Source organism: Candidatus Dependentiae bacterium, assembly GCA_018266175.1.
Classification (GTDB): domain Bacteria; phylum Babelota; class Babeliae; order Babelales; family RVW-14; genus JAFEAY01.
On the sequence record JAFEAY010000021.1, the window covers coordinates 230686 to 288356 of the forward strand.

The following is a 57671-nucleotide window of genomic DNA, read 5'->3' on the forward strand; positions in this document are numbered from 1 at the left end:
TAATACATGAAAGGTACATAATGAAATTTATTAAAAATATTATTCTTGGATCGCTTGTTTTCATATGCCCAATTACACAATCGATACGAGCCCAAGAGCTTTCAGATAGACTTGCTGACTATTTTAATACACGTGATGAGGCTGCGTTTTTTCAAATTTTTGAGCAACCAGATTTATTTGACCCAAATACAGGCGCAGTAACATTTGATATTTATAAAGCTGGTAATGGCGATGAAAACAGTTTTGGAGATTTGTTTGTTTCTTCATTTACCAAGGGACTTGAACATGATCCAGTAACGGGGCTGGTAACTGCACAAGGAGCCTCAAGTTTTAAGAAACTTGTTGAAGCATTGGTAAGCGGAAAACAAGATGATTTTAATGCTATCAAAAGAGCAGGAGTAAGAAAATTTGTTGCGCCTCAAACAGCACTGATGTTTTCGCTTGAAGGTCGACCAATTCAACTTTTTCCAGGATTTCAAGCTCCAAAAATTCAGAGTGCTGAAGCTGCAGCTGAGCTGATCGAAGTTTATCTTCAGGCAATCATGCGTCACGTTAATTTTGATGAATATGGTACAGGTTCAGGCTCTGATGCTGATGGTTCTGGGGGCTCAAAGTCTTTACGAGCATGTGCAATTCTAAACAAATTAGGAAAAGCATTTAAGGGTCCTCGCGATCCTCAAACAAATACCGTAACACCTAAAGTATTATTTAGGGGTATAAGCCAAGGTGTTCTGGTTGGGCCATACCAGTCTCAATTTTGTTTGCATGATGTAAGCCCTCTTTTTTCCTATAATACAGTTCCCCATAAACAACTTGTTCCGACTGTTTCGCAGACAGAATTTGGAATATCATGGGATGATTTTATTGCTCTTCAAAATGGCAATGTGCCACGTCCCTACGGAGCTGATAAATCTGTATTAAATGGAAGATTTTTTGGCCCTACACGTCATACAATTAACAGCGCCGACTTGGCTACTATGTTTCATGAAGATGGTCCCTGTGAAGCATTTTATTATGCTGCGCAAATTCTTTTAAATCATGGATGTCCATCTAATCCAAGTCTTCCATATAACAATAGCTTGATGCCCAACGAGGGAGCATTTGTTTCTTCAGGTCCGGTTGAAATGTTTTCGGTAATGGCTGAAGCTTCTCATGAAGCAATTAAAACAGTGTGGGCTCATAAATGGCTCGCTCATAGGAGCTTAAGACCAGAAGCTTTTGCCGCACTTGTTCATAGGGCAAAAACAACCGGCGTAAATGAATTCGGACTTCATGCATCATTATTTGATCAAGATTTACTTGATTGGGTTATTGCTCATAATCAAAGACAAGCAGATGCGTCAATTGTTACAGATATGCGTGATCGCTTGACCATGCAACAAGCAAGTACTTATTTACTGAGTCAAGAATATCCAGAAGCTTCACCATTACATCCCGCTTTTTTATCGGGTCATGCCGGAATAGCTGGTGCTTGTGCTACCGTGCTAAAGGCCTATTTTAATGGTAATGCAAAAATTGCATCATTTATGAATCCGGTAAAACCAAATGGAGATGGTTCTTCTCTTGTTAATCTAACAGATGCAGAAGGAGCTCAGGAGTTAACGGTTAATTCAGAGTTGCATAAACTTGCCTCGAATGCTTGTTTAGGGTCAAGAAATGCTGCTGGTATTCATTATCGCTGTGATGCCGATATGGGCTGTTTATTGGGCGAGCAGGTTGCTATTCAATGGCTTATGGATCAAGTGCGCAAGCATCGTGAAGAAAAGTTCATAGGTTTTGAAATTACTAAATTTGATGGAACAAAAATTCGTATAACCAAAGATTCAGTTATTAAATTGAGCTAAAAACTGAGCACTGCATATCAATTTAATTTGTTGAGATAAATAACTAAGAGCCCGCGATAACAAATATTATCGCGGGCTCTTGCATGAATTACAACATGCCGATACAATCGCATGATACACTCTTTATTATGTGAAGTAAATTTTTTAAAAGAGATAAATCTATGAAAAAATTAGCATCAATTAGAGAATTTTTTTTCAATAAACTTCTTGGTTTAATATTAGCTGTTGCTGCTCTATGTAATACGAAATCTGCTATTGGTATGAATGAACCGTCGAGTGAATTTGACGGACCATTGACGGAAATTGTTGTGTTTGATGCTCAAGCATTTTTGGACTATGCGAAGAAAAAAATTAATGAGGGTGACCTGGAAGAAGTAGGGACAGCGCGAGAATTTGTTGATCAATTAAAAACTAATTTATCTTTATCGATTGCTGCGTTGTATGAGCGATCAGAAGGTATTTTTTATGTGAAATCTGGTATACAAGGTGATGTGATTAGCCGCAGTATTAGTGAAGAACAGCGAAATGCTCAATTAATTAAACCTCGAGACGCTCCTTCTGGTGAGACGCTCAAATGGTGCTATTTCAAGCTGTTGAGTCAGAATGTTTCTGTATGGGCCAGTGTTGCTTGTGAGTTTAATCGAAAAAATTTGGATACTCAGGTTGGGATATGGATAGGAGTCTATGATAATGGGGCCATATACTTTAATGGCTCATTTCGGGGTATCGCATAATTTTCTTACTTGCAGTTGTATATTTATCAATTTCAAATTTTTACATTAAAAAAGGAGCGCTCTGTGTTTTTCTCAAAAAAAGGTTTCATTACGACATTGCTTCTTGCTGTTTTATGCATTTCAAAGCAAGTAGTTGCTATGGACAGTTTATCAGATGAATTGAGTGGACCTTTTACTGAAGTAATTATTGTGCGAATGTGCAATCTTCTTGAGTATGCAAAAGAGCAATACCTGAAAGGAGCAACTAACATATTGCTGTCACCTGAAGAATATATCGCCACTTTAAGGGGAGATTTATTTGGGAAAATTGTAGGTTCTTACAAACAATCAAGATCGAATAATAATTTTTCTGTAGAAGATGGTCAGCCAAGAGAGCCTGTCAGAGACGCAATTGTGCAGATACAACAACTTGGACGTAAACTCGAAATGAGTGCTGATATATCTACCGTCACCCTTGGGCAGTACTTAAATAATACTGTTGCATATTGGGCAATACGGTATTCACCAAATTTTTCAGATCATCCTTTTCTGATGATAGCACTTCATTCACGTGGTTTCATTATTTATGCAGACATTGAAAAACATTCGGTTTAAAAACCAACACTGTTAAGGATTAAGCTCTTGGATTTTGGCCATAATTTTTTTCATATCTTCCCATACTGTGCGCTTCTCTACTGGGTTTCTCAGCAAATATGCAGGGTGATAGGTGGGCATGACGGTAATGCCTTTGAATTCAGCAAAAATACCTCGTACGCGCGAAATCTGCACGTCCTCACCCAGGAGCGCTTTGGCCGCTGGAGCGCCAAGTGTGCAGATGACCTTTGGCTGAATAATTTCAATCTCTTTGAGCAGTAATAATTGTTTGCAGGTACTCGTTTCGGTGGGCAGTGGGGTGCGGTTGTTGGGCGGTCGGCACTTCACGACGTTGGAGATATAAACCTGCTCGCGTTCAAGCCCCATAGCCTGGATTATTTTGGTGAGTAATTGACCTGAGCGACCAACAAACGGTGAGCCTTGCAGGTCTTCATCGCGTCCTGGGCCTTCACCAATAAACATGAGTGTTGCCTGCGCATCGCCTGAACCAAAAACTACCTGCGTGCGTCCTTGTGTTGCAAGCGGGCATTTTTGACAATTGACGTACGGTGCAAAAAGTTTTTTGAGTTGCTCTTGTTTTGTCAGTGTATTTTCGCAAGACATAATTTTATTGTACTTAGATGAAGGGTTTTATTTTTAAAAACGTGATGAAAACATAGCTAATTTATTGGCATTTTCCAAGCGCAAAAAACTATTTTTAAATTTCTCTATTTTTCTTAACAAAATCAGAAATAAAATCTGACCACAGCGTCGATTGAGAAAAAATCGTTTTAAAATAGGAATGGTGAACAAGTTTTTTAGGAAAATAGACTGCAAAGCCTCCAGCCCGGGGCAAGTTAACACCCGTAGTACTTGCAATAATTTTTCGGTCATATTCGGTGATGCACTCAACGGCAGCTTCTTCAAGGTTATTTGCGAGTAATTCATTGAAGTCATCATCATCATCATCGCCATCACTACCATTATCTTTATGAACAAAATTTTTATTGTTTTGTAGCATTGTAATAACACTTTTTAAAAAGTGACGTAAGTCGATATAATCTTCATCAAAAAACTCTGAAGTATCTCGGTTACTTTTTCTTATACGTCGTATCGTCATAAAGTTATCATGATTTTTGCTGATAAAATTCAAAAGTTTTGCAGAAAAATTAAAAAATTTTTGTTCCATAATCTCAAAATTTTTTAAAGAAATAGCGGCTTGTGTAAAATCTGCAAATGCATCAATGTACTCAGCTTGATATGCTAAAACAGCATGTTGAGCAAATTCACTGGGTGAAAGAGATTTTCTTAAAAATGGTTCAAGAAGAAAAGTGTAATTATATCCTGTGCCGGGCTCAATTTCTTCCGATCCAACAAGATAATCAGAAACTTTTTTTAACTTAGAAGCTATTTCAATCATCCCCATATGACAAGCATCCATAAAAATAATATCTATTTTTTTGCTACCTAGAAGTTCAGTACACGTTTTTTCAAGACAGAGACGGAGTTCTTGGTTATTGATATATGTTTGATGAACTTCATTAAAAGCTATTCCTTTATTATTATACTGGTTATTATCGTTGCTCAATTGAGAAGATTTTTTTCTGACCTGAAGGAGCCCTGTTTTTGGGTTTTTGTAAAAAAATTTGTCTCGATTCCCTCCATAATATTTACCCCAAATACTTGGATCTTTAATTCCTGAGCCATGATTCCAAAGCAATACGGCATGATGTTTTGCGGGGAAGCTTTTTATTGCCCAACGTAAAAAACCGTACAAGCTTTCAGGAGTTCCGCTGATTGCTTCGGTAGTATTGCTGATTGTTTCGTGGATAGTGGCATTATTTTGCTCAACATAAAAGCGTGTTACTTCAGATTCACCAAATTCATCGATTTGAAGTAACACATTGATATGTTCAGTTGATCCTATACGCAGCATTTGGCGAAAATTGTGGAGTGCAAAGCGATGTAAATTATTGTTCGCTGCCATGTAGACAATAAGGTTCCAGTCTTTAATTGGAGATTTGATTGAGGCTGATGATGGAGCCGGTTGTTTAATATTTTTTTGTTGTAACGAAATAATGTTTTTGATTTTTGTTGTTAGCGTTGTGTGTGGGCGTACGAGGTTTTTGTGTGTTGTTGCTGATATTATTGATGTACTGAGAATTAATGGCATAAAAAATAAAAAGAGCCTGTATAGTTTCATAGTAATCCTCTGATTTATTCCATAAATGGGGATCTATATTTCGCGATTTTTTTTAATGTACGTTGATAAAAATTCTGTCCAATCATTATTTTTTAAACCTGATGTTTTGATATACGAGCTATGAATTGATTTTTCTGGAAAATAAATTGAAATTCCTCGAGCATTTGGCAAATTAACTCCAGCTGTATAAGCAACAATATGCTCTTCCAAAAGTTTTATAAAAGGCTCGATACACTCTTTTATTTGTGAGCAAAAGAGCGTGTCTGCTATAAAGCAGTCATCTTGTTTTTGAAAGGTTGCAAGAAGACTAACTAAAAAATGGTGTAGATCTATGTAATCTCGATCAAAAAATTCGGTTGTTAAGAGGTGAGATCCTCGAATTTTTTTTAATAAAAAACAAAAGTCGCTATCTTGTTTAAGCTTGCTCACCAAGAGTTTTGATAGTTGAGCAAAGGCATTTTCAATTAACTCGAATCCTTGCAGATTAATTGAAGAAAAGGTGAAATCGGCAAAACTGGAAATATATTCATTCTCAAACGATTCAACAGAATGCCGAGCAAAAGATTTAGGTGTCATGGTTCCATTTTGAAACGGTGCAAAGAGTGTTGTATAGTTGCAGCCGCTCCCGGGTTCAAGTTCTTGAGATCCCGCCATAAATTGAACTGAATTTTTAAGAATGGTAGCAACTTCCATCATTGCTAGGTGGCATGCATCCAGAATGACGACATCAACTTTTTGCCCGTGAAGAAGTTCTTTAGAAAAAGTTTTCATACACTGTCGTAGCTCTTCTTCGCTAATAAAAGTCTCTGTTGGTTGGTGAAATGAAGATGACCATTCACGTAACGGAACTTCTGGTCGCTCAAAATCGTGTTTAATACTTCCAGTCCGTCGATTAAGTTCTAAAAGCCCGGTCTCTGCATTGATATGAAAAAGTTGATCTCGATCTTCTCGGTACAATTTCTCCCAAACATTTGGATGTTTAATGCCGGATGCATGGTTCCACAAAATAATTGCATGATGTTTTGCAGGGTGATTTTGAATTGCCCATTTAACAAAAAAATAAAAACTTGCCGGCGTTCCTCGTGTTAAGCCTGTTCGTTCGTCATTCATTACTTGCAGAACAGCTTTTTCTTTTTCAATAAAAAAGCGTGTTGCTTCGGCTGATCCTGCATGATCAATTTGTACCAAAATATTCGATGACGGTGTCGAGCCGACTTCGAGCATTTCTTTTAAGTTTTCAAAAATAAATTTGTAAAGGTTGTTTCCTACCATATAAATGATAAAATTCCATTCTTTTTCGGACTTTTGTTTAGGCTCTTTTTCTTCTTCTGGAAGTGATTTTGGTTGAATATAATCCTGTTGAGGCGTCTTCTTAATTTCAAGCTCAGTTTTTGAAAAAACGGTACAAAATATAGATGAGAGCATTAAGAGAGCAGTTGTGAGATAAAAAGGTGTCATGAAATCTCCTTGGCAAAAAATATTATCCTGAGATAGGCATGAATTTTAGTGCATTTAAAGTATTGAGACTTTAATAAGAACGATGCAATATTTTGATTTATCTGCTACTCAAAAGAAGTGCAAAAGTAAGTCCAAAGGTGAGTTGGAAGTCTAAAAAGAAAAGATGTAGAGAATTGAGTAAGAGCATGCTTAAGCAAACCAAGCTGAGTAAATGAAGTACATTGACATGATGCCACAAAAGTCGGCCCATTGAAGAAAGCCCGAATACGAGGATTGCACGAATAAATGGTACACTGGGCCAACTGAGGAGTGCGTACATGCTGGCTATCATGAGTAGCAAGAGCCATTTGATCCAAAGATTAATGGGTAAAAATGAAAATAAAAAACTCCAAATTCCAATCAAAAGAACAATATGGAGCCCCGAGCGGGCAAGATAATGTGCAAGTCCCCATTGGTTAAAAAGTATGCGCAATGAATCGACCTCTTTATATTTTTTCTTACCAAAAAAAAGCAAACCAAGAAATGTAGTAGACCGAGAAGAAAGTTTGTGCGTAATCTTTTTATACGATTGTTCACGTAACGACCACAACCATCGGGCAAAAGATTTTTCGGGTCTTTCTACCAGGTCAATCTGTTTATTTGAGTTTAAAAAAAGGGAGGCATGGATATATTCTTTTGCCAAATAATCGTTGAAGCTGGGGAATCGAAGCTCAGGTGGCTTTTTAGGTATTGCAACATTGCTTACTGTTACAATGTCTCCTACTAAAAAGCCCGTTGAAAACCGTGTGTAACATTGTATGTTGCAGTTTAGCTGTGTTATGCGACCTGCTGAAATGTCACTAATCTGAGTAACATTGATGGTAATAACCTGCTTTCTGTCTGGAAGCGTTTCTCGATCGGTGATTGTTCCGTGGAGTGTTAAATTTTTTCCAATCAACTGTGTGCGTGTATGATTAAATTCCATCTGTTGAATTTTTAGAACAAGGCCTCCTGTAGAGAAGAAAACCATACACAAGGAAAGCGTTATTCCAAAACTGAGTGAGCGCACAAGGAATAGAAGTGTTGCAATGTTTGCTCCAATGCAAGCAATAATTAGAGCAAAAATTGGTATCTGAAAATAGTATTCAAGATAAATGCCAAGCGCAGTACTGGTGAGTGGTAATAAAAAGGGAGAGAGAAAGCGGTTAATCCTGGTAGACATGCTCTACCAAATACTTAGGAATCTCTTTTTTTTGCCCAGAAGCAAGCTCAATAACAAGTGTGTGTTGAAAAAGAGCGATAACATTTCCTCCAATTCCATTGCTGGTAATAACTTTTGCTCCAGGTCGAAGGAAATGTTCTATTTCGTGAAATTTCTTGTGCTGAGCACGCTGAGTCGTGATAATAAAACACAAAAAGACAAGGAGTATGCACCATACTGCAAGGAATGGTCGTGCCCATGTCAGAGCCAGTGGGGTGAGGTTACAAAAATAATTTATGTCCATAGTGATTAATATATTAAAATATATCTTTTTTAATTAATAAGGTTTTTTCATTATTATTTCAGTTTGGGCATAGCTTAGCAGTTTTTTTGTTGATGGGAAATGTATGGCAAAGATTGTACGTTTGAGTGCTCGAGAAATTTTAGATTCACGTGGATGTCCTACACTCGAGAGTTTTATTGAGCTGAGTGATGGGCGGCGAGTAAGTGCTAGTGTTCCTGCTGGTGCATCGGTTGGCCGACATGAAGCTCATGAACTGCGAGATATTCTTTCTGAGCATTATCATGGAAAAGGGGTGCAAGAAGCAGTCCGTAAAATTGAAAAAATTATTGCACCGCTTCTTGTTGGCAAAAAACCCGATCTGCTTTCTATGGACCACCTTATGATTCAGGCCGATGGGACGCAGGATAAATCAAATCTTGGAGCAAATACTTTGCTTGTGGTGAGCATTGCAGTTGCTCGTGCTCATGCACTTGTTCATGGAATAGAGCTCTTTGAGGTTATCGCACAGCTCTCTGATGATCGCAGCCCAAGCATTCCACAATGCATGTTTAACATTTTAAATGGGGGAATGCATGGAGATAGTGGGGCAGTATTTCAAGAATTTATGATTATGCCCTTTTCAGATGAATCTTTTGAGCAACAATTACAAGATGTGGTAGCGGTTTATCAGCAACTCAAAGCTCTTTTGAAGAAGCGATCGTATGAAGCGGGGGTAGGTGATGAAGGTGGTTTTACGCCGCACCTGCCAGGAAGCGGAGTGATTCGTGAACGCGAAGCGCTTGATTTGCTCATGGAATCGATCATGCTTGCTGGTTTTGACTTTGAGTATTTTAAAATATGTTTAGACGTAGCAGCGTCCTGCTTTTATGATGAAGGTCAACAAATTTACACGATTGATGACGAGCTTTTTTCGGCACAGGATTTAGTAGGGTTGTACGAAGAGCTTACCAAAAATTATCCAATTTATTCGATTGAAGATGGTATGAGTCAAGATGATTGGGCTGGCTGGAAATTATTGACTGATCGTTTGGGTGATAAAGTTCAGTTGGTGGGCGATGACCTTTTTACAACTAATGTAGAGCGTATTAAGCAGGGCATTGATACAGGAGTCGCCAATGCTGTACTGATTAAACCAAACCAAATTGGAACGGTTTCTCAGGCTTTGCAGTCGCTTGATATGGCTCATAAGGCTGGGTACAAAACAGTGGTTTCGCACCGTTCAGGTGAAACATCGGACACCTTTATCATAGACCTTGCAGTTGGTGCTGGAGCTGATCAATGCAAAGCTGGCGCTTGTTCTCGCGGTGAGCGTGTTGCAAAGTATAATCGGTTGCTGCAGCTAGAAGAATTATTGAAATAAATTATTTTCTTCAACCCTTGATAACTGCGCAGGGTCGTAATCGTGCGACCTTGCGCGCAATGCCTGCATCATGAACAACATTAACCACATTATCGACATCTTTGTACGCTAGTGGTGCTTCTTCAGCTAGACCAACCATTGAGCCAGCTTGTATATGGATGCCCTTGCTCATAAGTTCCTCGTAAAGTGTTTTACCATGGATAGATCGCTTTGCTGCATGGCGTGACATTGTGCGCCCAGCACCATGGCAGCAGGATCCAAAAGAAGTGGTCATTGCTTGTTCTGTGCCAACTAAAACATATGATGCAGTTCCCATGCTGCCCGGGATCAGCACCGGCTGTCCAATGGCACGATATTCTTGTGCTAACTCTTCATGTTCGGGACCAAATGAGCGTGTAGCTCCCTTGCGATGAACAATAAGTTTTTTCTTTTTTTTACCAACCAAATGTTGCTCAATTTTTGCGATATTGTGTGCAACGTCATACACAAGACTAATCTGGTCGCCAGTTCCTGCGAATATTTTATTCCAGGCTTGTCGAACTTCCCAGGTAATTACTTGTCTGTTTGCCCAGGCAAAATTTGCCGCTGCCGCCATAGCATTAAAATAATCGGTCCCTTCGGGACTTGAAAAGGGAACGCATGCAAGTTCGCGGTCAGGAAGTGTGATATTGTAACTTGGCATAGCATTCATCATGATTTTAATATAATCGGTTGCAACTTGATGACCAAGCCCGCGTGAGCCGGTGTGAATAAGGATCGTTGCCTGATTTTTCCATAAGCCCAATGCTCCAGCAGCAGCTGTGTCATAAATTTCATCAACAATATCAACTTCAACAAAATGATTTCCCGAACCAAGAGTTCCTATTTGATCAAGGCCTCGCTGTTTTGCTTGCTCAGATACTTTGCTTGGATCGGCATTTTCAAGGCGACCGTTTGATTCTATGTGACGTAAGTCATCCTGCGTAGCATAACCATTTTTGAGTGCCCATTGTGCGCCATAGGTAAGAACTTGATCAATCTCTTGCGAGGTAAGGGTAATACTGCCCCCTTTTCCAACACCAGAAGGAATCATGCGAAAGAGTGTTTCACTCAAATCTTTGAGTCGACCCTTGATGTCATCATAGCTTTGTGTTGTTTTGAGCAGGCGTACGCCGCAATTGATGTCGTAACCGATTCCTCCGGGTGAAATAACGCCATCAGGCCACTGTGTTGCTGCAACACCGCCAATAGGGAAACCATATCCTTCGTGTGCATCGGGCATAGCAAACGCATGTCCCTGAATTCCTTGTAATGTTGCAACATTAACTAATTGTTCAAGTGAGCGGTCGTTAAAAACAACATCAAGCATCTCTTGTGTCGCAAAAATGCGAGCAGGTACGAGCATATCTGCGCGATAGCTTTGGGGAATTTCCCATTGAGTTGGGGTAATTTTTGTGAGTTTTTCTTTTGAGATCATTATTTTTCCTTTAAATATCAAAGACAATCATTGTGCTCAAGTTTCCTTGGTTGTCGTGAATGATTTCGGCTTCATGGTAGGTGACCGCCTTAATATCTTCGTCGAATTGGGCAACGGGTATGCCATGGACTAACGCTTCAAGTTGATTGGGGGTAAGTATGGTAAATGTTGCAGAACAGAAGAGGGCCTTATATACATGGCTTAATGTCAGGGCTTCAGAGAGAAAATCAATTAAAAGTACTGTTGGATCGTGAGAATTGATTTTTATTATGTGTGTAATCATCGATTTATTGGTATGGCAACTTGTTGGGCTTATAATTTCCGCCATGCCTTGAAGGGCAGCTAAAAAAAGTTCCTGCTGAGAGTCTGCCTGGACAAATAAGCGAACATCAGCCGTATGATCGATGAGATTGAATTTTTTCATGGAAACTCCTATCTATTTTTAAAAGTAGCGTATCATACCAATTTAAGATTTTATACGAGCATCAATTTTATTGTTTCTAAAAGAATATTTTTTCAAAATTTATCTTTTATTGACTGAGAATTTTTAATATGAGTAATATTAATATTGAACAAGCAGGGGGAGTGCTTGTAAAGCGAATTGTATTTAAAGTAATTGTGCCAAATAATATGGCCAAAAATAGAACAGGGGGGAGTTATGATCAAGCGATGGGGAATAAAAAGCGGAATAGTTCTTATTATTTTAGGAACGCTTTTTTACATGGGAATGCTGCATGCTCGGCAAATTCCAGCAACGGTACTTGATGGTCTTAAGGGCATTAAGGGTGTGATTTTAGAACTTTTGGCGACAAGCGAATACAGCGATTCAGTGGAGTTGAAAAAACGGCTTGAATCTACAAGTGAAGCTTTAAAAAAGTTCGTTAGTGAGCATGGAGCTAATCTTGGATTAGGTGATGATTCATCCTCGAGTCCTTCAAGTACACCTGCTTCACTACCAACGGTTACACCTGTTGCTGCATCGACACCAGCACCAGCACCAGCAATTATTGTTGCAAAACCACCAATATCTGTATCGCCAGCGCCAGTAGCGCCTGTTCCTGATGCTACCGATGCAACAGCTCAAGAAATTATACCTGAACCACCGGCTGCAGCTCTTGGTTCTTCAATTGCTCCAGGAGGAGAAACTATACAACCGCCTGCGGTTCTTGCAGCACCAGCACCTACAGGTGCAGTGGCTGGAGCGGTAGTTGCTTCAGTTGAGCCAGTGGTTACCCCAGGAATGCCTGACATTCAACCATTGGGAGAAGCAGCAGTACCGGTTGTTTCGGTACCAGCTCCAGTGCCTGGACTTGGAATACCTGTCGTTCCAGATGTAGCCGGTATTGCGCCGATCGCAGACTTAAATACGCTTCCATCGCTTGGAGAGATTGCTCCAATGGCGCCAGCTGCTCCAGTTGTACCGGGGCCGGGAATGATTGCTCCAATAGCGCCATTACAACCAAATCTTGGTGCCGTTCCAGTACCGATGCTGCCAGCTCCTGGAGCTTTGCCTGCAACATCAGTAATGCCGGGATTACCAGGGTTGCAAGCGCTGCCTCCATTAACCTATCATGAACTTGAGAGCTTGGATGGAGAAATGAATCAATTAATGGCAATGAGAATTCCCGAAGCGCCTGTTTTTTTTAATATTCAGCCGTTTGCAACGGTTTCTGCATTTGATCAAGAAGCTCAAGAGATGGAGCTTATGTCGGTTGCAATGCAAGATTCTCCAGCTATTGTTATGGATCAAACGTTGGATGATTTAAATTTGAGTGATCTTACTTTAGCAGGGCTTGAATAGATACTTTTTGAGTATTAAATTTTTGACCTTTTCAATGGCAAGTGGTGCTTTCGCGGCATTGCTTGCCATTTTTTTATGATTTTTACATACTGGCAAACAAATTATCGATTTTAATTGTAGGGAATAAGTTATGTATTGTGAATATTATCAGGCCCATGTGAAGGCCAAAGAGACCTGGTTTATTGGGGGTGTTTTTCGTAATCAAGATTACGTAACCTTCGACCGAACGCTTGATGGTACTAATGATATTATTGAATACTTTGTTCCTGCTTGCCAAGAAGAAAACTTTCTTCATCTTATGAATTATATGGTTCGTGCGGGGTATGTGTTCAAGTTTGAAAAAATGCCCAATCGCTTACAATATCCTGAACTCTATCAAACTTAAATCCTCTTCTATTCATACTTAATTCAAGTGTAAATAACTGACATCAACCACTTTTCTTGTAAAACCAATCAGTTATTCAGTACCTTTATTCTGGTTGCACACAAAAATTTTGATTTTTTTTGACTGTAAAGATGGAGAAGTATCATGAGAGTTAGAAATTCAAATTTTTTCAGAGTAATACTGATAGCTTTTTTTGCACTGAGTGGTTCAGGTTGTTTTTTGAGTGGATTGAATGATTTTCAAGAGGTTCATTTTAAAAATGGCAAAGTTGGTAGCGAGGCCATTCAAACTGTTGTTACTAATAATCCAAATGCTGTCATGCGACACTTGCGTGGTTTAAAATTTGGAATGCTTATCAATTCTAAAGATGAGACTCAAAGAGCAATTGTGCTATGGGCAGCGAAGTATAATCAATTAGATGCTTTTAAGAATATTTTAACAATAGCCTTCGATGAGGACGATCTTGTGTCAGACGATGATCTTGAAGTATCTGTAAATTATCAAGATCTGGCAACAGGAAATACTCCGTTGCACGAAGCGGTTATCAACAAAAATCTTCAAATGGTTCAACTGCTTCTTAAAAATAAGGCTGACCAGTTTTTGACTAATAACCTCGGCAATACCCCTCTTCACGAAGCAGTAATTGCGAGCAATTTATTGATAGCTCAACAGCTTATTAATGATCTTCTCAAAGAATATCAACGTGAGTTCATTGACGTGAAAAATAAATTGAATAAGACTGCGCTTGATCTAGCTCCCAAAGGTTCAGCTTTAGATAAATACCTTAGCCAGATTATTAATCCAGAAATAGTCGAAGAAAAAAAAGAAGAAAAAGGGAAAGAGGATGTTTTAAAGTTAGCCGAAGAAGAAGCTAAGAAAAAAAAGAATAAAATTGACCTTGGAGAACCTGGTCAACCAAAACTACCGCATGTAAAAAAAGCACAAGGACCTTTAAGTCGAAGAAGGCCAACAAAAAAATTAAAAGAGCTTAATCAAGAAATAAAGATGAGAAGTGAGCAGCTCAAAGCAGAAATCGAAAAGAGAGATGAAGAACGTCAAATAAAAAGAGAAAACACTGTAGCAAATTTAAAAAAATTTAAAGAAGATTTAGATGGTTTTGTTATTAAAAATGGAAAAAAGCCTCTTACTAAAGTTAAGTTACAGGCTCTTCTTAAACAAAATAATTTAGAAAAGTACTTTGCCAATTTAAATTTAATAAGTGATTCAAATATAAGCGTACAAAGTTTTCATAAAGAAATTGATGTAAAAATTGATAAACTTAATAAAAAAATGGGGATTCAAGACGTCGAATTAAATCCACCATCAGAGGCCAAAGAATATCCCAAAAAAGTCGTAGGTGCTCACGTTGTAGTATCTGAGTCAGAGGTTGTAGTTTCTGCTGTTTCAGTTAAGAGTAAGCCTGACAGTCAACTTCAAGGACAACTTAAAAAATTAAGTACATCACTGGGGGTTTTGCGTTCCAAGCTTAATGACTTACGCAAAGCGTTAGGTGAGTTGAAAGGCAATCTACACTCGTAAGTTGACCATACTTGAGAAAAGAAATAATTAAATTTCGCCTTCAGCTCGTGCGCGAATACGCCGAATCAAATCACTGGTAGAAACACCTTTGGTGTACGGAACGGTTTTAAACATATTACGACGAATCGGTACACCGTAGTAATGTTGTATTGTTTCAGGATTGAAATCATCACCATGGACAACGACATCAATTTTATGCTGATCGATAAATTCATCGGTAACACGAAGCGGGCAGTTGGGAATAACCTCATCAACATATTTGCATGCACTGACCGCTTGTGTTCGTTCTTCAAGATTCATAATTGGTAAACGTTTATATGACTTTACATCTTCGTCGTTGTTCAAGCCTACAATTAAATAGTCACCAAAGGCCCTTGCTTGCTTAAGAAAGGCAACATGCCCTGGGTGAAACATGTCCGCTACCATGTCGACGTAGACTCGACGTTGTTTTGGTTTAAAGCAAGCACGTTTGAGTGTAATGGTACTGACAACAACAACGGCAAGTATTATGAGTAGCGGACGTTTGAACAACATGTATTCCTTAGGAAATAAGTGATTTTAATTCTGCAAGAGTCTAGCTTTTACTGTTTTAAAATCAAGCATTTCGAGTAAGTCTTGAATACCAATCCCGTGGGTTGTTCCCGTTAACATAAAGCGTAGTGGGGTAAATATTTCTTTAATTGAAAGCCCAGCAGCTTTTGCGGCTAACTTAATACTACTCAAAAACGTTTCTTTATCGGTACTTTGCGCTGCTTGAGTGCGCAATATTTCAAGCGCAGAATCAATTTTTTCTTGCGGCATGGCAAGTGCAAGTTCTTCGTGGTTCAAGACCGGTTCTTGAAAATAAAAACTAAGAATTTTTTGTATATCTTCTAATTTATGAAGTTCAGTTTTAATTTTTTCAATGAGTTTTTCAAGGAGAGTATCATCAAGATTTTTGCTTTGTGGAAAAGCTGCATGTAAAAACGGTTTAAGTCTTTCAGATAAATCATGCGTTGAGATTTTATTAATCCATTTGTGATTAAACCAGGTAAGTTTTTCAACATCGTAACGAATTCCGCTGCTTGATGGAATGTGTGAGAAATTGAAATTTTTAACTAATTCATCAAGGCTTTGAATCTCTTGCTCAAATGAGCCGCCGATAATTGCCAAGTAATTACAAATTGCTTCTGGCAGATAGCCAGATTTGCGTAAGTCGCCCAGGCTGAAGCCAAAATCACGTTTTGAAAGCTTAGTCCCTTCAAGGTTGCAGATGATAGGCAAGTGCCAATAGGTAGGTGCTTTGACCGCAAGAGCATCGTAGAGTGCTAACTGCATTGCGGTGTTGGATGTATGATCTTCACCACGAATAACGTGTGAAATGCGCATTAAATAATCATCAACAAAGTTGGCAAAAATAAAAGTATATGAGCCATCTTCGCGTGTGACTGCAAAGTCTGAAAAGTGCTGCGTATCAAAAGTGATTGTTCCTTTTGCAAGGTCGTGCATATCAAGGAGTTGATTGTTATTAAACTGGAAGCGCCAGATAAATTTTAGCCCTGCTTCAAGCTTGCGTTGCACTTTTTCACTTGGATAGTGTAAGCAGGTGCGGTCATAGCGCGGTGGTTTGTGAGCAGCAATTTGCTGTTGGCGTTTTTCTTCTAAAATTTCTGGAGAGCAAAAGCAGCGGTAGACGCGTGTGAGTTCAATTAAGTTTACGAGCACTTGGTCATACAAATGCTTGCGTTCAGATTGCTGGTAAGGTCCAAAGTTTCCGCCAGCATCGCATCCTTCTTGATAGCGTAAGCTCAGCCATCGCAAATCTTGAAAAATTTGAAGCGTAGCTTCTTGGATATTTCTTTGTTCGTCGGTATCTTCGATACGAAGAATAAAGGTGCCGTTGTTTTGTTTTGCAAAAAGATAATTAAGTAATGCTGCGCGAACATTGCCCAGGTGCATGAATCCAGTTGGGGATGGTGCAAAGCGAACTCGAATATTGTTTTTCATAAATAATTCCTATAGTTTTCTCCGGAGTATAAAAAGTCTATTGACTGTTTGCAAGATGATATCGTTTTGTATACACTTTGCCCAAGTTTTGTTGTTTGAAGGTTTTTATAAAAGGAGAGCCGATGAGCTTTAGACGTCTGTTATCACTCGCATGCCTTTTGGGTTTGTTTTTCTCTCTGCATAGTGAAGTTAACCAATATCTTTTGTATGATCACCAATTTTATAATTTTTTTACTCAACGTTGTAAATTTGATATTGAAGGCGAGTGGAATAAAATATTTAAAGGTTCAAATCTTAAAACAACTAAAAAACTTTCTGCTCAAGAAAGAAACAAGCTTTTTAATCTCAAGGGCCGAATTGGCGTAGCGCTCAACAATTTGTATAGCACGCTGCCTGCTGATGAGTTGTTTGTTATATCTCAAGAATCACTGGAAAATCTTATTGGACCAAAAATTCCAGATCAAGATTCTATGCCTGATATTATGATTCAAGCAGCCGAGCAAACACTTGTTCAAATAAATGGATTGATGCGTGAGCGGTTTGAAGATCAGAATTTAAAAACTTCTGTTCAATTACGATCGTTTAAAAATAAAAACCTTACACAACAAGCATTTTTAGAGAACTTAATGGGTCTCCTTCTTCGGTTTTTTGATCCAAGAAGTATTGAATCACGACTAAAAAACGCCACAGAGGAAAACAATTTTGATTTCATTAAAAAATTACCGATCATTTCGATTGGTGTTATTGAAAATGAAGAAACAGGGGACATTACAATTTGTGCTTTTCCGTCAGGCACTCAAGCTGAACTCGATTGTCCAGACTTCTTGTATCATGAAATGAGAAAAACAAGTTCGTGGGGTAAAGTATTATGCTACGCAGGACTTGGAGCTCTTGTTGTTGGGACTGGTGTTTCTCTTTATGACAATTGGGGAGCTATTTCAGCAAACGCAGCAGAACTCAGAGATAGAGTTTGGGATCCGAATCAATGTGGTGATGACTTAGCAGCAGGTCCTGGATGTACGCGTCCATGGGAGATTCGTTGTCAAGGTGAAAACTGCGGACCAGAAATTATTGGTCCCGATGATGCATCATGGTTTGTTGTAGGAAAATGTTCAGCTGAAGATGACAATTGTCCAGCTGCAGGATATCAATCAATAGCAATGGTTGGTGGTAGAGACGTCAATGGCATTGCGCATTGTCAGGTCGATAAACCGCTTCCCGCAAATCTTGCTCTTATTGGAAAGATTGCACCAGGTGCTTGGGAATGCCCTGCAGGTAAAAGTCCATTTCACTTTTTGCAAGATGGAAGACTTTGTTTTTACAGAACTCCTGTGATTCGTGCAGGTGTTGATACAGCTGTGTGTGACCTTAGTGTACCTTATTGCAAGTTGCCTGGTGGACTGACACTTTTCCGTCATGGTGAGGATATGTTGTTAACTCCTCCATGTGGACAGGGTGTAAAAATTTGTAACATTGGTGATTTGAAACTCTATCTTCATGAGGATGGAAAATATACAGAAACCTCTCCATGCGATCCAGTGGAGACCGGCGGAGTCTGTGTGTTTGATGAAAATTTGATAGAGTTTTTCAACCCTGAAACAAAATTATGGCAAGACAAGCCAGTTGACTGGGTCAATGACAGAATGCTCTATCGCTTTAGAACAGGCGCAGAACAAGAAGTTAAAGTTTTTTGTAAAGCAGATGGCAGCTGTACGATTAAATTTCCATGTGCTTTAAAAGATGGAAAATGTCCTGTTGATAGCACCGTCTTTTACTCTAAAAAAGGTTCAAAAGTTTGGACAGAAGGCATGCCATGCGGAGCTGATGAAAAGTTCTGTATTATTGAAAATGACCAAGTATTCTATCCTCACTCAGATGGTGAACAAGATATAATTTGGAAAGAAGTTCCAGCCTGGACAGGTGAAACAACCAAGGGTATTTATACCGGTCCAGATGGTAAAAACTTTGTTCCAAATGTAGATTGCACAGCATGGGAGCTCTTGCCTGTAGGTGAATGCTTTACTTCAGAAAACGGTTTGTACTGTGTGTCCAAAGAAGGTCAAACACGTTACTGGCATACCAACAAAGATGGTGAATGCGGTTGGAAAGATGCCCCAGTTTGCACGGGCGCTGAAACAGAAGGTATTTGCACAGGACCCGATGGAAAAGTGTTTATCTTGAATGATGACTTAACTGCTTGGGTTCCAATGCCTGCTGAATGCTCGCGTGAAGTATCTTTGTTCTGCGTTAAAGATGGTGCCGTGAAATATTGGCATAAAGGTCAAGATGAACAGTCAGGATCTTGGCATAACGTTCCAAGTTGTGAAGAATATGCGGATAAAGATTTCTGTGTAGGTCCCGACAAAAATGTGTTTACACGAAGCAGTGATCTTTCAGATGACTTTACGCTATTGCTGCCTCCAGCTAACCAAAGTATCACATCGCTTGTGCGATTGAATAATGGTCACTTTGTTGTATGGCATCCACAAGAAAAGATGTGGATAGTTGACCAAGCACCATGTTCATCGATTAATCATAACAATGGGTATTGCACGCTCGATGATGGTAACGAGCTTTACTCTGTTGTTGTTGATGGAGAGCGCTTTTGGAGCCTTAAGCCTGATGTTGCAGATTCAGTCAATAAAATTAAGTTCAATGATGGCGCTCGACGTTGGAGACAAGTTCCTCTTAACGGCGTTGAGTGGACTCCTGTAATGCCATGTGACAAGAAAAACGCCTGTTCTTTTGTTGTTACCAAAGAGCAGCTTGAAAAGCTTGAAGCAACTGATGGTTATGTGAGAATTCAAGACGAAGAAGAGTGCGAAATTTGTCCTTTGGAGACGGTGAAAACATATCGTCCGGGTTCACATGTTACGAATATAAATCAGATAGATTAATGGTTATTTAAGATTTCAATAATTTGTCATTAAAATTGGGCCTCAAAAATTGGGGCCCTTTTTTTATAATCAATCAAAAAAAGAAAGAATCCTGGAATTGCAAAGAAAAACATTTTAAACTATCAAAAAAAGTAGGGGAGGTAGGGAAATATCTTTTTATTTTTTCAAAGGTGCAAAATCATGACAATAAAAAATCAGTACAAAACACTCTTGCAGCTTATCGGTAATACACCAATAATTCGACTTGATGTTCAAACTCCTCCAACAATGCTTGCTAAGCTTGAATACCTCAATCCGGGCGGAAGTGTCAAAGACCGCAGTGCTCTTTTTATGATCGAAGAAGCAGAGCGTACCGGAAAACTTAAGCCAGGCGGAACCATTGTTGAAGCAACTTCTGGCAATCAGGGGATTGCACTTGCAATGATCGGTAAAGTAAAGGGCTACCAAGTAATAATTACGTGTCCAGATCGCGTCTCACAAGAAAAAATTGCAACGCTCAGAGCCTATGGCGCCCAGGTACATATCTGCCCCAATACCGACTCTCATGAAGATCCACGTAACTATCACACCATGGCGGTGAATTTTGCAAAAACAATTCCTGGCGCATTTATGCCCAACCAATATTTTAATAAATCAAACGCCCTTGCGCATTATACAACAACCGGTCCTGAAATTTGGCAACAGACTAACGGAACTATTACCCACCTTTTTCTTGCTGCAGGAAGCTGTGGAACTATTTCTGGTGTTGGCCGATATTTAAAAGAACAAAATCCTGATGTCAAAATTATTGGCGTTGATGCTGCAACATCTTTTTACTCAAGCAAAGAGCCGAAAGCGTATCAGGCTGAAGGTTTTGGTATTGATGTGGTGAGTGATGTTTTTGATCAAAAAGCATTTGATGAAATAGCAACGGTAACAGATGATCAGGCTTTTGATATGACGCGAACGTTGACGAAAAAATATGGCATTATGGGTGGTTTAAGCAGCGGCGCAGTAATGCATGTTGCGCTTGAGTATTCTAAGAATCTTAAGTCTACCGATGTTGCGGTAGTGATTTTTGCCGACTCAGGGCGGGCATATTTGAGCAAGGTATTTGGTCAAGAAGCTTTGGTTGATGCTGAGCATGAGCATATTCAAAAACAAAGTACTCCAGAAAATGCGGTTGGGTTATAACCGAAATGTTGACGCACTTTTTTAAATATCAATCACTGGGCAACGACTTTATCGTCTTTGACTGGTACAAAAAACCGCAGCAAGATCTTGATAAAGTTTTTGATGATGCATTGCACTGGTCTGCGATTGTTCGTAAGCTCTGTGACCGAAATTTTGGCGTAGGAGCAGATGGTGTTTTGATTATCAAAAATAATCACGAACATGGTGTGCCCGAAATGCTCATTTTTAACAGTGACGGTTCTCAGGCACAAAGCTGTTTAAATGGTGTGCGCTGCATTGCGCAACATCTTGTTTCGACTCATCGTTATCCAGAGAAATTTTCAATAAAACTGAGCAATCGATTAATTGAGTGTGTAATGTCTGAAGTGAGTGGCCAGGTGGCTCCAACCATTTCAACTTCTGTTGGTACCGCTTGTTATAAGGGCACTAAAGGTGTTCAAACAACATCAGGCTTTTTTTCCGGGCATATTGTTGATGTGGGTAATCCGCATTTTATTATTTTTCAGAACAAGCAGTTGTCCTGGCTTGAAAAGCATGGAAGTTTGATTGAACAGCACGAACTATTTCCCAATAAAACAAATGTTGAATTTGTTTGGCAAGATGAGCAGGATAAGAAAAAATATTACTTAAATGTTTATGAGCGAGGGTGTGGCGTCACACGCGCCTGCAGCTCAGGAGCCGCTGCATTTGCCGGATTACTCAAGCAGCTTGGTATGATTGATGTAGATGAACAGATTATTATTTGCATGCCTGGAGGTGCGGTGGCCGCATTGGTTCAGGATTGCGGTAATATTATTTTGCAAGCGTCAGCGGTTCAGGTTTTTCAGGGAACTTTACCAGAAGTTTAGCGTAATAACGGGGAGGGAAAGGGTGTTAATTTCGATACAAAAATTAAAAATGAGCTTTATCGTGAGCTCATTTTTTTTTATAGTTGGATGTCAGGCTCAGGATATCATAGATTTTCTTTTACAGAATCCAATCTATTTTAAAGAGAATCATCTTATTGATCGATTGTACGATCAAACTTCTGCTTATCCATATGCTCGTCAATTTGAAAAACTTTTTCCAAATTTGTATCAACGTGATAAAGCTGAGATGCAGCAAGAGCCTTGCAACAGACTTATCATTCGCTTGCTTCGCATGATGGAACAGGCCCCACGAAAGGCACGCGGGTTGGCATGGTGTGGATGTTCTCAAGCTCCGTTACCCATGCGTATTCGTCTGGCAATGAGGGTTCTTGATTCGGTTGTGCGGCGTTTTGTGTATACCGGTGAAAAGTTGGTTTACAGCGCTCAGGGGTCAGGTAAACTTCTTCAAGATTTTATTATTATTGCAGGTCTCATTGAGCTTGGATATTCAAATTTAGCTATCAATATTATTGATATTGAATATGAAACAAAACAACAAACACCAGCAATGCTGTATGCGCAAATTGCACTGAATCAACACATTCGATCAGCTGTATGGCTTAAACAACAAACAACCCCAGAATATGCTTTGCGATATAACGTTACTGCATATCACGATGCGTATGATTATTTAGAAGATGTTAAGCATGGGAAAGCACTAAGAAGTAATATTTTAACAATGGTTGATCCTGGTGATGATTTACTCAGAAAAGAATTTAAATATCGCGGACCTACAAAGCAGGTTTCTCTTGTTGAGTTTGTTCTGAAGAATGATAAGACTCGTTGTGCAATCTATCTTTCGCGCAGTAAAAGCTTTAAATATTTTTATGGGATAAATTTGGCTCAAGGTGAAAAAGAGCTCATTAAATCTATTATTCAGCATGTGCGACAACAAGGATCGGATAAATATTTTCTTGAATACTTGGTTGCGGTTATGCATGAAAAGTTGAGCATTCGTGAGGTTAATTTTTTTCAGTCACCCTACCGAGTCTTTGATGACCTTGCCGGTGATGGTGCTCTTCCAAATGCAATAATATTTCAGCTTTGCACTGGCGTTATTACTTCTGGTGTTCGTGATGGCTTGCCCATTAAACATCTTCAAAAAATCTGGTTTTGATGGCCTTTTTTAAAACTGCTGACAATAAAATATATTGGTCGGTATACTCGTCCCTGAATGTATGAATAATTTAAGTAAAATTGTGCTGTGGAGAATCCAATGCTTGTAAGTCTGACCCCGCAAGATATTCATGTTCCGCTGACTGTACCACTTGATCAGCGTTCAATGTATATTGATCATATGCTTGCAGTAACAAAGAAAACAGGTCGACTCTTTCTTTTTGCTGCGGATCAAAAAATTGAACATCTCAATGCCGATTTTTATGGCCAAGGAATTCCTGAAGAATGTTCTGATCCAGAGTATCTTTTTAAAATTGCATCACAAGCAAAAATTGGTGCTTTTGCAACGCATTTAGGGCTGATTGCTCGATATGCTGCCCAGTACAAGTCAATCAATTATATTGTAAAATTGAATGGTAAATCCAATATCGTAACAACCAATCAAGATGACCCAATCAGCCTTGCTCTCAACTCGGTTGAACAAGTTGTTCGATTCAAGCAAGAAAATAATCTTGCAATTGCCGGTGTTGGCTACACTATTTATCTGGGCAGTAGGTATGAAGCGCAAATGCTTACGCAAGCTGCTCAAATTATTGAACAAGCACATGCCCATGGTCTTGTGGTTATTTTGTGGATTTATCCACGAGGCAAGGCGGTTACCGATGAGCGCAGTAAAGAAATTATTGCTGGTGCTGCAGGAGTAGGAGCAGCGCTTGGTGCTGACTTTGTTAAGGTAAATCCCCCATCAGCTCCAACAAGCTTTGAGCGATCTCAGTTACTCAATATCGCAGCTCGTACAGCAGGCAGAACCGGTATTATTTGTTCTGGTGGACCGGTGCGTAATGAGCGGGAATTTCTTGAAGAGCTTTTTCATCAGCTTCATACTGGGGGTGCTCGTGGTGCTGCTGTGGGACGTAATATTTTTCAGCGCCCGCAAGAAGATACAATTAAATTTTGTGATGCGCTTGCTGCACTGATTATTGATGACGTTGATGTTCAAACAGCCCTTCAATTGCTCTAAAAAAGGTGGGAATTATGTGCAGAAGAATTAAAGAATATTCACGATTTTTAAAAAGTCTTTTTAAAACAAATGTACGACTTTTGTGGGGAATGTGGAAACTGACTAAGCTTCCTCATCCTGCAATTACCATTTTTGGTGGATCGCGCATTGCACTTGAAAGTGAAGTAGCTCTCAAAGCAAAAGATCTTTCATTTAAGCTTGTTGATGCCGGTTTTTCTATTATTACCGGTGGTGGTCCCGGTATTATGGAGGCAGCAAATTTTGGTGCAATTGAGTATTTACGTGAATGCGATTTAAATAGTCCGATGTGTCGAAATAGGCGAATTGTTTCTGCCGGTATTGGCTTGATTCGGTTAAACAAAGAAAAGGCGAATCCCTACGTGCAAGAAAATATTGTTATGGAACATTTTTTTTCGCGTAAATGGCTTTTGGTCCGCTATTCAGTAGGATTTGTTATTTTTCCTGGTGGCTTTGGAACAATGGATGAATTGTTTGAAATTGTTACCCTGGTTCAGACGCAACGTATGAAAAAGCTTCCCATTGTTTTGGTTGATATTGACTATTGGAAGCCTCTTGTTGACTGGATTGATACTCGAGCGCTCAAGCAAGGTCTTATTACAAAAGAAGATGTTGCGATCTTAAAATTTGTTGATACTGTTGATGAAGCATTTGAATACATAAAGAGCGCATGTATCGAGTGTACTGAATCAAAAAATCATATTTAATCGACGATCATGCTATTTTCGTCTCGTAAAAATTTCTAGTTTCATGTACGATGCTTTGGTCAAAAAAAGTATTCTGTTCATGAAGGAGTTTGTATGAACATTAAGGCATCGGTTAAATTACTCTTGTTCGTTTTTGGTTTCAATACTACTTACACGCAAGTTTTTCCCGTTATTATTGAATCTGATGATATTTGGAGTGTGAAAGAGAATATTGATAGCAACGCAAAACATCCCGTTGTTATTTTTGATATTGATAATACCTTACTCAGAGCTGAGTTGGTTATGGCACGTGACGAATGTTTTGATGCACGTTTAAAGCAGGAGCTTGCAGCTGGACTTGCAATAAAGCCTGCTTGTGACAAAGTGTTGCCCGGTTATTTTGAAGCTATGCAAGTTACTCATGTCTCTCTTGTTGATGAAAATTCTGTTGCCATGATTAAAGAATTGCAGGAACGAGGGATTGTTGTTATTGCACTTACTGCCCGTTCACCGCATGTTCTTGAAGAATGTACCTTGCGTCAGCTAGAATCAGTGGGCATTAATTTTCGCATTACCAGCCCAACGCACGAAAAAGATCTTAATTTTGCAGGGTTGACTGATCGAGCAGATTTTAAAGGCGGAGTTATTTTTTGTGGATGCAACGACAAGGGCAAGGTTCTTGAACGTTTTTTTAATGAAACAGACCTTCACCCTGATCAGATTATTTTTACTGATGATAAAGAAAAAAATCTCAGTGCGGTTGAGCGTGAAGCAAACGAGCTGAATATTCCATGTGTATGCATTCGCTACTCAAAATTAGATCAAGCAATTCAAGGCTTTGACCTCACTCAATTAGAGCAATAATTTATTGCTCTTGCGCCTCGAGGTGCATAACTTTTGTTGCCCCGTAGGTTTTATCTTCATGCTGATGAATGATTGCAGATAAGCGAACGGGGCAATTTTCTGCGCATAAGTGTTCTACTTTTTTGCGTAATTTCTCATCAGCGTTAGTAACCCATTCTTTGACGCACGTATATGCTTTTTTGATAAAAGAAGATTGCTTATGATTTTCATCTTCAAGAAGATAAACGGTATCAAGAGAACCTGATATTTGTAGGAAATAACCACTCTTTCCATGCTTAATAATTCCCCAAGCAGTTATGTTTTTAAGCCCTTGATACGTTGTTTTTGTTTTTTCAGCGGCTTCTTGCAGTGCTGCTTCAAGTGATTCTAAATTGGCTGTATTTCCATGTTTAAGGGTAAGATCAAGTGCGCCCTTGGATATATTGGTGCTTGTTAAGTCTTTAAACCACGGATAATGTTTAATTTTTTGAGTGACACCTTTTAATCCGTATGCGCATTTGAGGTCGGGAATTGTTACACTCAGTCGTTTAACTTCTGCATGTGAGGTATTAAAGGCACAGAGTGAAATTGAAAATCCAACTAAAAAATAGGTACTTCGTCCGGTCATGGCTATTTCTTTCTGATTATGATTCTTTTCCGAGTGAATAGGCTACTAGAGGGTGTTGTCGTGTTTGTCTCGTTCCATCAGGCTTAAGGTTATTGGCTATAAGAGCCGCTTGTGGTGTATCTATTGATTCTTGCATGTCAGTTTTATGTGCAGCATTTTCCGGTGCTTGTTGTACACTGAGTCGTTGCTGGCCGCCACGCTGTTTAAGCTTTTTTGAGGCAACAGCAGCACGTGTTTGTTCAATAGCTTCTGAAACTTTGTAAAAAGGGTCTTCTGCAATACGAACCATGGTTGGTCGTTGTTGACCATAGGTAAAGTCATCAATTGGTCTAAAAATTCCGCGCTTCGTTTCACTCACTTTACTCTTGATACTCTGATTTGTTGGCTTAAAAAACCAGCGCTGAATTGGATCGCTGTCGCGGGTGTAGGTGTCGTTGCGCATCATCTGAAGTTTTGCGTAATCAAGCTTGAGCTGGGTATATTCATCCGGTTCGCCTTCAAAGCGAGGTTTGATGATGCTTGGACGCAAGAAGACATAAAGATTACCTTCAGCTTTTGATTTTGTTTTGCTTTTAAAAAAATTTCCTAAAATTGGAATTTCGGCAAGAAGGGGAGTTCTGTAGTGACTTTCTTGCTGATCTCCTCGGGTAAGACCACCCAGTACAAGGACTTCTCCTGTCATAAGAGAAACACGTGTTTTAAGAGAGCGGGTTGATTTTGTAGGAGTGTCAGGGTCTGATGAATCTGCTTTAAATTCATCAATATTAATATCAAGTGTCAGGTCTACAAAGCCGTCAACATTAATAGAAGGCGTTAGGTCAATTTTGACTGAAGCCGGTACGTCAACTTGTCGTCTGCGAGACTGTTCGCCATGACTACTTACAAAATCTCCAGGAATTCTTCGAGTTTCTTTGACTTCAACAAAGCATGGCTGATAATTATTTGCAACTAAAAAAGGTTGAGAAACGATGTGAGAATTATTAATGTTAAAAGCAGAACGAATAACTGCCCAGATTGATTGGTTAGCGGTTGTTGCTCCACCAAACGTTAAAAAGCTCGGTGACCCTTTACCTAGATTATCAGGATTGGTGAGCTGTATCATATTTGAAACAGTTTTGCCATCAGTAGTTTTTGTTGAGGGCAAGGAGCTTAAGTTTTTAAAATCAATTTCGTTAATGCCAAGTCCCGGATTTTTGCCTCTAAAGTTATGCATTTGAGCGCCAAGTTCTCGAGACTGGTCAAGGTTGACGTCTATAATCATAACTTCAATTGCAACTTGTGGTTGTGGTTTATCTAATTTTTCAATGAACTGCTCGAGTCGGCTCCAGTCATCTTTATTGCACGCAATAATTAGGCGATTTCCGCTTCCCCGTTTTCCTTCACCAGCAGCTTCGGCTGTTTCATTGGCGATCAGTACGTCTTCAAAAAATTTATACTCGCCAACGACAGCACTTTTTTCAGATCCTTGTCCTTTTGGAGGTCTGACAATGTTTTCAAGAATAGGTCGGAGAACTTCTGCTTTTGCATGTCTAATTTCTTTGATGTGTAAACGCGAGTCGGCATCACCAATAGGGACATCCAAGTTTTTTTGAATGAAACCAACAATTTTATTGATGTTTACTTCGGTCCCAAGCAAAATTAATGAGTTTTTTGATTGGTCAGGAATAATCTTTGTTGTTGAAGAAAAATAACGTTTTTCTTGTTGGGATGAAAGTGGGCTGAAGCGAATAGTACGCTGCTCTTCTTGTCCTCCACCTAAAACATCTTTAAAAAGGTCATGAATTGTTTGTGCATCAGCATATTTTAGTTTTATTACTTGGATTGATTCACGCAAGCCACCCGTATCAAGCTCTTTGATTATTTTCAGTGCCGCCTTGATATTAGAGCATTGCTCTTTGATAATACATGCATTTAAGTCTTTATTAATGATCGTTGCTTTTTCACCAGGAAGCAGTTGACGCAAAATTGCCTCAGCAACTTCTGCTTTGATATTTTTGAAGAAATAAACGTAACGAACAATCATATCGTTATCGGGAAGGTCTTCAGGTTCAATCCCTTTTTTAGTGCCATATTCAAGTGATGAGTAGGTTGGTAGCGGCTCTTGTGCATTTTCTTTGTTCGAAACAACACGGTGCATGCCATCAACATTCACGATAGTGAAGCCATTCATCTCCATGAGCGTGAGGAGTACATCCCATGCTCGCGTGAGAGTGAGTGGAGCGCGCGTAGAAAGTGTTACCTTGGCAGCTTCAAGATCTTTATGGGGCAAAATATTAATGTTTTTTAGGTCACCCAGGTAGTTGACTACATTTAAAAGTGAGACTGCATTAAAGTTGAGATAAATGTTCGCTTCTTCTTCATCTTTTTTTACCTCATGTCCAACTGCAATTGGACTATCTCCTTCTGCTGTTATTGTTGGTAATGCAAGGGGAGATGGTGCTTTGCTCAATTCTTGTGACGAAGCGTTTATTTGCTCTTGTCCTTGAGCTTGCCCGAACATGACGTTTGCGGTGGGTGCAAGAGCTGTATCTGCAGCAAAGCAGGTAGTTGTAAGAAAAATGATGAGTATGAGTGGTAAAATTATTTTTCTTAACATTATGGGTAATTTTTGAATTGTTAAAAATTGTATGATTTTCAGGGGGATGTCATCCCTGGCTACGATCGGGGATCTACCCTTAAAACTTTCTTCTTCAATGGATCCCCGCCTGCGCGAGGATGACAAACCCGTGAAGAAAAGTGTTTTGAAGAACTGTATAAGTTTAAAGAATAAAATATTTTGATTGAGCTGTTTTACTTTTGCATAAGCATATTTTAAATAGACCATAACCTAATCCCCCACTAAGAGCTGATGCCTTTTTTAGGCCTGACTGTTCCGATTCGTAATTCAGTTGTAATTTTTTGGTTAGGTTCACTGCGAATGGTAACCTCTTTGAGATAGGTTGTTTCCTTTTTATCCAAGGCATCAATAACTTGAACTATTTTTTGCGTACTTTGTCCTTTAAAGGTTGCTTGCAAAATGGTTTCAGTAAATTTATCCCCAATGTCAGATGAAGTGGTATCCCATCCAGCTTCAGCCGTAATGTTTTGCTGCTTACAGAATAGTTCAAAATATGATTTTATATTAAAATCTTTTTCTTGTTCAAAAAGCGTTTGTATGCGTTGTTGTTCTTGAAGGAGTTGATCATTTTCGGCTAAGACAAGCGCGGTCTTATCGCTTAATCGTTGAAGGTTTGTTATTTGCTCAATATACCAAGCGCTTGTTGAGGAAATATAATAAACAATTCCAAGAGCTGTAACTAATACGATTGCTAAAAAGATTATGAGATAACGCTCAAATTCTTTTTTTGATAACTCTTGAAGCATCGACATAATTTTTGTGAACTGTTTCATAATTACTTATCTCGAGGTTTGAGTTTTGCGGTAAATGGAATGCCGCGCTCTTCTGCTGGAGAATCATCAATTTCTTGGGCAAGCGTGAATAATGGTGATTCTTCAAACCTATTTTTAAACTGTGCAAAATTTTCCCACAACGGTTGTCCTAGTGGTGCTTTAAAATAGCCCTCTATTTTAACAAAAGTAATACCCTCTTTGCTTGGAGCTATTGAAACATAAGCAATTGTGACGTCTGGAAATTTTTTCTTATCAATAATGTTGGTTATTTCTTCAAGCATTTCGAGGGGTTTGAGGCGATCTTTGGTAAAAGGCGCCCACAGAGCATTGGATTCTTGTAAGAGCTTTCCACTTTCTTTAACCAAGTTTTGAAGGGTTGGTCGCTTGGGCAATTTATCTTTGGGAAATATACTTTGAAGTCGACGTTTTTCGCGAACTTCAATTCGATTTACAATGCCCGAAAGATACGAAATATTTTGGTAACCTCGAACACCTAAAAATGTTAAGAAAAAAACAAGGAGTACGCTTGCACAAATGAGCTGCTTAAACAGTAATGGATCATAAATCTTCGTAAAGTCTTTGCGACGCAAGTCGAATGTTTCCAATAGTGGTGCAGGGAGCGTTATACCTAGTGCAATAGCAAAGGGGTTCCATGATGTAGGCTGAATCGCTACTTTGTTAACAATCCATTTTTCCTTGAGTAATTTTTTTGGATCAAATTGCTGACAAGGAATTTGCAAAAGGTTTCCAGAGAATTGTATTAAATTTTTAACATCAGTTCCTTTACCTGCAAACAGAATTTTTTGAATGCCTTCATAATAATTAAGCTTGAGACTGAACGAGTTGAGTGTAAATTGAATGTCATTAAAAAGAGCTGACATCTGTTTTTGAGCACTACGTTGATATTCTTCATCTGCTGGATAGTCAACACCTGAAATATAAAGCCGCTGTAAGACTTCAGAGATTGGCATATTTATTTCATCACTTATGCTCTTTGCGACAGTATTAATGCCTCGTTGAATGTGTCGTGTGAGGCGAAACTCGCCATCTTGTAAAAAAGCAATGCGTGTGCTGTTTTGACTGATGTCTACGAGCGCCGTTCCATGAGGTGTTGTTTTGTATTCTTCAATCTGAAGATACAAGCTGTAGAGTGCAAATAAATCAATAGTGATAGCGTTTGGGTCAATGCCTGCTTCTAAAAATGGATCTAATATATTTTTTAAATCATGCTTGCGAACAGCTGCAACAAGTACCTGAGAAGTCTGTTGATCAGAGTTTCTCTTGGTAATAATAAAATCGGTAATTGCTTCGTCAATTGAAAAAGGGAGCATATTTTCAACTTCATATTCAAGAACCATGCGAATTTTTTCAACATCAAGAAAGGGAACTTGAAGCTCTTTAAAAATAACGATTGATGCCGGAACGCAAATGCGTACGTGATCATATTTCCCAACCTGAGAGAAGCAATTGCGTAGTCCATCGCTTATTTTTTCCTCATACGTTTGTCCGTTTGCACTTTCAATTGAGCACGAAACAAGCGCCTGGATAATTGTTTTTGCCGGCTTGGCGTGAACCAATGCTCCATAAATTGTATCATCCTGAAGAGCGATACCTAAAATACGTTGAGCAATCAGGCGACGATTACGAAATTTTTCTGGTAAAAATAGTTCTGTAATCATGCTGTAGCCTTTCGTGTGAAGCGGCTAACCGAGGAGAGTTTTTTTTCCTGTGCAGCTTGCTGAGCAAGAAATTCTTTAAGTTTATTACGTTTTGATGGGTCGATAAATTGTTCTTGTCTTGAAGGACTCGATGTTTCGTTATCGGCAAAGATATCTTTAAGTTGTTGTCTTTTTTGTTCAATTGGCTGTTCGGATGAACTTTGATTGTCTGGATTAAGAAGCGTTTTGAGTTGTTCACGTTTTTGTTGCTCATCAGGGAAAGAGGCAATAGTTTGTTTAAATTGCGCACGATTTTTATCTTCGGGCAAATCTTGTGCGATAAGATTTTTCATACGCGTACGTTTTTTTTCCAGTGGCTGATAAGGAGTATCAGGCTCCGCTGAATAGTACTGAGCATCAGCTGGTACGCCGTTAAGGAGTGCTTTGAGTTTTCTTCGTTTAGCATCTAAGTCGGTTTCAGATGGAAGTTGATACGCTGTTTGTTCTGCTGATCTGCGATCGTACTGAATGGTTGGTTGTGTTGGTTGAGAAAGAGTTTTTTGTCGTGGAGCTGCAAGAAGTTGTTGATCTTCAGCCCGTGCTATTTCTCGTACAAGCTTTGGAGGATTTATATCGGTTAGTGGCAGCTCTTGCACAAGTTTTTCAAGTGTGCCTGAAGATTGTGTGAGTGGTAGTTGCTGCGCAGGCTGTGGTTGCGTCATATCTAAGCCAACTAACTTTTTCTCTTGCACAGGTTCTTCGCGATAATTATTCTGTTGAGTGATTGGCGTTGCATCAAGTTGCAGCGCATGACGACGAAGTTTTTGTTCTTCTTCGGTATTTTTTTTATCCTCTTCAAGTTCTTCTCTCCGGGTTTGAGATCGATAGTATGGATCGTTACGAATATCAACCGTTGTTGGCTGATAGCGCGCATTTGCAAAATCGATAACTTTGTGTGAATAATTTTCTTTTTCAGGGTTAAAAAACCAATTATGAACAGGATCATTGCTTGGAGACGTTTGAACCGCTTGCTCAAGGCTTTCTGTTGCTGCATGCATTTTCATTTTGGTGTACAGCTGTGTTCCAGGTGTTTGGCGTGGTTTGATGATGGTTGGTACCATAAAAATGAAAATATAGTCTTTGGTTATAGACCTTTTTTGATTTTTAAAAAACCATCCCAAAACAGGTATATCGCTTAAAATTGGAGTTTTTGCTTTGTCTTCTGAAACTTTTGTTTTAACAAAACCACCAAGTACTAAAACCTGCCCGTTTGCCACGGTGATGCTTGTTTTTACCGTTTTATCGTTACGAATAGTTCCATCATCACTCGAAAAATCTTGAATAGTAACCGTCATATCCAGGCGAATGAGACCCTCTAAATTGATTTGTGGAGTAACGTCAATACTTGTATTGACCGGAACGCTTTCAAATGATTTGGTTCCGCTGCCATCAGCTACTTCAGTAACAACTCGTCGCTCTTCTCCAATCTTGATTGTTGCAGCAGTCTTGTTGCTGACGGTTATAAATGGTTGAGAAAGCACTGTTGCATTGGTTTGTTGCTTAAGAATATTAAAAACACTCCAGATGTTTCCTGTTGCAGCTTTACCAAAACTCAAAAGCGTAGAGCCTTGAGCAACTACTAGCTGATTGATTAAGTTACCAAGCAAACTTACAGGATCACTGCCAGCTCCACCTGAAAGCTCTTGAGTTGTTTTTCCGGTGAGCGGTACTGATTGAAAATCGACATTATGTCCAACTTGGCCATGCTTTTTGTTTCGCACCATGCCGCCGAGCTGTTTAATGTCAGTAGAATTTACCGTAACAATAAGAGTTTCGATAGCGACCTGTGGTTGAGGCTTATCAAGATCTTTGAGTGTTTTTTTCAGCATTTTCCAGTCGTGTTTATCGGTGCATGAAACAATCAGGCGATTGCCATCTTTATCAACTTGAAAGCTCATTGATTTGAAATATTTAACCCCACCACGAATGGCACCATATTTTCCTGCCGCTTGTCCAACTGATGATTCAGGGGCTTGGGTAACTTGTTCAAGAATCTCTTTCATGGCTCCAGCATCGGTATGTTTGCATTCATAAATATGCAGGGGTGATGCGGCAGCAACAAGCTCGGTATCAATGTGAGTTGTAATAAATTTAATAATCTTATCGATTGAAGCGTTATTGCCCAGCAAGATGAGCGAGTTTGTTCGCTCTTCGGGAATGATGCGGGTGGTTGCAGAAAAATACTCTGTAGCACCTTCTGCTGTTTTGCCTAGTAAACGAGCGAGTGGATTAGTATCCGGTTTTTTGATGAGTGCATCAAGAAGCTCTTTTACATCTTTGGCATTTGCTTTTTTGAGCTGTATGACCGTGACTGTTTCTTGTAAGCCAATTTGGTCGAGCTCCAATAAAAGCTTTGCAGCAGCTTTAATATTGTATGATTTATCGGTAATAATAAAAGCGTTAGCATCCTGATGGTCAATACAGCCATTAGGGGTACTGAGCATGCTTATGAGTAAGTCTTTAACATCAGTTACTTTGATGTTTTGTAAAAACATAACATAACGAATTTCAAGGTCACTGTTTGGTAACGTGTCCGGTGAGACGTTGATATACGAAGGCAGCGCTTCAGTCAGTTTTTTGTCTTTGGGAAGAACTTTCCATACTTCGCCTGACTTAATCATTGAAAAGCCTGAGGTTTCAAGTACGGTCAAGAAAACACTCCATGCGCCATCAATGCTTAAAGGGTCACGAATTGTAAGCGAAATTTTTGCTTCTTCAATTCCTTTATCCGGAATGATATTCAGATTTTTCAGTTCAGCCATGTAGGTGACAAAATTGCCAAGCGTTGTATTTTCAAAGTTCAGATAAATATCTTTTTTAGGTGCTGCTTGTGCTTCACTAAGTTGACCCAGCGCTGTATCAGCTGAGGGAATAACCGGTAGCGCAAGAGGAGAATCGGTAAGAACCACAGGATTCATTTGTCCTGTTTGTGAACTTTCGCCAGGCTTTGATGCAACATCAGTTCGTTCAGAATCTTGTAGGGATCCTTGAGGGCTGTTTGATGGATTGTCAGCACAATGAACAAGCTGCCCAGCTCCAGCAAGCAAGAAAAATAAAATCAGATAGTGGTGTTTGTTCATAATTCTGCTCTCTACTTTGTGATTATCTTACGCGTGAATTTTGCAGCCGTGTGCGTAAATTATCAAGCAATCGTTTGCGAATTTCCATCATGGTTTCTTGACGTTGTGGGTTTGGGTGTCGTGCTTTAAATTGTCGTCGTGCAGCAGCACGTTCTTGTTGGCTGCTCATTCCTGAGGGTGGTTGAGGTGATGACGTTTGGCCAGCAGCTTGTTCTGGAGATTGTCCCGTTGGCGGTTGAACCCCCATTGTTTTGCCTTGAGCAAGTTTGGACAGTTTATAAGCAAGGTCAACATCTTGCTCTCCACGTTTCACCTTGACGTTGATGGTATCGCCAATTTTTGCTTGAGTAACCGCATCATAAATTTCTAAGCGATTTTTTTGCTGGGCTGTTGTAAGGTCGTTAATTGCAACAATAATGTCAAAAGGCTTTAACCCAAGCATTGCGCCAATGTCTTGTTTTTCAAGATTACCAACACGAATACCAATGGGCGATCCACCTTGGTAAGCGGTTCCAACAAGCGGCAGTGAGTCGACAAAGTTTCCAAGCGAATCAACCTCTCTGACAAAGTACTCAGGATCAATTTCAAAGGTTGTTGGATTAACTTGCTTGACGGTCATCTTCCAGCGCTCTTCAAATGGAATACTCAGTGGATTGTCTTCTTTACGCAAAAAGAAAAGCTCTTGCTGACCATTGGCGCGTAAAAAGACAACACGATTACGAATAATTTTAATAATTTGAGCATCTTTTATTTTATCACCGAGGTGATACAGATTTTCTTTTTGTGTTTCATCCGCAATCATTACAACATTTTTAAGTTCATCCGAAGAGATAACGATGCCTTTAAGCGTCAGATTAAGAGCATCAATAAATTCCTGTTTTTTCGCTTCTGGTACAGGTGTGACTTGTGCTGCTTGTAGTTCCGGCATGGGCGTAACAAGCGATTGTTTAACTGCTTGGGCTGGCGCAGGAGGCATTATTATTTGAGGAACAAAGGTTCCAAAAATGTCGTTTTTATAGATAACTTCTAATGTTGCCTGAGAGGTTGGTTCTTTTTTTTTAACGGAATCGTGCAATACAATTTTTCCAGGACGACGGACTGGGGGATATTGCTCAAAAAATTTGAGCAATGCGCAAGCAATAAAAAAAATTCCGAGCAAAGAGCTGTTAACTATCCATAATTGTTGCTTCATTGCTTATGCTCCACCAGTGTTTTCCATAACCAAAACCATACGGACATCTATGTTATTGCCACATTTACGGAGCTGGAATGGTTCTTAAAACTTTTTGAATAATTGCATCTGTTGAAACATTCTCAGCTTCTGCTTCATAAGTGAGTAAAATTCGGTGGCGTAATATATCGGGTGCAACCGCCTTAACATCATCAGGAATTACAAAATGTCTTTTTCTTAGAAAGGCATATGCTTTTGTTGCTTGTGTTAGTGCTATCGTTGCTCGAGGTGATGCTCCATATCCGATAAAATTTTCAATATCTTCTAACTTATATTCTTTGGGATTTCGGGTAGCAAAGACAATATTTAGAATATATTCAATGACCTTCTCGTCTATATACACTTCTTTGGCGAGCAGTTGATCGGCTGAAATGTCCTGTTTTTCAAAAATTTTGAAAATAGTTGATACTCCAGAGAGTTTCGAAATGATCTCTTTTTCTTCAGCAAATTTAGGATATGTCATTAACAGTTTAAACATGAATCGATCAACTTGTGCTTCAGGAAGTCGGTAGGTACCCTCTTGATCAATTGGATTTTGAGTTGCAAGAACAAGAAATGGTTCATCAAGTTTAAACGAGGTGTCACCAATAGTTACTTGGTGTTCTTGCATTGCTTCTAATAATGCTGACTGCACTTTTGCAGGAGCACGATTGATTTCATCTGCCAAAATCAGGTTGCTAAAAATTGGCCCTTTTCGCGTCTGAAATTCATGAGTCTTTGGACTATAAATTAAAGTTCCAATTAAATCAGCAGGTAGAAGATCGGGGGTAAATTGAATGCGTTTGAAATCTAGGCCAAGAGCATCTGCTGTTGTTTTAATTAAGGTAGTCTTTGCAAGACCGGGTACGCCTTCAAGTAAAATATGGCCGTTACACAAAAGGCCTATAAAAATACGATCAATAATATGATCTTGTCCAACGATAACTTTTTTAATCTCATTTTTAAGATTGTTCCAAGCCAGTGATCTTTCTTTGATCAGCTCTGATGCTTGTTGAGAAGAAATCTGTTCCATATGCAGCTCTCCTTGTTCAATAATATTCTGTAAAAACACAAAAGTGAGTAATCATGAAAAATATTACACTGAAGTATAGCATCATGAAGTGTAGCATATTGCAAAATAATGTTGAGCTCTATTTTTCTGACCGATTTCTTGCGTTGCATGAGATGTTTTTTGTTCACTATAAAGAGGTTAATTTTTCTGATAATTGTTTGAGTTTAAGGAGACTTTATATGAAAAAAAGAGTACAGATACTTGCACTGGCGGGCATTCTTGTGCAGATAAGCATTGTGTCTATTCTTGAAGGAAAAAAGATTTCCATAAAAGAAAAAGTGAGAAGCGATAATCAGTTAATAAAAGCTGAATCAAAAGAAGATAAGCAGCGTGGATCTTTAACTAAAAAAACACATGAAAAACTTAAAGCTGCTCGAGAACAATACAAAAAACAATTGAGCCGTTTGATTGACTTACTTTCGCAGGCAGATGAACTTGGCCGAGGAATAGAAGAGTCTGAAGCAACAACGAGGGATCTTAAAGATTTTTTTGGAGCTTTGGGTGGTATGTATACTTCGGTAGTAGATACCATTACTGGTGCCGGGGATTATAAAAAAAGAATTAGCGAACTTGAAAAAAGCAATGCGCAGCTTTTAGCACTTATACAAGTATTAAAAGCTCAGCTTGATCAACGTGAGCAGCTTGTAAAACAGTTACAAGGAAATCTTGAGTATGAAAAAAGTAAGGGTAGCGCTTCTACTCAACGTGCAGCGCAACTTGAAAAAGAAAAGCTTTTGTGGCTTGATTATTTGAATAATTTAGAATCTTGTGCAATTGCTATGAAGGAGGGTAAGAATAAGAGCGAAAATGCAAGTCAGTTGGTTGGAGAGATGTTGGCTTCTGCTTACCAAGCAGTTTTAAATACATCAATGCCAAAAAATTAAATAACATTATTTAATGATTACATTTTTTAAGATAGGGGATTGTTATGAAAGTGATTTTCAGATTATTGATTGTTAATTTTTTGCTTTCAGGATCAGTAGCTATTGCTTCTGATGAGCATCAAAAGAATTCAACCATTGTTCGTAGTAGTGAAGATAGTGAGTATCCATCATCAACATCATGGTATGATAAAGCGGATCAAGTACTTGAAGAATTTACCGGCATTTCAACATCACTCTATGCTGATGCTGCAGTTTATCATCAATGGGCTGGTATGTTATCAGATCTTACCCATCAATTAACCGTACAAGAACAGATGCAATTTCAGTTTTTACAGCAAGTTCAATTTGCATTGGAAGCATCAATTCAAAAAATCAAAGAACTTGAAGCTCGTCGCCCAGAGGAGCTTATGCAAGCTCGACAAGAACAATTTGAGATTGATGGACACAAGGCATCTGAACTGATTGCTATGCTTGAAAATCTTAAAAAAGAGTTTGCTTGTATTGTTATTCCTGAACGAGAAGCTTTATTTACGCAATTACAGCGTTTTTCTGATTCTTTAAAGGGATATATGCAACAAGGGGCTCAGCAAGCATTGCAAGTTATCCAAACGTTACAATCACATGTAGAAGTTGTTGGAGCTTTATCAACTCCTGTAGCCTTGGCTGCAACTGCTCCTGCTGCATAATTATTATAAGCATTAAAAAAGACAATCGGTGATTGAGTCTATCAATCACCGATTGTCTTTTTTAAAAAACATTTTCTAAATAAAAAGCTCTAGAGAAAAATTTTATTAATAACTATCTTGTCCGTCATCAGCTGAAAAAACAAATGGGCTGCGTGTCTGTGAGTTGCGGTGTGTGAGCATATACTCATAAAGTGTTGCAAGGACCGGTCTGAGCATTTCAGATGACACTTGGAGATCTTCCGGTGTAACCAGTGCGGAGCTTACATAACTTGCTGAGATATCAGATTTGTGTTTTTCTGTCAGAGAACCTTCGTCGGTTAATGCTTTTGCAGGAAGCTTCCAGTAGCCGCCAAAAAAGGTTACATGGCTGCCCGTTTGATCTTTGTGAAGTGCAAAAACAAGGCGCAGTGTTGGATCAAAAATTTTCCCATCAACAATAATATGCTTTGATTCAGCATATTCTTCAGCCAAGAAAATTGTATTTCCCATGCTTTCATCGGTTGTCCAATAGCCATAAGAACTATCTGGGTCGCGATCTTCAATTTGATCAGGGTTGAGCAGAATTAATTTGAGTGTAGCATCTAAATCTTCCTGATGAACAAAAATTACGCCTCGACCACGTGAAGCATTTGGTGGTTTGATAACAACAATATTTGATTGAAGTTCACTAATAATTTGACTAGCTAATTCAGGTGAGTAAACTTGAGGGCAAATTTTACATTTTGGTCTGTATGCTTCCATTCCAGTGTCGATAAAAAGCTGGTTGGTGTAATATTTATTACGAATAAGATTATTGATAGGGTCACCAATAAATCTTACATTTGGAAACATCGATTTAAATCGAGCCATTGTTTGTTCTGCTCTGCCCCAACGAACAAGGACAAGTCCTTGATAATTTAAACAATCTTGAAGTGTAACACTTTGATGTTGTTCAAATAATGTTGAAAGAATTCTTCTACCCAGATCAGCAACTCCAGATGAGTTTTTCCCACCCATTCCAAAAAAGAGTTGTGGAGCCATAGTATTGCGTGATAGAGGGTCTCCTGGCATACGAACACACCATGTTGGAAGTCCAAATTGTTGTAAGTAGTTCCAGAAGTGTGTCCACATTGCACCTACACCAAAGAGTCTATCGTAGCCCATATATTTTGAGCGTGCGCCATCACCACATTCAAGAAGCTTGAGCGATCCTGTTGCAGGATTAAACTTAAGATCTGCAATTGAGAATGTAATATCTTGGACTGGACATGGAGCATATCCCGTTGTAGGTGGCATTGGTGGTATGTAGCCATTTACAGGTGGTATGTATCCTGATGGTGAAATTGGTGGTTGAGTTTGATCTGGTGGTGGTGTTTGCGTTACATCACCGTCTTTAAGTGTTAGTGCAGCAAGCTGCTGTATAATTTCATGCTCAATTTGAGCTATGCTGACGGCGTTTTCCGACTTTACTGTTGTAAAGAGTAAAGCACATGAAATTAACGTAAAACTGACAAATACGAGCGCGCGAGATTTTCTTGGAATCATCCCTATCCCCCTTCTCTTTGATAAGCTCCCCAAGGAAATAATATCTGATGTTCTTAGGCTACAAGAAATAATGGGATTGTTTCAAGAAAGTAAAAAAGAATATTGTAAATATTTCTTCTTACTCTTATAACGAGCTTTTTAAAGCCGGCCCATGTTTTGGCAAAAGATCAAACTTGTATATTTTTGCTTTCAGTTCGGCCAGAGGAACTTTTAAAAATTCACCAAGCTGTTCCAAGTTATATCGATGCTTTTTCAGTAAATAGAGAATATATTTCTTTTCAAACTGTTCAGTTGCATGATCCAATGAGTTGAACCGTGTAAATGATTGTTCTTCTGCAAAGAAAATGCTTGATTCTGGAAGATAAGGAGCAAGTGTTTCGGGGGTGATAATTCGATTGCTTTCAGTTGTGCTTGCAACGGCGCAGTCAATAACATTTTTGAGTTGAGTGATATTACCTATCCAGCCATGGTTACGCAATATTCGGATGCTCCGAGTATTTAAAAGTGCAGATTTTCCTAATAAAGCATTTGCTTGAGACAAGAAATGATCGGTAAGGAGTGGAATATCATATCGTCGTTTATTAAGAGGAACGATTTCAAGAGGAATACTGTTGAGCTTATAAAAAAGCATGCTGTTAAAAAAACCATGTTGCATGCGTGTAAAGAGGTCTGGTAAAGCAGAAGCAATAACTTTTGTTGTAGTGCTATGAGCTATAATAAATTCGAGTACGTCTTTTTGATTATCACTTGAGAGTTCTTGAATGTTTTTTAAAAAAAGTGTTCCATCAAACGGTGTAAGTTTTTCTTTAAAATTGTCCTGTTGTGTGCAATCAATAGTTTTAAATATTTTGTCTTTTTGAAAATGGCAAAAGGCAAGATACTGCGCAATTAAGGACTTACCGGTCCCTTGAAGTCCATAAATAAGAGCAGGGATCTTAAGCAATGCAGTTTTTCTGACTTGCATCATAAATTCTAGAAAAAGTTCACTTTGGCCCACAATTCCCAAGCGATTTAAGCTTAAATTTTCTGTATGCTCGATTGATGGTTGAGCGATCGAATCTTCTTTAAGAAAACTGAGCTTTGTTAGAACTTCTTCAAAATTAAGAGGCTTTTCAATAAAGTCGCGGGCCCCTTTTTTAATTGCATCAACAGCCATAGGAACAGTTCCATAGCCTGAAATAATGATGACTGGTTGCATGGGATATTCACGTTTAATCTTCTCAAGGAGCTCTAAGCCGTTAATATTCGGCATAAAGATATCAAGTAAGACCGCATCAGGGACTAGATTTCCAATGGTATCCAGTGTTTTTGATCCGTCATTGAGTGTTTGAACCGTGAAACCTTCATCTTCAAGTGAGGCTTGAAGTGTTTCTAAGATCGCTTCTTCATCGTCAATAATAAGGAGGGATGGTTCTTGATGCGCGTGAATAGTTTTCATAAATTAGATTCCAATTTGTTTGATTGGGCCTTCGATTTGTCCTCGAATAAACTGATGAACAAATGGGTTATCACATTCCCAAATGTTTTGAGCTGGTCCTTTATAGATTATTTTTCCTTCGTGGAGCATTGCAACAGATGTTGCGTAGTTAAAGATATCAATGTCATGTGAAATAACAATTGAAGTAAGGTGCTGATCTACGTGTGTTTTTTTAATGAGCTCATGAATCAGTTTGACGGTGATAGGGTCAAGGCCCGTTGTCGGTTCATCGTACAAAAGAATTTCGGGCTTAAGCATGAGTGTCCGTGCAAGCCCAACGCGCTTTTTCATCCCGCCTGAAAGTTCATTAGGATATTTATCCAAAACATCAGGATTTAACCCTACAGAAATAAGTTTTTCTAAAACAAGTGGTCTCACTTGATCAGCGTTCATGCCCTCTTCAAGCAACGTAATACCTATATTTTCAAAGACATTAAGAGAGTCTAGAAGTGCTGCAAATTGAAATACATAACCACATTTCTTAAAAACTTCAAAGAGCTCTCGTGAATTAAGTTTGGTTATGTCTTGGTTGTCGATTTCTATTGTGCCCTCATCAGGGTGAATTAAGCCAATGATCTGTTTGAGAAGGACCGATTTTCCTTCCCCTGATCGCCCAATGATTGCTAAGAATTCACCTTTTTCAATGGTTAGGTCAAGACCATTAGTGATTGTTTTAGAGCCAAAAGCTTTTTTGAGTCCTGTAATGGTAATCATCGTGAAAACATCAATGAAATGAGGATATAATCTGCAATAACAATAGTCAGAATGGAGTATACAACGCTTTGTGTAATCGCAATACCAACACCGCGCGCACCGCCGCTTGCAGTGAATCCTTTATAGGTAGAAATAATTGAAAGAATAAGGCCAAAGAAAACAGCTTTAATGATTCCATTGGTAATATCTGAAACTTCAACATTTGAAATAGTTGATTCCATGTATATCTCGGCGTTGATATTTAAAACATGAACTGACATCACATAGCCCGCAATAATACCCAAAAATGAACAGAAAAGAGAAAGAAATGGCATCATAACTGTGGTAGCAACAATACGTGGAACAATGAGGTATTGATGTGTATCAATGCATAATGTTTGAAGCGCATCAATTTGCTCAGTAATCCGCATGGTTCCAATTTCAGCAGTAATAGCAGAACCTGCTCGACCAATAACCATAATAGCGCTAAAAACTGGTCCAAATTCTCTGACCATGGATAAGAAAACAATAGGGCCGATAAATTGCGTGGCGCCAAAACGTTCAAGACCAATATAGCTTTGTAAGGCTATAACAGCACCAATAGTTATACCAACTAAAACCACAATTCCCAGTGTGCCAACACCAATGTAGTTCATATGATAAAAAACTTTTTCAGTCTTAAGCTTGGTTCTGAAGAAAGTTGCGAATACATCAGATGCAAACACTCCAACTTTTCCTACGTAGCTACAACTGTCCAAAGTTTTTGTACCAAGAGCATCAATCATGCGTAAGAGCACTGGTTATCCTTTGCAGGTTCAAAAAAGCAGGGAATAATCTTTAGCTGTTATCTTCAGCTGAGTCTTCTTCTGTTTGTACTTGCTCTTCTTGTGAATCTTCAGTTGTTGCCTTTGTTTCAAGTTTATTTGAAGTTGCTTGAGCGGTATGAGTTTTTGTAAAGCCTTCTAAGCGAGATTGGCGTACTGATTTAGACTTGAGTATTGCAAGGCCAAGAGCTCCGATAACAAAAAGGCCGCCAATAATCCATGTAGCTTTTTCAAAAAAACTTTGCCCACCAGAGCCACCAAATAACATTTGTCTGCTTCCGCTCATACTGCCAAGGCCCATGTCACCCTTGCCTTGTTGAAGTAAAATTAGAAAAGCGAGTACTACGCTTAAAATTACAAAAAGTGTCATAAGAAATGCAAACATTTTACCTCACTTGGGTTAATTAGTTTTTGTTTTTTCTAAGTTTTTTTAAATGCTTATTTTGTCTATCATACATAGTTTACTACTTTTTCAAATTCTTCAAAGTCTAGACTTGCCCCGCCAATTAAAAAACCATCGATAAATGGAATTGTCTTGAGCTGCGCGATGTTTTGGGCTTTAACGCTACCTCCATAAAGAAGTTTCCATTTGAATAATGGGGCACTTGTAGAAGTTTCTCTGACAAGCCATGAGAGGATCGATTCTATGTGTTCATTGGTTGCAACATTACCGGTGCCGATAGCCCAAATAGGCTCATAAGCAAGAAAAACAGGAACATGTGCTTTTTGATGTGTAGCAAGCATGCTGAACAAGGGGCTTAATTGTTCGCTCAGAGATTTAAGAGTTTCTCCATTTTTGTACTGCTCAAGGTTTTCACCAATACAGACAACTGGGGTGATATCAACATCAAGAAGTGCAGCACATTTGTGAGCAATTCCTTCATTGGTATCGCAACCAAATAGACGTTGTTCGCTATGCCCAATAATGCAAAATGTACAACCGGCTTGTTTTAAACTTGGTGCGCATACTTGGCCGGTAAAAGAGCCACGTGCATGCTCAGAGCAATCTTGGCCACTGAGTTGAATATTTGTTCCCTGGACCATTTGATTAATTGGGTACAAGGTTTCAGTTGAGGGGCAAATAACAATTTGAGTATAAGATTTTCTTGAAAGCAATACAAAATCATCATAGTGAGCAGAGATAAAAGAAAGCGCTTCGTTGAGCGGCAAATTCATCTTCCAATTTGCAAGATACGTATAATGTTTGTTCATGAAGACTCCTTTCTCAAAAATGTTCTGGTTCAGAGTATACGATTTTTTATAATGACGATCAACTCGCGCTCCTGTTCTTGACTTAACCGGAATTTACCGTAAGCTCAAAACTTGAAATTAATCCTTATTTCAAGCAATAATTTTTGCAAAATTATACAAACATTCCGGTGCGTAATGAAAAATCAAATCAGTCATGTAAGTAAAGTTCTTGCTGCACAATTACTCATAGTTTTTTCATTGTGTGCAAGTCATAATACGAGTAAATATTTTCCCTTTATTGAACGTTCAGATCAGTATGTCACTGATAAGCGATCTTATTTTAGCCCTAATGTTTTTTATACAACAGCTTCAACCGCTTTTAATCGTGGTGGAGGTAATGCAGGAATTCCTGAATTGTGGGGCAACTATGACTTGCGTGATGTCATTGATAGCTTACAAGCGGTGCAGGGTGTTGCCTTTGTTAACCCAATTGAAACGGTTACAGGAACTCAAGCGCTTGTTGGTAAATCGTTAAAATTTAGAGTTTCAAGTAAAATTCGATCAAACGGTATTGTGTTGCATTACGAGCAAAAAGCTTGGAAAAGTTTATTTGTGGGTGGATGGATTCCCGCAATGTTTGTATCAGCAACAGGGCGATATCTTTTTGACCGTGTGGGCTCCGAAGTTTCTTCTGTAAACTTAAATTATAATCAGCTGTTTGAGCAAGAGCAGCAAATTGATAGCATCAGGCGCTTGACTCACGACTTGGCCGGTTTCACTACAAACAAATGGTCACGCAGTGGATTTGGTGATCTTGATCTGTATCTAAAATGGAATCACCACTTTGATTATCGCTTCCTTATGAAGAGCATTGATTTAAATATTCAAGGTGGTTTTACTGCACCCACAGGGATTCTTTCCGATCGAAACAATCCGCTTTCAGTTTCTGTGATGGGAAATGGACATTGGTCTGCATATCTTGATCTTGTTTCTGAGTTTGAACTCAAACAAGATTTAAAAGTTGGCTTCATGTTTAGTTACATGCACCAATTTGAACATTCAAGAAATTTACGTTTGGCTACTGGAAATGAACCTACTATTTTTAGTGCGTTAATAGCGCCAGTGAGTATGAGCCCTGGGGATACTTTTAAAATTTCTCCGTACATTATACTTGAAAATTTAAGCGATGGATTACATGTGCAAGGTCGTTATACCTATCTGCGTCATGATGAAGATAAGTGGCGTGATAAGCGTAGCGATCAATCGATTCAGAGCTATTTGAGTAAGGGCGGCGATTTTGTTGCGCAAAAAGAAAATATCTCGCGCTCCAGGTCTCATTATTTTACGTTTCAAGTAACATATGACAGTAAAGTTGCATTAAAGCATTATTGGCTGGACCCGTTATTTTATTTGACGTATGATATGCCCATGAACGGGAACGGAATCAGTAAAACGCACCATCTCACTATCGGTGCACAATTGCACTTTTAACGATGCCAAAGGATGAGTATGAAGTTTTGGCCAGCGACCAAACTCTTTAGTTTTTTCTCAAATGATATGGCGATTGATTTAGGTACTGCAAATACAGTTATTTATGTCAAAAATCGCGGCGTAGTTTTGAATCAACCTTCAGTGGTTGCGGTAAAAAGCTCAACAAATGAAGTGCTTGCTGCCGGTAATAATGCAAAAAATATGTTAGGAAAAACTCCAGAGAGTATCATTGCCTGCAGGCCGATGCGCGATGGTGTTATCGCTAATTTTGAAATGACCGAGTGCATGCTTCGTTATTTCATTCGTGAAGTACATCAAAATCGACGTACGATGGTTCGTCCTCGCATGATCATTGGTGTCCCTTCGGGAATTACGCAAGTAGAAAAACGGGCAATTGAGGATTCTGCAAAACAAGCAGGAGCTCGAGAAATTTATACCATTATGGAGCCGATGGCAGCCGCTATTGGTGCAGGCTTACCTGTGGTAGAGCCAACCGGTAATATGATTGTTGATATTGGCGGTGGTACCACAGAAGTTGCTATTATTTCGCTCAAAGATGTTGTTTACTGCAAGTCAGTGCGTGTTGGTGGTGATGAGATGGACCGTGCCATTGTTCAGTATGTGAAGCGGAAATACAATCTCTTGATTGGTGAACGTACGGCTGAAATTATTAAAATGAATATTGGCACAGCAATGTTGCCTGAGCAAGTAACTCAAGTTGAGGTCAAAGGACGCGACTTAGTAACTGGCGTACCAAAGACCATCAATCTTACCGATGCTGAAGTATTTGAATCACTTGCAGAACCTATTTCAATCATTATTGATGCGGTTCGTTCTGCACTTGAAAACACCCCACCTGAATTATCGTCTGACCTTGTTGATCGTGGCATTATGCTTGCGGGTGGTGGATCACTCCTTAAAAATATCGATGTTCTTATTTCTAAAGAAACAGGCCTTCCTGTTAAAATTGCAGAAGATCCACTCTTGTGCGTTGTTCTTGGAGTAGGAATGGTATTGGACAATCTTGATGAATATCGAGATGCTTTGATGCGTTAGATTTTTGCGTTTATTTTTGAGTACTAAAAATTTTAAACCCACGATATTTTTACTAAAAATATCGTGGGTTTTTTTATAGGAATCTTGAGATGAAAAATAAAAAAATATTTTTTATTTTTTTAGTAATAATATCTTTTTGTAGCGTGCACGATGCTCAAGCAATGTTGTTGGCTCCGAAATTATTCTTTAATTTATTTAAGGGAAAGAGCATTAAATCTTCTGAGCAAGATTGTTATGGCATAAAAATTCGTAACTACAAGCCTCGATTTGATGAAGAGGCTGTTAAAAAAATTGCGATGCAATATATTCCAAAGTTGGTGGTTACGTATGATCACTCAGAAGAAAGATATGAAAAAATATGGAAATCAAAAATATTATTGGATCTTGATGATCCTGCTGTGATCAGTAAAGTTTGTACGATTAATGATACTCCTATTGCATTTATGAGCTACTTTATTTTGGATGCATTTAATGGACCGCCTCATTGGATGTGGAATAGCAATTTGACTGAAAAATACGCACCTGGAATTAATGCATATTTTGCGCATCTTGCTGTAGATAATGAATACCAGGGAATGGGGTGTGGGACTGCCTTGCTGAACCATGCTTTAGATAGTTGTAAGCAGAATTCAGTAGATTATATAACATTTGAAACAACGCTTCCTACTTCTCCCGAGTTATGTGCATATTATCAACGCTTTGGGTTTAAGATTATGTCTTATAAGCCTGATCGAGCAGTGTGGGGCAAGGTTTGTAGATCTTAATAGAGCGATATTATCAAGAGCTTTAATCAGTAATTTTGAGCGCTTCAATTCGTCGATAGAGCGTACTGCGACTGATACCCAGTATTTTTGCCGTAGCGAAGTAATTATAATCGGTTTCTTGTAGGACAAGCTCAATAATGGTCTTTTCAACTTCTTCCATGACGAGTGGATAAATATTTCCTTGTCCTTTGTGCCCAATACCAATAACCATTTTTTTGACTTCACGCCTAATAAAATCATGTAATGAAAGAGGAGGAGACATAAGCTATCAACTTTCAGATTTATAGGACGGTGATTGAAAATGACTGACATAAAAAAAATCGAGTGCTGGAAACGTTGATCCTCGTTTGAGCGTGTAATCAGCTGAATAAAGTATTTCAAAGTGCTTTGCAAGCTGTTCTTTTGTATAGAGCTGCCAGTCTTTTTTGAGAAATGAATAGGGGAGTCTAAAACTCATTTTTTTTGCATTAATAAAATCTTTTTTGCTCAGGTACTGAATAACGTTAAGAGCTCGCCAAATCTGTTCGCTCCAAAAAGTAATCCAAAAAATATCAGGATAATCGTTTTGCAGTGTTATCCAAAGATCAAAAAATTTCTCTGGATTTTGAGCAAAGAAATATTCTGAAAGTTGAGTGAGTGATGGCTGTGAACTTACAAGGCCAATAAGGTATTTTTCACTTGGAGAAATCATTTTTATGCTGATTAGATCAATGTAATTAATCAGCATGCATGCTATATCAAGTGAAATGCTTGGTTGTAGTTTGAAAATTTTCTTGATAAATAAAGATTTTCTTTCAGGAAGAGGATTGCCAAAAATAGCTTGAAGAAGATTGAACTGTTCAAGATTAATAAGAGGTTCTATTTGTATGATTTTTATTTTTTCAGATACTGATATTTTTAGATCATTATTTGCAAAAAATGCGATAACATTTGGTCCGTTATAAGAGCAAAGTTCAGTACCAAATTCTTTATGCCATTTTTCACTTTCATCAAGATGGCCAAGCCAATAAAAATTGCATGATCCTAAAAAAGATTGAGCTAAATTTGCTTGGATATTTGCTTTTGATGTTGTATGGAGTGGGAGTCTTTGAAAGGGGCTTGGTAAAATATTTTTTTGCATGATCAATTCAAAAAGAGATGCAAAGAAAAGCGAAGGAAATTCTTGTCCTTGAAAGTAAAAACAAGAAGTAGAGTTCCAAAATTGAGAATTGTGTAATGATTGCAAAAAAGTTTGAAAGTTTATCATTCTATCTATCTATCTATCTATCTATACAAATTTTTTAGTCAGAATTGATCGGAAATGATGTTCTATGACTGGAGAGATACGTTCAAGTATCTTCTTATATTCAAAGTAAAAAAAGTCACTCTTCAGAATAGGATCGATTGGTTTTGAAATCAAGGTTGATCCTTCAAAGGTTTTTGCATTGACCAGTTCGTGATTAAAATCAAAAAGCTCACAGAGTAAAACAAGTCGCATCCGGACATGAAAGAGTAAGATATCAGGAGATACGAATTTTGTTTGGGGATCTAATGATTTGATTGTAATTTTCAAAAGATACCCATCGTTTTGATTATTAACCAAATAATAACCCATGCGTCGAAATCGATGTGTAATTGTTTCATAAACAAGCGGTGTAATGTTATCAAAGACATACTTATTTTCTGGAAGTTGAATGTAAAGTGGAATTTTACAGTTGATGATATTAGTATGAGAAATAAGCGAAGTACGATGAATGCAGCTATTTGTGCATAATACTAAGATAATTAGGCTTATAATAGGTAACGATGGATAAAAATGCATGATTATTCAGGCTTATTGAATCGATTTGCTAAGCTAAATAAACCGGATTTTTGTTCGTTATTATTACGATGTTGTACTTGCGGAGCTTGATTTCTAGCTTTTTGGACATCATTTTTTTTATGATGATCTTCAATAAGCGCTGGTTGCTCATTGGTAGGTGCATTACATTGTGAAAAAAGATCATCAATACCTTTAATAGCAAGTATTCTGAGCGATTCAAACATTGCCCAAGGAATGGGTGCTTTTTCAGATGTTCCTTGAACTTCGATAAGTTCACCTTGAGCTGAAACAACAAAATTAAAATCTGCTTCAGCTGAACTATCTTCGATATATGAAAGATCTGCACATGCAATTCCTTTGACAAGTCCAACTGAAATTGCAGCAATTCGAGTTTTCAGAATACTTTTGGCAATAATGCCTCGAGCAATCCATCGCCCAATAGCAATTTCGAGTGCAAGGCTTGCGGCAGTAATTGATGCAACTCTTGTTCCTCCATCTGCTTGTAAAACATCGCAATCAATAACAATTGTGCGTTCTCCAAGAGGGGTCAGATCAATCGTGGCACGTAAACAGCGTCCAATTAAGCGAGAAATTTCCACATTTCGAGGATTTTGTTTTCCTTGTAAAGACTCACGCATAGTACGTTGATGTGTTGCAGATGGAAGCATTGCATATTCTGCAGACAGCCAACCAACTCGTTGGCCTTTTAGAAAAGGAGGTACTCCTTGCTGTAGCGTTACCGATACAAGGACTTTTGTTTGTCCAAGCTCGAAAAAAACAGATGCATCGGCATAACCAAGGGTGTCATATGAAATTGTAATATGCCGAATTTCATGTCCAGCTCGACCGTCAGGTCGTTGCTTCGTTTCCATGCAAGGAGACCTTTAATTGATGGTTTAAGAACGAGGAGGGTTTTCAAGTTCAGGTGCAACAAGACGAATTCGACCGGAGTCTTTGTCATAAGCTGTTACTTTAACCGTGAGCTTGTCTCCAAGTCTGTAGTTTCTTTCAATATCGTGTTGTGCGCTTTTTGCAATAGTGGAGATATGAACAAGTCCATCTCGACCAGGAGCAACTTCAACGAAGATGCCAAATTCGGTAAATCGACGAATTGTTCCGTTAAAAACAGATCCAACTTCAAGATCTCCAACAAGTGCTTTAATCCAAGCTTCAGCTTCAAGCGAAGCTGCCTGATCACGAGAGAAAATCTTAACGGTGCCATCATCTTCAATATCAATCTGGGCGCCTGTTTTTGCAACAATTTCTTTAATGGTTTTGCCACCGGGTCCGATAAGCAATCCAATTTTATCAGTATCAATTTTAACACTGGTAATCCGAGGAGCAAGCGCTGAAAGTTCAGATCGAGGAGCTGTTAATGTCTTACGCATTTCCTCTAAAATAAACAATCTACCAACGCGAGCTTGTTCGAGTGCTTTTACTAATACTTCTCGAGGAAGACCTACTTTGTCTTTGATGTCGAGCTGAAAACTCATGATACCGTCAGTTGTTCCTGTTACTTTGAAGTCCATAAGACCAAAAGCGTCTTCAAATCCAAGAATATCAGTTAACACATGAAATGCACCAGATGAGTCGCGCATAAGCCCCATTGCGGTACCGCTGACCATCGCTTTAATAGGGATTCCAGCATCCATAAGTGCTAATGTTGTAGCGCAGACTGTTGCCATTGATGATGAGCCATTTGATTCTAACACATCAGAAACGGAACGAATGGTGTATGGAAATTTCTCTTGAGAAGGAAGAACATTATAAAATGAAGTTTCAGCGAGGTATCCATGTCCAATTTCACGACGACCTGTTCCTCTCATTGGCTTAACCTCACCGGTTGCAAATGGTGGGAAATTATAGTGCAGCATGAATGAACGTTCTTTTGCGCCACCAATCAGGGATTCGTATTTTTGAGCATCTTGTCCAGAGCCAAGTGTTAAGCTTGCAAGTGCCTGAGTTTCACCACGTTGAAAAAGAGCTGAGCCATGAACACAAGGCAAGGTGCTTGTTTCTGAATAGATTGGTCTAATTTCATCAAAGCGACGACCATCAACACGCTTTTGAGTTTTTGCCATTAAATCTGGCATATGTTTTGCAAGAATTGACTCAAAAACCGTATTGAGGACAGTGGTTGTTACATTTCCAGCTTCAATATCGGCTGCAAAATGCGCTTTGATCATATCTTCTACTTTGTCCATAGCGGCGCTACGGCTATCTTTAGTAGGTGCAAACAATGTTTGTGCAACATCAAGCGTAAATACTTCACGCACCTTTTGAGTCCAAGATTCAAAATCTATTTTTGAAGGAACTGTTGATTTCTCGATTCCAAGTTCGGCTTGAATCTCAAGTTGCCAAGTGATTTGCTCCTGGTTAAGTTCGTGTGCTTGAAGCAAAAGATCGATGAGTTCATTTTCAGAAGCATTATTGCAATGTCCTTCGACCATACAAATACCACTTTGAGTACTTGCAACAACAATATTGCTATCAGATTTTTCTTGTTCTTCGTAAGAAAGATTAAATTTCCATGCTCCATCTACTTTCCCAATTTGCACAGCTCCAATAGGGCCCAAAAACGGGATATTGGAAATGGTAAGTGCAAGCGAAGATCCAATTAAGCTGAGAATATTTGTTGGAAATTTTCCATCAGAAGAGTAAACCGTCGAAACAATCTGGACTTCATTGTAAAAATCATGAGGGAAAAGTGGTCTGATTGGTCGATCAATTAAGCGAGATGCAAGAACTTCGGTGTCAGAAAGCTTGCCTTCGCGCTTAAAAAAGCCGCCAGGAAATTTTCCAGCTGCTGATGTTCTTTCACGATACTCAACAGTAAGGGGTAAAAAACCTGCAAATTCCTTAGGTTCTTTCGATGCTACTGCTGTTGCAAGGACGATGTTGTTCCCACATCGAATCCATGCTGAGCCATCTGCTTGACGAGCAAACTTGTTTACTTCAACTTCGAGATTGAATTTAGGTAAGTGAAATTTTTTTTGCATGGCTTCCTTTTGAATAAAGAACGTATTTCGACAAGTTTGCACAGTATGAACTCACAGTTCTTACATCAATCCTTCACTCTTCAGAGACGCTAACAACTTGTCGTGAACCGGTAAGTCTGTTCTTTTTAAGTAACCTAAAAAGGAACGACGTGTCGTAACAAGCTTGAGCAATCCTTGTCGAGAGTGAAAATCTTTGGGAAATTGCTTAAGGTGTTCAGCTACTTCGCGAATGCGTTGCGATAAAATTGCTATCTGAACCTCAGAAGATCCGGTATCACCTTGGAAACGGGCAAATTTCAAAACAATATTATCTTTTGTTTGTTTTTTTAACATATGCTATCAAGCTCCACAATATATTTTTCAAGTAAACATTTATTCGTACTGCGCATATTTTCTAATGGTAGGCGCGAGCGGAATCGAACCGCTGACCCTTGCTACGTCAAAGCAATGCTCTACCCCTGAGCTACGCGCCCTTAAACCTATTTTTAGTTCTCTTGTTCAAGAGAAATGTTATCTAAACCAATTTCAAGCTGCTCTTCTTTACGAGCTCTTTGTTCAAGTTCTGAAACATCTTCACCGATGTGTTTCAATCGGAACGAAGGAACACCGGTTCCAGCAGGTATAAGTTTACCAATTACCACGTTTTCTTTCAAGCCGTATAGGAAATCAACTTGTCCAACCAAAGATGCTTCAGTTAAGACTCGAGTTGTTTCTTGGAACGATGCCGCTGAAATAAAACTCTCAGTGCCAAGAGATGACTTAGTAATACCCATTAAGATTGGCTTAGCCATTGCAGCTTTCTTACCTTCTTTAATCATTAATTTATTAATGGCTTGGAGGTGAATCTTATCAATGCGATCGCCAACAACAAATTTGGTATCACCTGGGTCGATAACGCGAACCTTACGAAGCATTTGTCGAACAATAACTTCAATATGCTTGTCGTTAATATCAACACCTTGAAGACTGTAAATTTCCTGGATTTCTTTGACCAAGTATTTCTGTACTTCATCTGGTCCGAGGATTCTCAGAATATCGTGAACATTTGGTACGCCGGATGACAAAGCGTCACCAGCTTTTACACTTTCACCATCTTCAACATTTAAATGTCTGCTTCGAGGAACATTGTATTCAAATACTTCATTATCTTCGGTAGTAATTGTTACACGTCGTTGACCACGATGAACACCGCCAAAGTGGACGACACCATCAACTTCACTGATGATAGCAGTGTCTTTTGGAATACGTGCTTCAAATAATTCTGCAACTCGAGGCAAACCACCGGTAATATCCTTTGTTCGCTTTTCTTCACGATGGAGTTTTGCAATTGGATCGCCAGGGAAAAGCTGTTTACCTTCTTCGACGGTTAAGATTGCACCTGTTGGTAAATAATAACGGGCCTCTTCTCCACCTACTTTGTCAATTACGGCAATATATGGCTGACGTTTTTCGTCTCGACGTTCAAGAATAACTTTACTTGAAGTATTTGTTGTTTCATCAAATTGTTCTTGATAAGTGACGTTTTCAATTAAATCAATCAGTTTAACAGTACCTGCTTTTTCAGTCATGATAACTTTATGGGAATCCCACTCAGCAATCTTTTGACCTTCAGTTACAGAACTTCCATTCTCAACAAGAATGTGCGTACCGTACTCTAAGCGGCATTCTTCACGTTCACGTCCATCGTCAGAAACGATTACGATTTTCGCTTTTCGATTCATGACGGTTAGAATGCCTTCGCGATTTTTAATTGTGTGAACACCGCGATAGCTTACTTTTCCAGCACATCGTACTTTGTAGAAGTTTTGTTCTACAAGACCACTTGCTGTACCACCAACGTGGAAGGTTCTCATGGTGAGCTGTGTACCAGGTTCACCAATCGATTGCGCTGCAATAACACCAACCGCGGTTCCTACATCAACAACACGCAATTTTGAAAGATCCATGCCGTAGCACTTAACGCATATACCGCGTCGAGCTTGACACGTTAAAACCGATTTAATAGCGACTTCGCTCACTGCAGAGTCTTTAATTTTATCAATTACTTGATCAATGAGGAGTTCACCTTGTTTTGCAAGGAGTTTACCTGAAAGTGGATCAATAATGTCTTCTGCTGCAATACGACCAAAAATTCGATCTGGAAGTGGTCGAATTATTTCGCCAGACTCACGAAGATCTGTTACTCGTATGTAACCAAGTGTTCCACAATCGTCTTGAGCAACAACCACATCTTGAGCTACGTCAACCAAGCGACGTGTTAAGTATCCAGAGTCAGCGGTTTTCAACGCTGTATCTGCAAGACCTTTTCGAGCACCACTCGTTGAAACGAAATATTCAAAAACGTTCAGTCCTTCTTTAAAGTTTGCAAGAACTGGCGTTTCCATAATTTCACCTGATGGTTTTGCCATCAATCCTCTCATAGCAGCAAGCTGACGGATCTGTTGTCGAGAGCCTCGAGCACCAGAGTCAAGCATCATGAACACAGGGTTGAAAGGAGTATCTGTTTTTTCATTGTTTGTAGATGCATTACGATCTTCGTTTTCAAGAACGCTGATCATTTCATTCGTAACATCTTCAGTTGCACGCGCCCAAATCTGAATCACTTTGTTATAACGTTCACCATTGGTGATTGCGCCATCCATATAAAGTTTTTCAGCTTTTTCGACGTCTTTTATTCCTTTGCCAACGATGCCATGCTTTGAGTCTGGAATTACTAAGTTTTCCATGGAAAGTGATATGCCACCAAGTGTTGCATAACTAAATCCAAGTTGTTTAATGTTATCAAGAGCCTTGACTGTTGCTTCTGCTCCGAATGCTTTATACAGTCGTCCAACTAACTTAACAAGGTCTTTTTTCTTGACTGCTTTGTTAATCCATTCAAATTCAGTATTTTCAGGTAATGCTTCATAGAGTAAAACACGACCAACAGTTGTCTCAATAATAGTTTTAGATTTCAAGCGTACTTTAATATGAGCATGAACATTAATTTGTTTGCGCTGATACGCGTAAACAACTTCTGAAATATTTGAGAAAACTAAACCTTCTCCAGGAATGTTTTTTCTTCCTTTGGTCATATAATACAAGCCCAAAACCATATCTTGAGATGGTACAGTAATAGGACGACCTGTTGCAGGAGTTAAAATATTATTTGTTGAAAGCATCAACTCTACTGCTTCAGTTCTGGCGCGTTTGCTGAGCAATACGTGAACCGCCATTTGGTCACCGTCAAAGTCCGCGTTAAATGCAGAACAAACAAGCGGGTGAATTTTAATTGCTTTACCTTCTACCAATATTGGAAAGAACGCTTGAATACTCAAACGGTGCAATGTTGGTGCTCGGTTGAGTAATACTGGTCTGTCCTTTACAACAGCTTCAAGGGCTTCCCAAACTTCTGAGGTCATTTCCTCAACCATGCGTTTTGCAACGCGTAAGTTTGGAGCTAATTCACGACGTTGTAATTCAACATAAACATATGGCTTAAAGAGTTCAAGTGCCATCAATTTAGGTAAACCACACTGAGACATTTTAAGTTCAGGGTCAACAACAATAACCGATCGACCAGAATAGTCGACACGTTTACCAAGTAAGTTTTGACGGAATCGACCTTGTTTACCACGAAGCATTTCAGATAATGACTTAAGTGGGCGACGATTCGATCCTCGAACTGGCTGTCCTCGTCGACCGTTGTCGATCAAAGCGTCAACCGATTCTTGGAGAATTCGCTTTTCGTTTTTGATAATAACATCTGGTGCTTCAAGCTCAATTAAACGTCGTAAACGAATGTTTCGGTTTAAAACGCGTCGATACAAGTCATTAAGGTCTGAGCTTGCAAACCGACCACCTTCAAGCGGTACAAGAGGACGTAAATCTGGTGGAATGACCGGAAGTACTTCCATAATGACCCACTCAGGTCTAATATTTGCTTGCATAAGTCCTGATAACACTTTATAGCGTTTTGCAAGGCGATGCTTAATGGCAACAGATGTTGTTTGGGTATAATCTTCTTCAATTTTTCGAACTTCAAAATTCAAATCGATGAGCGTTAAGAGCAGTTTAATTGCTTCAGCACCCATACCTGCTTTGAATGAAATATCTTCTTCACTTGATCGAAGATAGTCATCATATTCTTGGCTATTGATCAAGGTCTTTTGAGGATAAGGAGAAGTACCTTGATTGATAACTATGTAGCTATCAAAATAGATAACTCGCTCAAGATCCCGAACGGTCATTCCCATAATCAAGCTTAAATAGCTTGGAATTCCTTTTAAGAACCAAATGTGGCAAACAGGAGAGACAAGGTTAATATGTCCCATGCGTTCTCTGCGTACGCGTGATTGAATAACTTCAACACCGCATTTTTCACAGGTAACACCACGATGCTTCATGCGTTTATACTTACCGCAGTTACATTCCCAGTCTTTTACAGGTCCGAAAATGCGGGCACAAAAGAGTCCATCGCGTTCTGGTTTGAGAGTTCTATAGTTAATGGTTTCTATTTTTTTTACTTCTCCGTAAGACAAGGATCGAATCTTGTCTGGAGAAGCAATTCCAATTTTAATAGCATTAAATTGCGTTGTGTTGATATACTCGCGAAAGCGCTCAAGCATCCTATTATTCACCGACTTGCTCCTTACTGGTCTTAAATAAATCAACTTGCAGTCCCAAGCTCTGCAGCTCTTTTACCAAAACATTGAATGATTCTGGAATTCCTGGTTCAGGAACCTCATCACCACGAACAATAGCTTCGTATGTCTTGATTCGTCCGTTAACGTCGTCAGATTTAACAGTCAACATTTCTTGGAGCGTGTAAGCTGCACCATATGCATAAAGTGCCCATACTTCCATCTCACCAAGACGTTGACCACCAAATTGTGCCTTACCGCCCAGAGGCTGCTGTGTAATCAAAGAGTATGGCCCAACAGAGCGAGCGTGCAATTTATCATCTGCCAAGTGATTGAGCTTCATCATATAAATGTACCCAACTGTGACAGGCTGATCGAATTGCTCTCCAGTACGACCATCAAATAAGGTAAATGCACCGTTAACAGGGAGTTTTACTTCTTCGAGAAGCGGTTGAATTTCTTCTTTGTAGTCAGCCCCATCAAAGACAGGGGTTTTCATTGCAAGTCCATTTTCAGCTGTTTTACGTGCTAAACTTACAAGTTCTTCTTTACCATGTGTCTTTTCAATTGCTTCAATTACTTCTGCACCAAAATAGTGACACAAACGAGTTTTAAGTTCTTTATGATTTAAGTTGTCTAATTCTTTGGCAAATTCTTTACCAATTTGCATGCCAGCCATCCCTAGGATGGTTTCAAGAATCTGACCAACGTTCATACGACCAGGTACACCGAGTGGGTTAAGAACGATATCAGCATGCGTACCGTCTTCAAGATATGGCATATCTTCGTTATTAACGATAGTAGATACAACACCTTTATTTCCGTGACGACCTGCAATCTTATCACCAACCGAAACTCTTCGACGAGTAGCTACGTATACTTTGATCATCTTTATAACGCCAGATGGTAAATCATCACCTTTGCGTAATTGGTTGATACGGTCTTCTTTGAGCGCCATCAAAATATGCAATTGATTAGCAAGCACTTCTTGATAATGCTTAATTTTTGTATCAACTTCTTTTGATCCAGTTTCGATAGCCAGAAGATCTTCAAGCTCAGCTATTTGCATTTTTTGA

The 57671-nt window shown here is 39.0% G+C and carries 50 protein-coding genes and 1 tRNA gene (2 of these 51 only partly in view); 20 read left to right on the forward strand and 31 right to left on the reverse strand.

Annotation, left to right across the window (positions count from 1 at the left end; genetic code table 11):
• From JST56_05125 to JST56_05140, 4 genes are all read left to right on the forward strand, one after another.
• On the forward strand, positions 1 to 3 hold the 3' portion of the coding sequence (locus JST56_05125; GenBank protein ID MBS1988349.1) for a hypothetical protein. The gene continues 1560 nt to the left of window position 1, outside the view; only the last 3 of its 1563 coding nucleotides appear in the window; its start codon lies beyond the left edge, outside the window; its stop codon occupies positions 1 to 3.
• Positions 4 to 20: 17 nt separating this feature from the next.
• The gene (locus tag JST56_05130; GenBank protein ID MBS1988350.1) at positions 21 to 1844 is read left to right on the forward strand and encodes a hypothetical protein; all 1824 of its coding nucleotides are present in this window, start codon (positions 21 to 23) and stop codon (positions 1842 to 1844) included.
• Positions 1845 to 2005: 161 nt separating this feature from the next.
• Positions 2006 to 2578: a hypothetical protein gene (locus JST56_05135; protein MBS1988351.1), complete on the forward strand. Its 573-nt coding sequence runs from the start codon at positions 2006 to 2008 to the stop codon at positions 2576 to 2578.
• Between the two features lie 63 nt (positions 2579 to 2641).
• Positions 2642 to 3172, forward strand: a complete 531-nt coding sequence (locus JST56_05140; GenBank protein MBS1988352.1) for a hypothetical protein — start codon at positions 2642 to 2644, stop codon at positions 3170 to 3172.
• Between the two features lie 12 nt (positions 3173 to 3184).
• On the opposite strand, the gene JST56_05145 is transcribed toward JST56_05140, so the two are convergent.
• The 5 genes from JST56_05145 to JST56_05165 all read right to left on the reverse strand — a co-directional run bounded on the left by JST56_05145 (position 3185) and on the right by JST56_05165 (position 8296).
• Positions 3185 to 3775, reverse strand: coding sequence for a uracil-DNA glycosylase (locus JST56_05145; GenBank protein MBS1988353.1), 591 nt, complete (start codon positions 3773 to 3775; stop codon positions 3185 to 3187).
• A gap of 94 nt (positions 3776 to 3869) precedes the next feature.
• The gene (locus JST56_05150) at positions 3870 to 5354 is read right to left on the reverse strand and encodes a hypothetical protein (protein ID MBS1988354.1); all 1485 of its coding nucleotides are present in this window, start codon (positions 5352 to 5354) and stop codon (positions 3870 to 3872) included.
• Positions 5355 to 5387: 33 nt separating this feature from the next.
• Positions 5388 to 6812, reverse strand: a complete 1425-nt coding sequence (locus JST56_05155) for a hypothetical protein (protein ID MBS1988355.1) — start codon at positions 6810 to 6812, stop codon at positions 5388 to 5390.
• 97 nt (positions 6813 to 6909) lie between these two features.
• The gene (locus JST56_05160) at positions 6910 to 8013 is read right to left on the reverse strand and encodes a ComEC/Rec2 family competence protein (protein MBS1988356.1); all 1104 of its coding nucleotides are present in this window, start codon (positions 8011 to 8013) and stop codon (positions 6910 to 6912) included.
• Complete coding sequence (locus JST56_05165; GenBank protein MBS1988357.1) at positions 7997 to 8296, reverse strand: preprotein translocase subunit YajC; 300 nt, start codon at positions 8294 to 8296, stop codon at positions 7997 to 7999. The genes JST56_05160 and JST56_05165 overlap by 17 nt, the downstream gene beginning before the upstream one ends.
• Positions 8297 to 8399: 103 nt before the next feature.
• On the opposite strand from JST56_05165, the gene eno reads away from it, so the two are divergent.
• Positions 8400 to 9656: a phosphopyruvate hydratase gene (gene eno / locus JST56_05170; GenBank protein MBS1988358.1), complete on the forward strand. Its 1257-nt coding sequence runs from the start codon at positions 8400 to 8402 to the stop codon at positions 9654 to 9656.
• Between the two features lie 10 nt (positions 9657 to 9666).
• On the opposite strand, the gene JST56_05175 is transcribed toward eno, so the two are convergent.
• Both JST56_05175 and JST56_05180 read right to left on the reverse strand, forming a co-directional pair.
• Complete coding sequence (locus JST56_05175) at positions 9667 to 11112, reverse strand: RtcB family protein (GenBank protein ID MBS1988359.1); 1446 nt, start codon at positions 11110 to 11112, stop codon at positions 9667 to 9669.
• Between the two features lie 10 nt (positions 11113 to 11122).
• Entirely contained in the window at positions 11123 to 11536 is a 414-nt protein-coding gene (locus JST56_05180) for an archease (protein MBS1988360.1), read from the reverse strand.
• A gap of 234 nt (positions 11537 to 11770) precedes the next feature.
• Between JST56_05180 and JST56_05185 the strand changes: the two genes are divergently transcribed.
• From JST56_05185 to JST56_05195, 3 genes are all read left to right on the forward strand, one after another.
• The gene (locus JST56_05185) at positions 11771 to 12913 is read left to right on the forward strand and encodes a hypothetical protein (protein MBS1988361.1); all 1143 of its coding nucleotides are present in this window, start codon (positions 11771 to 11773) and stop codon (positions 12911 to 12913) included.
• Positions 12914 to 13043: 130 nt separating this feature from the next.
• Positions 13044 to 13298 carry a hypothetical protein gene (locus JST56_05190; protein MBS1988362.1) on the forward strand — a complete coding sequence of 85 codons (255 nt, stop codon included), beginning with the start codon at positions 13044 to 13046 and terminating at the stop codon, positions 13296 to 13298.
• 144 nt (positions 13299 to 13442) lie between these two features.
• Positions 13443 to 14837 (forward strand): ankyrin repeat domain-containing protein, encoded by a 1395-nt coding sequence (locus tag JST56_05195; protein ID MBS1988363.1) that lies wholly within the window; start codon positions 13443 to 13445, stop codon positions 14835 to 14837.
• 27 nt (positions 14838 to 14864) lie between these two features.
• Here JST56_05195 and JST56_05200 read toward each other — a convergent pair whose 3' ends face one another.
• Together JST56_05200 and JST56_05205 are read right to left on the reverse strand one after the other, a co-directional pair.
• Positions 14865 to 15371 carry an adenylyltransferase/cytidyltransferase family protein gene (locus JST56_05200; protein MBS1988364.1) on the reverse strand — a complete coding sequence of 169 codons (507 nt, stop codon included), beginning with the start codon at positions 15369 to 15371 and terminating at the stop codon, positions 14865 to 14867.
• A gap of 24 nt (positions 15372 to 15395) precedes the next feature.
• On the reverse strand, positions 15396 to 16823 hold the full coding sequence (locus JST56_05205) for a glutamate--tRNA ligase (GenBank protein ID MBS1988365.1): 1428 nt from the start codon (positions 16821 to 16823) through the stop codon (positions 15396 to 15398).
• 122 nt (positions 16824 to 16945) lie between these two features.
• On the opposite strand from JST56_05205, the gene JST56_05210 reads away from it, so the two are divergent.
• The 7 genes from JST56_05210 (at position 16946) to JST56_05240 (ending at position 25506) form a co-directional block, all read left to right on the forward strand.
• The gene (locus JST56_05210; GenBank protein ID MBS1988366.1) at positions 16946 to 19720 is read left to right on the forward strand and encodes a hypothetical protein; all 2775 of its coding nucleotides are present in this window, start codon (positions 16946 to 16948) and stop codon (positions 19718 to 19720) included.
• Positions 19721 to 19900: 180 nt separating this feature from the next.
• A complete protein-coding gene (locus tag JST56_05215; GenBank protein MBS1988367.1) occupies positions 19901 to 20893 on the forward strand; it encodes a cysteine synthase family protein in 993 nt (330 codons plus the stop codon).
• Between the two features lie 5 nt (positions 20894 to 20898).
• On the forward strand, positions 20899 to 21741 hold the full coding sequence (gene dapF / locus JST56_05220; protein MBS1988368.1) for a diaminopimelate epimerase: 843 nt from the start codon (positions 20899 to 20901) through the stop codon (positions 21739 to 21741).
• Positions 21742 to 21763: 22 nt separating this feature from the next.
• A complete protein-coding gene (locus JST56_05225; protein ID MBS1988369.1) occupies positions 21764 to 22918 on the forward strand; it encodes a hypothetical protein in 1155 nt (384 codons plus the stop codon).
• Positions 22919 to 23017: 99 nt separating this feature from the next.
• Entirely contained in the window at positions 23018 to 23938 is a 921-nt protein-coding gene (locus JST56_05230; GenBank protein MBS1988370.1) for an aldolase, read from the forward strand.
• 14 nt (positions 23939 to 23952) lie between these two features.
• Positions 23953 to 24663 carry a TIGR00730 family Rossman fold protein gene (locus tag JST56_05235; GenBank protein ID MBS1988371.1) on the forward strand — a complete coding sequence of 237 codons (711 nt, stop codon included), beginning with the start codon at positions 23953 to 23955 and terminating at the stop codon, positions 24661 to 24663.
• A gap of 93 nt (positions 24664 to 24756) precedes the next feature.
• On the forward strand, positions 24757 to 25506 hold the full coding sequence (locus JST56_05240; GenBank protein ID MBS1988372.1) for a DUF2608 domain-containing protein: 750 nt from the start codon (positions 24757 to 24759) through the stop codon (positions 25504 to 25506).
• Between the two features lies 1 nt (position 25507).
• Here the strand turns inward: JST56_05240 and JST56_05245 are convergent, their stop codons facing one another.
• The 7 genes from JST56_05245 to JST56_05275 all read right to left on the reverse strand — a co-directional run bounded on the left by JST56_05245 (position 25508) and on the right by JST56_05275 (position 36544).
• Positions 25508 to 26113: a hypothetical protein gene (locus JST56_05245; protein ID MBS1988373.1), complete on the reverse strand. Its 606-nt coding sequence runs from the start codon at positions 26111 to 26113 to the stop codon at positions 25508 to 25510.
• A 16-nt stretch (positions 26114 to 26129) separates the two neighbouring features.
• A complete protein-coding gene (locus JST56_05250; GenBank protein MBS1988374.1) occupies positions 26130 to 28709 on the reverse strand; it encodes a hypothetical protein in 2580 nt (859 codons plus the stop codon).
• A 242-nt stretch (positions 28710 to 28951) separates the two neighbouring features.
• Positions 28952 to 29503: a hypothetical protein gene (locus JST56_05255; protein ID MBS1988375.1), complete on the reverse strand. Its 552-nt coding sequence runs from the start codon at positions 29501 to 29503 to the stop codon at positions 28952 to 28954.
• Positions 29504 to 29505: 2 nt separating this feature from the next.
• Positions 29506 to 31182 (reverse strand): pilus assembly protein PilM, encoded by a 1677-nt coding sequence (gene pilM / locus JST56_05260; protein MBS1988376.1) that lies wholly within the window; start codon positions 31180 to 31182, stop codon positions 29506 to 29508.
• Positions 31179 to 34301, reverse strand: a complete 3123-nt coding sequence (locus JST56_05265) for a hypothetical protein (GenBank protein MBS1988377.1) — start codon at positions 34299 to 34301, stop codon at positions 31179 to 31181. The genes pilM and JST56_05265 overlap by 4 nt, the downstream gene beginning before the upstream one ends.
• A 22-nt stretch (positions 34302 to 34323) precedes the next feature.
• Positions 34324 to 35493 carry a hypothetical protein gene (locus JST56_05270; GenBank protein ID MBS1988378.1) on the reverse strand — a complete coding sequence of 390 codons (1170 nt, stop codon included), beginning with the start codon at positions 35491 to 35493 and terminating at the stop codon, positions 34324 to 34326.
• Positions 35494 to 35557: 64 nt separating this feature from the next.
• The gene (locus tag JST56_05275; GenBank protein ID MBS1988379.1) at positions 35558 to 36544 is read right to left on the reverse strand and encodes a MoxR family ATPase; all 987 of its coding nucleotides are present in this window, start codon (positions 36542 to 36544) and stop codon (positions 35558 to 35560) included.
• A 218-nt stretch (positions 36545 to 36762) separates the two neighbouring features.
• Between JST56_05275 and JST56_05280 the strand changes: the two genes are divergently transcribed.
• Together JST56_05280 and JST56_05285 are read left to right on the forward strand one after the other, a co-directional pair.
• Complete coding sequence (locus JST56_05280) at positions 36763 to 37467, forward strand: hypothetical protein (protein MBS1988380.1); 705 nt, start codon at positions 36763 to 36765, stop codon at positions 37465 to 37467.
• A gap of 44 nt (positions 37468 to 37511) precedes the next feature.
• Complete coding sequence (locus JST56_05285) at positions 37512 to 38153, forward strand: hypothetical protein (GenBank protein MBS1988381.1); 642 nt, start codon at positions 37512 to 37514, stop codon at positions 38151 to 38153.
• A gap of 105 nt (positions 38154 to 38258) precedes the next feature.
• Here JST56_05285 and JST56_05290 read toward each other — a convergent pair whose 3' ends face one another.
• From JST56_05290 to JST56_05315, 6 genes are all read right to left on the reverse strand, one after another.
• Positions 38259 to 39677 carry a hypothetical protein gene (locus JST56_05290; GenBank protein MBS1988382.1) on the reverse strand — a complete coding sequence of 473 codons (1419 nt, stop codon included), beginning with the start codon at positions 39675 to 39677 and terminating at the stop codon, positions 38259 to 38261.
• Between the two features lie 124 nt (positions 39678 to 39801).
• Positions 39802 to 41115, reverse strand: coding sequence for a sigma-54-dependent Fis family transcriptional regulator (locus JST56_05295; GenBank protein MBS1988383.1), 1314 nt, complete (start codon positions 41113 to 41115; stop codon positions 39802 to 39804).
• Between the two features lie 3 nt (positions 41116 to 41118).
• A complete protein-coding gene (locus JST56_05300; protein MBS1988384.1) occupies positions 41119 to 41868 on the reverse strand; it encodes an ATP-binding cassette domain-containing protein in 750 nt (249 codons plus the stop codon).
• The gene (locus tag JST56_05305; protein ID MBS1988385.1) at positions 41865 to 42644 is read right to left on the reverse strand and encodes an ABC transporter permease; all 780 of its coding nucleotides are present in this window, start codon (positions 42642 to 42644) and stop codon (positions 41865 to 41867) included. Before JST56_05305 ends, JST56_05300 begins: the two co-directional genes overlap by 4 nt.
• Before the next feature lie 40 nt (positions 42645 to 42684).
• Positions 42685 to 43056, reverse strand: coding sequence for a preprotein translocase subunit SecG (secG, locus tag JST56_05310; GenBank protein MBS1988386.1), 372 nt, complete (start codon positions 43054 to 43056; stop codon positions 42685 to 42687).
• Between the two features lie 65 nt (positions 43057 to 43121).
• A complete protein-coding gene (locus JST56_05315; protein ID MBS1988387.1) occupies positions 43122 to 43883 on the reverse strand; it encodes a triosephosphate isomerase in 762 nt (253 codons plus the stop codon).
• Positions 43884 to 44057: 174 nt separating this feature from the next.
• On the opposite strand from JST56_05315, the gene JST56_05320 reads away from it, so the two are divergent.
• The 3 genes from JST56_05320 (at position 44058) to JST56_05330 (ending at position 47173) form a co-directional block, all read left to right on the forward strand.
• Positions 44058 to 45353, forward strand: coding sequence for a hypothetical protein (locus JST56_05320; GenBank protein MBS1988388.1), 1296 nt, complete (start codon positions 44058 to 44060; stop codon positions 45351 to 45353).
• 18 nt (positions 45354 to 45371) lie between these two features.
• Positions 45372 to 46409 carry a rod shape-determining protein gene (locus JST56_05325; GenBank protein ID MBS1988389.1) on the forward strand — a complete coding sequence of 346 codons (1038 nt, stop codon included), beginning with the start codon at positions 45372 to 45374 and terminating at the stop codon, positions 46407 to 46409.
• Between the two features lie 89 nt (positions 46410 to 46498).
• Positions 46499 to 47173, forward strand: coding sequence for a GNAT family N-acetyltransferase (locus JST56_05330; GenBank protein ID MBS1988390.1), 675 nt, complete (start codon positions 46499 to 46501; stop codon positions 47171 to 47173).
• 22 nt (positions 47174 to 47195) lie between these two features.
• Here the strand turns inward: JST56_05330 and JST56_05335 are convergent, their stop codons facing one another.
• From JST56_05335 to rpoB, 9 genes are all read right to left on the reverse strand, one after another.
• Positions 47196 to 47435: a hypothetical protein gene (locus JST56_05335; GenBank protein ID MBS1988391.1), complete on the reverse strand. Its 240-nt coding sequence runs from the start codon at positions 47433 to 47435 to the stop codon at positions 47196 to 47198.
• Between the two features lie 6 nt (positions 47436 to 47441).
• On the reverse strand, positions 47442 to 48419 hold the full coding sequence (locus JST56_05340) for a hypothetical protein (GenBank protein MBS1988392.1): 978 nt from the start codon (positions 48417 to 48419) through the stop codon (positions 47442 to 47444).
• A gap of 21 nt (positions 48420 to 48440) precedes the next feature.
• Complete coding sequence (locus tag JST56_05345) at positions 48441 to 48974, reverse strand: hypothetical protein (protein ID MBS1988393.1); 534 nt, start codon at positions 48972 to 48974, stop codon at positions 48441 to 48443.
• Between the two features lie 2 nt (positions 48975 to 48976).
• Positions 48977 to 49846, reverse strand: coding sequence for a ribonuclease PH (gene rph, locus JST56_05350; GenBank protein MBS1988394.1), 870 nt, complete (start codon positions 49844 to 49846; stop codon positions 48977 to 48979).
• 24 nt (positions 49847 to 49870) lie between these two features.
• Positions 49871 to 51973, reverse strand: a complete 2103-nt coding sequence (gene pnp, locus JST56_05355) for a polyribonucleotide nucleotidyltransferase (protein MBS1988395.1) — start codon at positions 51971 to 51973, stop codon at positions 49871 to 49873.
• A 60-nt stretch (positions 51974 to 52033) separates the two neighbouring features.
• Positions 52034 to 52306 (reverse strand): 30S ribosomal protein S15, encoded by a 273-nt coding sequence (gene rpsO, locus JST56_05360; protein MBS1988396.1) that lies wholly within the window; start codon positions 52304 to 52306, stop codon positions 52034 to 52036.
• Between the two features lie 65 nt (positions 52307 to 52371).
• A tRNA-Val gene (locus JST56_05365) sits at positions 52372 to 52446 on the reverse strand.
• Positions 52447 to 52458: 12 nt separating this feature from the next.
• Complete coding sequence (gene rpoC, locus JST56_05370) at positions 52459 to 56580, reverse strand: DNA-directed RNA polymerase subunit beta' (GenBank protein ID MBS1988397.1); 4122 nt, start codon at positions 56578 to 56580, stop codon at positions 52459 to 52461.
• 4 nt (positions 56581 to 56584) lie between these two features.
• Positions 56585 to 57671, reverse strand: the 3' portion of a protein-coding gene (rpoB, locus tag JST56_05375; protein ID MBS1988398.1) for a DNA-directed RNA polymerase subunit beta. 3245 nt of this gene lie beyond the right edge of the window; only the last 1087 of its 4332 coding nucleotides appear in the window; the start codon falls outside the window, past its right edge; its stop codon occupies positions 56585 to 56587.

Bases quoted from the DNA above. Each gene is read 5' to 3' on its own strand.
- JST56_05315 (MBS1988387.1), bottom strand. From the start codon at position 43,883: ATGAACAAACATTATACGTATCTTGCAAATTGGAAGATGAATTTGCCG.
- JST56_05245 (MBS1988373.1), bottom strand. From the start codon at position 26,113: ATGACCGGACGAAGTACCTATTTTTTAGTTGGATTTTCAATTTCACTC.
- JST56_05150 (MBS1988354.1), bottom strand. From the start codon at position 5,354: ATGAAACTATACAGGCTCTTTTTATTTTTTATGCCATTAATTCTCAGT.
- JST56_05180 (MBS1988360.1), bottom strand. From the start codon at position 11,536: ATGAAAAAATTCAATCTCATCGATCATACGGCTGATGTTCGCTTATTT.
- JST56_05275 (MBS1988379.1), bottom strand. From the start codon at position 36,544: ATGGAACAGATTTCTTCTCAACAAGCATCAGAGCTGATCAAAGAAAGA.
- JST56_05265 (MBS1988377.1), bottom strand. From the start codon at position 34,301: ATGAACAAACACCACTATCTGATTTTATTTTTCTTGCTTGCTGGAGCT.
- JST56_05165 (MBS1988357.1), bottom strand. From the start codon at position 8,296: ATGGACATAAATTATTTTTGTAACCTCACCCCACTGGCTCTGACATGG.
- dapF (MBS1988368.1), top strand. From the start codon at position 20,899: ATGTTGACGCACTTTTTTAAATATCAATCACTGGGCAACGACTTTATC.
- JST56_05325 (MBS1988389.1), top strand. From the start codon at position 45,372: ATGAAGTTTTGGCCAGCGACCAAACTCTTTAGTTTTTTCTCAAATGAT.
- JST56_05130 (MBS1988350.1), top strand. From the start codon at position 21: ATGAAATTTATTAAAAATATTATTCTTGGATCGCTTGTTTTCATATGC.
- pilM (MBS1988376.1), bottom strand. From the start codon at position 31,182: ATGATTACAGAACTATTTTTACCAGAAAAATTTCGTAATCGTCGCCTG.
- rph (MBS1988394.1), bottom strand. From the start codon at position 49,846: ATGGAAACGAAGCAACGACCTGACGGTCGAGCTGGACATGAAATTCGG.
- JST56_05300 (MBS1988384.1), bottom strand. From the start codon at position 41,868: ATGATTACCATTACAGGACTCAAAAAAGCTTTTGGCTCTAAAACAATC.
- JST56_05295 (MBS1988383.1), bottom strand. From the start codon at position 41,115: ATGAAAACTATTCACGCGCATCAAGAACCATCCCTCCTTATTATTGAC.
- JST56_05320 (MBS1988388.1), top strand. From the start codon at position 44,058: ATGAAAAATCAAATCAGTCATGTAAGTAAAGTTCTTGCTGCACAATTA.
- JST56_05145 (MBS1988353.1), bottom strand. From the start codon at position 3,775: ATGTCTTGCGAAAATACACTGACAAAACAAGAGCAACTCAAAAAACTT.
- JST56_05205 (MBS1988365.1), bottom strand. From the start codon at position 16,823: ATGAAAAACAATATTCGAGTTCGCTTTGCACCATCCCCAACTGGATTC.
- secG (MBS1988386.1), bottom strand. From the start codon at position 43,056: ATGTTTGCATTTCTTATGACACTTTTTGTAATTTTAAGCGTAGTACTC.
- JST56_05190 (MBS1988362.1), top strand. From the start codon at position 13,044: ATGTATTGTGAATATTATCAGGCCCATGTGAAGGCCAAAGAGACCTGG.
- JST56_05280 (MBS1988380.1), top strand. From the start codon at position 36,763: ATGAAAAAAAGAGTACAGATACTTGCACTGGCGGGCATTCTTGTGCAG.
- pnp (MBS1988395.1), bottom strand. From the start codon at position 51,973: ATGCAAAAAAAATTTCACTTACCTAAATTCAATCTCGAAGTTGAAGTA.
- JST56_05240 (MBS1988372.1), top strand. From the start codon at position 24,757: ATGAACATTAAGGCATCGGTTAAATTACTCTTGTTCGTTTTTGGTTTC.
- JST56_05155 (MBS1988355.1), bottom strand. From the start codon at position 6,812: ATGACACCTTTTTATCTCACAACTGCTCTCTTAATGCTCTCATCTATA.
- JST56_05255 (MBS1988375.1), bottom strand. From the start codon at position 29,503: ATGAAACAGTTCACAAAAATTATGTCGATGCTTCAAGAGTTATCAAAA.
- JST56_05160 (MBS1988356.1), bottom strand. From the start codon at position 8,013: ATGTCTACCAGGATTAACCGCTTTCTCTCTCCCTTTTTATTACCACTC.
- rpoC (MBS1988397.1), bottom strand. From the start codon at position 56,580: ATGCTTGAGCGCTTTCGCGAGTATATCAACACAACGCAATTTAATGCT.
- JST56_05330 (MBS1988390.1), top strand. From the start codon at position 46,499: ATGAAAAATAAAAAAATATTTTTTATTTTTTTAGTAATAATATCTTTT.
- JST56_05230 (MBS1988370.1), top strand. From the start codon at position 23,018: ATGCTTGTAAGTCTGACCCCGCAAGATATTCATGTTCCGCTGACTGTA.
- JST56_05270 (MBS1988378.1), bottom strand. From the start codon at position 35,493: ATGAAGCAACAATTATGGATAGTTAACAGCTCTTTGCTCGGAATTTTT.
- JST56_05335 (MBS1988391.1), bottom strand. From the start codon at position 47,435: ATGTCTCCTCCTCTTTCATTACATGATTTTATTAGGCGTGAAGTCAAA.
- JST56_05195 (MBS1988363.1), top strand. From the start codon at position 13,443: ATGAGAGTTAGAAATTCAAATTTTTTCAGAGTAATACTGATAGCTTTT.
- rpsO (MBS1988396.1), bottom strand. From the start codon at position 52,306: ATGTTAAAAAAACAAACAAAAGATAATATTGTTTTGAAATTTGCCCGT.
- JST56_05345 (MBS1988393.1), bottom strand. From the start codon at position 48,974: ATGCATTTTTATCCATCGTTACCTATTATAAGCCTAATTATCTTAGTA.
- JST56_05185 (MBS1988361.1), top strand. From the start codon at position 11,771: ATGATCAAGCGATGGGGAATAAAAAGCGGAATAGTTCTTATTATTTTA.
- JST56_05175 (MBS1988359.1), bottom strand. From the start codon at position 11,112: ATGATCTCAAAAGAAAAACTCACAAAAATTACCCCAACTCAATGGGAA.
- eno (MBS1988358.1), top strand. From the start codon at position 8,400: ATGGCAAAGATTGTACGTTTGAGTGCTCGAGAAATTTTAGATTCACGT.
- JST56_05340 (MBS1988392.1), bottom strand. From the start codon at position 48,419: ATGATAAACTTTCAAACTTTTTTGCAATCATTACACAATTCTCAATTT.
- JST56_05210 (MBS1988366.1), top strand. From the start codon at position 16,946: ATGAGCTTTAGACGTCTGTTATCACTCGCATGCCTTTTGGGTTTGTTT.
- JST56_05290 (MBS1988382.1), bottom strand. From the start codon at position 39,677: ATGATTCCAAGAAAATCTCGCGCGCTCGTATTTGTCAGTTTTACGTTA.
- JST56_05250 (MBS1988374.1), bottom strand. From the start codon at position 28,709: ATGTTAAGAAAAATAATTTTACCACTCATACTCATCATTTTTCTTACA.
- JST56_05235 (MBS1988371.1), top strand. From the start codon at position 23,953: ATGTGCAGAAGAATTAAAGAATATTCACGATTTTTAAAAAGTCTTTTT.
- JST56_05135 (MBS1988351.1), top strand. From the start codon at position 2,006: ATGAAAAAATTAGCATCAATTAGAGAATTTTTTTTCAATAAACTTCTT.
- JST56_05200 (MBS1988364.1), bottom strand. From the start codon at position 15,371: ATGTTGTTCAAACGTCCGCTACTCATAATACTTGCCGTTGTTGTTGTC.
- JST56_05285 (MBS1988381.1), top strand. From the start codon at position 37,512: ATGAAAGTGATTTTCAGATTATTGATTGTTAATTTTTTGCTTTCAGGA.
- JST56_05215 (MBS1988367.1), top strand. From the start codon at position 19,901: ATGACAATAAAAAATCAGTACAAAACACTCTTGCAGCTTATCGGTAAT.